The organism is Streptomyces sp. RK62, assembly GCF_018070255.1.
GTDB lineage: Bacteria > Actinomycetota > Actinomycetes > Streptomycetales > Streptomycetaceae > Streptomyces > Streptomyces nigra.
In genome coordinates this window covers 169,659-226,447 of the sequence record NZ_JAGPYD010000007.1, presented here as the reverse complement: position 1 = coordinate 226,447, position 56,789 = coordinate 169,659, and the positions used below count along the sequence as shown (strand labels likewise).

Annotated in this window: 53 protein-coding genes and 1 riboswitch (2 of these 54 cut by a window edge); of the genes, 27 read left to right on the top strand and 26 right to left on the bottom strand. The window is 68.8% G+C overall.

Annotation, left to right across the window (positions count from 1 at the left end; all coding sequences use genetic code 11):
- On the bottom strand, nt 1-1,030 hold the 5' portion of the coding sequence (gene dnaN / locus KBY32_RS15610) for a DNA polymerase III subunit beta (RefSeq protein ID WP_055621061.1). Its footprint begins 101 nt before the window's first position; only the first 1,030 of its 1,131 coding nucleotides appear in the window; it begins with the start codon at nt 1,028-1,030; the stop codon falls past the left edge of the window.
- A 902-nt stretch (nt 1,031-1,932) separates the two neighbouring features.
- Complete coding sequence (gene dnaA / locus KBY32_RS15605; protein ID WP_210980463.1) at nt 1,933-3,921, bottom strand: chromosomal replication initiator protein DnaA; 1,989 nt, start codon at nt 3,919-3,921, stop codon at nt 1,933-1,935.
- 383 nt (nt 3,922-4,304) lie between these two features.
- On the opposite strand from dnaA, the gene rpmH reads away from it, so the two are divergent.
- From rpmH to KBY32_RS15560, 9 genes are all read left to right on the top strand, one after another.
- Entirely contained in the window at nt 4,305-4,442 is a 138-nt protein-coding gene (gene rpmH / locus KBY32_RS15600; RefSeq protein ID WP_003956500.1) for a 50S ribosomal protein L34, read from the top strand.
- Between the two features lie 21 nt (nt 4,443-4,463).
- Complete coding sequence (gene rnpA / locus KBY32_RS15595; RefSeq protein ID WP_079033564.1) at nt 4,464-4,835, top strand: ribonuclease P protein component; 372 nt, start codon at nt 4,464-4,466, stop codon at nt 4,833-4,835.
- Nucleotides 4,832-5,185: a membrane protein insertion efficiency factor YidD gene (gene yidD, locus KBY32_RS15590; protein WP_055621059.1), complete on the top strand. Its 354-nt coding sequence runs from the start codon at nt 4,832-4,834 to the stop codon at nt 5,183-5,185. Before rnpA ends, yidD begins: the two co-directional genes overlap by 4 nt.
- Nucleotides 5,186-5,188: 3 nt before the next feature.
- A complete protein-coding gene (gene yidC / locus KBY32_RS15585; RefSeq protein WP_055621058.1) occupies nt 5,189-6,448 on the top strand; it encodes a membrane protein insertase YidC in 1,260 nt (419 codons plus the stop codon).
- Between the two features lie 15 nt (nt 6,449-6,463).
- Nucleotides 6,464-6,976, top strand: a complete 513-nt coding sequence (locus KBY32_RS15580; RefSeq protein WP_067018228.1) for a R3H domain-containing nucleic acid-binding protein — start codon at nt 6,464-6,466, stop codon at nt 6,974-6,976.
- Nucleotides 6,977-7,096: 120 nt separating this feature from the next.
- Nucleotides 7,097-7,813, top strand: coding sequence for a 16S rRNA (guanine(527)-N(7))-methyltransferase RsmG (rsmG, locus tag KBY32_RS15575; protein ID WP_055621056.1), 717 nt, complete (start codon nt 7,097-7,099; stop codon nt 7,811-7,813).
- Nucleotides 7,814-8,111: 298 nt separating this feature from the next.
- A complete protein-coding gene (locus tag KBY32_RS15570) occupies nt 8,112-9,185 on the top strand; it encodes a ParA family protein (RefSeq protein WP_210980577.1) in 1,074 nt (357 codons plus the stop codon).
- A complete protein-coding gene (locus KBY32_RS15565) occupies nt 9,182-10,276 on the top strand; it encodes a ParB/RepB/Spo0J family partition protein (protein WP_210980462.1) in 1,095 nt (364 codons plus the stop codon). Before KBY32_RS15570 ends, KBY32_RS15565 begins: the two co-directional genes overlap by 4 nt.
- A 332-nt stretch (nt 10,277-10,608) precedes the next feature.
- Entirely contained in the window at nt 10,609-11,226 is a 618-nt protein-coding gene (locus tag KBY32_RS15560; protein WP_115504412.1) for a GNAT family N-acetyltransferase, read from the top strand.
- Nucleotides 11,227-11,325: 99 nt separating this feature from the next.
- Here KBY32_RS15560 and trxA read toward each other — a convergent pair whose 3' ends face one another.
- The 7 genes from trxA to KBY32_RS15525 all read right to left on the bottom strand — a co-directional run bounded on the left by trxA (nt 11,326) and on the right by KBY32_RS15525 (nt 21,066).
- Nucleotides 11,326-11,658 carry a thioredoxin gene (gene trxA / locus KBY32_RS15555; RefSeq protein ID WP_055621052.1) on the bottom strand — a complete coding sequence of 111 codons (333 nt, stop codon included), beginning with the start codon at nt 11,656-11,658 and terminating at the stop codon, nt 11,326-11,328.
- A gap of 40 nt (nt 11,659-11,698) precedes the next feature.
- A complete protein-coding gene (gene trxB, locus KBY32_RS15550; protein WP_055621051.1) occupies nt 11,699-12,667 on the bottom strand; it encodes a thioredoxin-disulfide reductase in 969 nt (322 codons plus the stop codon).
- Nucleotides 12,668-12,836: 169 nt separating this feature from the next.
- Entirely contained in the window at nt 12,837-13,751 is a 915-nt protein-coding gene (locus tag KBY32_RS15545) for an anti-sigma factor (protein WP_210980461.1), read from the bottom strand.
- On the bottom strand, nt 13,748-14,485 hold the full coding sequence (sigM, locus tag KBY32_RS15540) for an RNA polymerase sigma factor SigM (protein WP_210980460.1): 738 nt from the start codon (nt 14,483-14,485) through the stop codon (nt 13,748-13,750). The genes KBY32_RS15545 and sigM overlap by 4 nt, the downstream gene beginning before the upstream one ends.
- Nucleotides 14,486-14,510: 25 nt before the next feature.
- Complete coding sequence (locus tag KBY32_RS15535; RefSeq protein ID WP_210980459.1) at nt 14,511-16,235, bottom strand: protein kinase family protein; 1,725 nt, start codon at nt 16,233-16,235, stop codon at nt 14,511-14,513.
- Nucleotides 16,236-16,371: 136 nt separating this feature from the next.
- Entirely contained in the window at nt 16,372-18,615 is a 2,244-nt protein-coding gene (gene murJ, locus KBY32_RS15530) for a murein biosynthesis integral membrane protein MurJ (protein ID WP_210980458.1), read from the bottom strand.
- A gap of 45 nt (nt 18,616-18,660) precedes the next feature.
- Nucleotides 18,661-21,066 (bottom strand): DUF6049 family protein, encoded by a 2,406-nt coding sequence (locus KBY32_RS15525; protein ID WP_210980457.1) that lies wholly within the window; start codon nt 21,064-21,066, stop codon nt 18,661-18,663.
- 279 nt (nt 21,067-21,345) lie between these two features.
- On the opposite strand from KBY32_RS15525, the gene KBY32_RS15520 reads away from it, so the two are divergent.
- Nucleotides 21,346-22,788 carry a CCA tRNA nucleotidyltransferase gene (locus KBY32_RS15520; protein WP_210980456.1) on the top strand — a complete coding sequence of 481 codons (1,443 nt, stop codon included), beginning with the start codon at nt 21,346-21,348 and terminating at the stop codon, nt 22,786-22,788.
- Between the two features lie 121 nt (nt 22,789-22,909).
- Here KBY32_RS15520 and KBY32_RS15515 read toward each other — a convergent pair whose 3' ends face one another.
- From KBY32_RS15515 to KBY32_RS15500, 4 genes are all read right to left on the bottom strand, one after another.
- The gene (locus tag KBY32_RS15515) at nt 22,910-23,398 is read right to left on the bottom strand and encodes a hypothetical protein (protein ID WP_210980455.1); all 489 of its coding nucleotides are present in this window, start codon (nt 23,396-23,398) and stop codon (nt 22,910-22,912) included.
- 109 nt (nt 23,399-23,507) lie between these two features.
- A complete protein-coding gene (locus tag KBY32_RS15510; RefSeq protein WP_210980454.1) occupies nt 23,508-24,785 on the bottom strand; it encodes an MFS transporter in 1,278 nt (425 codons plus the stop codon).
- A 121-nt stretch (nt 24,786-24,906) separates the two neighbouring features.
- Nucleotides 24,907-25,989, bottom strand: a complete 1,083-nt coding sequence (locus tag KBY32_RS15505) for an inositol-3-phosphate synthase (protein ID WP_055621042.1) — start codon at nt 25,987-25,989, stop codon at nt 24,907-24,909.
- Nucleotides 25,990-26,032: 43 nt separating this feature from the next.
- Nucleotides 26,033-26,716 carry a PadR family transcriptional regulator gene (locus KBY32_RS15500; protein ID WP_055621041.1) on the bottom strand — a complete coding sequence of 228 codons (684 nt, stop codon included), beginning with the start codon at nt 26,714-26,716 and terminating at the stop codon, nt 26,033-26,035.
- Between the two features lie 351 nt (nt 26,717-27,067).
- On the opposite strand from KBY32_RS15500, the gene KBY32_RS15495 reads away from it, so the two are divergent.
- Nucleotides 27,068-29,680 (top strand): transglycosylase domain-containing protein, encoded by a 2,613-nt coding sequence (locus KBY32_RS15495; protein WP_210980453.1) that lies wholly within the window; start codon nt 27,068-27,070, stop codon nt 29,678-29,680.
- Nucleotides 29,681-29,947: 267 nt separating this feature from the next.
- Complete coding sequence (locus tag KBY32_RS15490; RefSeq protein WP_210980452.1) at nt 29,948-31,450, top strand: glycosyltransferase family 87 protein; 1,503 nt, start codon at nt 29,948-29,950, stop codon at nt 31,448-31,450.
- A gap of 81 nt (nt 31,451-31,531) precedes the next feature.
- Here the strand turns inward: KBY32_RS15490 and KBY32_RS15485 are convergent, their stop codons facing one another.
- From KBY32_RS15485 to KBY32_RS15475, 3 genes are all read right to left on the bottom strand, one after another.
- Nucleotides 31,532-32,563, bottom strand: coding sequence for an alanine racemase (locus KBY32_RS15485; RefSeq protein ID WP_055621038.1), 1,032 nt, complete (start codon nt 32,561-32,563; stop codon nt 31,532-31,534).
- Nucleotides 32,564-32,661: 98 nt separating this feature from the next.
- Complete coding sequence (gene femX / locus KBY32_RS15480) at nt 32,662-33,780, bottom strand: peptidoglycan bridge formation glycyltransferase FemX (RefSeq protein WP_055621037.1); 1,119 nt, start codon at nt 33,778-33,780, stop codon at nt 32,662-32,664.
- A 220-nt stretch (nt 33,781-34,000) separates the two neighbouring features.
- Nucleotides 34,001-34,309 carry a hypothetical protein gene (locus KBY32_RS15475; RefSeq protein ID WP_055621036.1) on the bottom strand — a complete coding sequence of 103 codons (309 nt, stop codon included), beginning with the start codon at nt 34,307-34,309 and terminating at the stop codon, nt 34,001-34,003.
- A 260-nt stretch (nt 34,310-34,569) separates the two neighbouring features.
- Here KBY32_RS15475 and rpsF point away from each other — a divergent pair, with 260 nt between their 5' ends.
- The 4 genes from rpsF (at nt 34,570) to rplI (ending at nt 36,282) form a co-directional block, all read left to right on the top strand.
- On the top strand, nt 34,570-34,860 hold the full coding sequence (gene rpsF, locus KBY32_RS15470) for a 30S ribosomal protein S6 (protein ID WP_005482942.1): 291 nt from the start codon (nt 34,570-34,572) through the stop codon (nt 34,858-34,860).
- Nucleotides 34,861-34,928: 68 nt separating this feature from the next.
- Nucleotides 34,929-35,522 (top strand): single-stranded DNA-binding protein, encoded by a 594-nt coding sequence (locus tag KBY32_RS15465; protein ID WP_210980451.1) that lies wholly within the window; start codon nt 34,929-34,931, stop codon nt 35,520-35,522.
- 58 nt (nt 35,523-35,580) lie between these two features.
- On the top strand, nt 35,581-35,817 hold the full coding sequence (gene rpsR / locus KBY32_RS15460; protein ID WP_003949403.1) for a 30S ribosomal protein S18: 237 nt from the start codon (nt 35,581-35,583) through the stop codon (nt 35,815-35,817).
- 18 nt (nt 35,818-35,835) lie between these two features.
- Nucleotides 35,836-36,282 (top strand): 50S ribosomal protein L9, encoded by a 447-nt coding sequence (gene rplI, locus KBY32_RS15455; RefSeq protein ID WP_055621034.1) that lies wholly within the window; start codon nt 35,836-35,838, stop codon nt 36,280-36,282.
- A 138-nt stretch (nt 36,283-36,420) separates the two neighbouring features.
- Here the strand turns inward: rplI and KBY32_RS15450 are convergent, their stop codons facing one another.
- Entirely contained in the window at nt 36,421-37,758 is a 1,338-nt protein-coding gene (locus KBY32_RS15450; protein ID WP_210980450.1) for an MATE family efflux transporter, read from the bottom strand.
- Nucleotides 37,759-38,216: 458 nt separating this feature from the next.
- Between KBY32_RS15450 and dnaB the strand changes: the two genes are divergently transcribed.
- Both dnaB and KBY32_RS15440 read left to right on the top strand, forming a co-directional pair.
- Complete coding sequence (gene dnaB, locus KBY32_RS15445; protein WP_055621032.1) at nt 38,217-39,695, top strand: replicative DNA helicase; 1,479 nt, start codon at nt 38,217-38,219, stop codon at nt 39,693-39,695.
- A 248-nt stretch (nt 39,696-39,943) separates the two neighbouring features.
- A complete protein-coding gene (locus tag KBY32_RS15440) occupies nt 39,944-41,335 on the top strand; it encodes a serine hydrolase (protein ID WP_210980449.1) in 1,392 nt (463 codons plus the stop codon).
- A gap of 91 nt (nt 41,336-41,426) precedes the next feature.
- On the opposite strand, the gene KBY32_RS15435 is transcribed toward KBY32_RS15440, so the two are convergent.
- The gene (locus KBY32_RS15435; RefSeq protein WP_210980448.1) at nt 41,427-41,879 is read right to left on the bottom strand and encodes a GNAT family N-acetyltransferase; all 453 of its coding nucleotides are present in this window, start codon (nt 41,877-41,879) and stop codon (nt 41,427-41,429) included.
- A gap of 9 nt (nt 41,880-41,888) precedes the next feature.
- The gene (locus tag KBY32_RS15430) at nt 41,889-42,347 is read right to left on the bottom strand and encodes a MarR family winged helix-turn-helix transcriptional regulator (protein WP_055621029.1); all 459 of its coding nucleotides are present in this window, start codon (nt 42,345-42,347) and stop codon (nt 41,889-41,891) included.
- A 136-nt stretch (nt 42,348-42,483) separates the two neighbouring features.
- Between KBY32_RS15430 and KBY32_RS15425 the strand changes: the two genes are divergently transcribed.
- Together KBY32_RS15425 and KBY32_RS15420 are read left to right on the top strand one after the other, a co-directional pair.
- Nucleotides 42,484-43,698, top strand: a complete 1,215-nt coding sequence (locus KBY32_RS15425) for an MFS transporter (protein ID WP_210980447.1) — start codon at nt 42,484-42,486, stop codon at nt 43,696-43,698.
- 150 nt (nt 43,699-43,848) lie between these two features.
- Nucleotides 43,849-44,271, top strand: coding sequence for a heme-binding protein (locus tag KBY32_RS15420; RefSeq protein WP_055621027.1), 423 nt, complete (start codon nt 43,849-43,851; stop codon nt 44,269-44,271).
- Nucleotides 44,272-44,338: 67 nt separating this feature from the next.
- Here KBY32_RS15420 and KBY32_RS15415 read toward each other — a convergent pair whose 3' ends face one another.
- From KBY32_RS15415 to KBY32_RS15390, 6 genes are all read right to left on the bottom strand, one after another.
- Nucleotides 44,339-45,205 (bottom strand): GNAT family N-acetyltransferase, encoded by an 867-nt coding sequence (locus tag KBY32_RS15415; RefSeq protein WP_210980446.1) that lies wholly within the window; start codon nt 45,203-45,205, stop codon nt 44,339-44,341.
- Nucleotides 45,206-45,293: 88 nt separating this feature from the next.
- Entirely contained in the window at nt 45,294-45,776 is a 483-nt protein-coding gene (locus KBY32_RS15410) for an NUDIX domain-containing protein (protein WP_055621025.1), read from the bottom strand.
- An 88-nt stretch (nt 45,777-45,864) separates the two neighbouring features.
- On the bottom strand, nt 45,865-46,770 hold the full coding sequence (locus KBY32_RS15405; protein WP_210980445.1) for a LysR family transcriptional regulator: 906 nt from the start codon (nt 46,768-46,770) through the stop codon (nt 45,865-45,867).
- Nucleotides 46,771-46,982: 212 nt separating this feature from the next.
- Nucleotides 46,983-48,131: a cystathionine gamma-lyase gene (locus tag KBY32_RS15400; protein WP_210980444.1), complete on the bottom strand. Its 1,149-nt coding sequence runs from the start codon at nt 48,129-48,131 to the stop codon at nt 46,983-46,985.
- The gene (locus KBY32_RS15395) at nt 48,128-48,619 is read right to left on the bottom strand and encodes a low molecular weight protein-tyrosine-phosphatase (protein ID WP_115504392.1); all 492 of its coding nucleotides are present in this window, start codon (nt 48,617-48,619) and stop codon (nt 48,128-48,130) included. Before KBY32_RS15395 ends, KBY32_RS15400 begins: the two co-directional genes overlap by 4 nt.
- Before the next feature lie 7 nt (nt 48,620-48,626).
- Nucleotides 48,627-49,004 (bottom strand): phage holin family protein, encoded by a 378-nt coding sequence (locus KBY32_RS15390; RefSeq protein ID WP_115504391.1) that lies wholly within the window; start codon nt 49,002-49,004, stop codon nt 48,627-48,629.
- Nucleotides 49,005-49,064: 60 nt separating this feature from the next.
- On the opposite strand from KBY32_RS15390, the gene KBY32_RS15385 reads away from it, so the two are divergent.
- The 4 genes from KBY32_RS15385 to KBY32_RS15370 all read left to right on the top strand — a co-directional run bounded on the left by KBY32_RS15385 (nt 49,065) and on the right by KBY32_RS15370 (nt 51,373).
- A complete protein-coding gene (locus KBY32_RS15385; protein WP_055621020.1) occupies nt 49,065-49,382 on the top strand; it encodes a cupin domain-containing protein in 318 nt (105 codons plus the stop codon).
- Nucleotides 49,383-49,548: 166 nt separating this feature from the next.
- Nucleotides 49,549-49,761 (top strand): DUF5326 family protein, encoded by a 213-nt coding sequence (locus tag KBY32_RS15380; RefSeq protein WP_055621019.1) that lies wholly within the window; start codon nt 49,549-49,551, stop codon nt 49,759-49,761.
- A 353-nt stretch (nt 49,762-50,114) separates the two neighbouring features.
- Nucleotides 50,115-50,840: a helix-turn-helix domain-containing protein gene (locus tag KBY32_RS15375; RefSeq protein WP_055621295.1), complete on the top strand. Its 726-nt coding sequence runs from the start codon at nt 50,115-50,117 to the stop codon at nt 50,838-50,840.
- A 95-nt stretch (nt 50,841-50,935) separates the two neighbouring features.
- Nucleotides 50,936-51,373: an SsgA family sporulation/cell division regulator gene (locus tag KBY32_RS15370; RefSeq protein WP_055621018.1), complete on the top strand. Its 438-nt coding sequence runs from the start codon at nt 50,936-50,938 to the stop codon at nt 51,371-51,373.
- A 121-nt stretch (nt 51,374-51,494) separates the two neighbouring features.
- On the opposite strand, the gene KBY32_RS15365 is transcribed toward KBY32_RS15370, so the two are convergent.
- Nucleotides 51,495-53,048, bottom strand: a complete 1,554-nt coding sequence (locus tag KBY32_RS15365; protein ID WP_210980443.1) for a YibE/F family protein — start codon at nt 53,046-53,048, stop codon at nt 51,495-51,497.
- 71 nt (nt 53,049-53,119) lie between these two features.
- A riboswitch (TPP riboswitch) is annotated at nt 53,120-53,276 on the top strand.
- Here KBY32_RS15365 and thiC point away from each other — a divergent pair.
- The 3 genes from thiC to KBY32_RS15350 form a co-directional block, all read left to right on the top strand.
- Complete coding sequence (thiC, locus tag KBY32_RS15360) at nt 53,269-55,083, top strand: phosphomethylpyrimidine synthase ThiC (protein ID WP_247689494.1); 1,815 nt, start codon at nt 53,269-53,271, stop codon at nt 55,081-55,083. Its footprint overlaps the riboswitch before it by 8 nt.
- A 144-nt stretch (nt 55,084-55,227) precedes the next feature.
- Entirely contained in the window at nt 55,228-56,262 is a 1,035-nt protein-coding gene (locus KBY32_RS15355) for a hypothetical protein (RefSeq protein WP_210980442.1), read from the top strand.
- Nucleotides 56,263-56,737: 475 nt separating this feature from the next.
- Nucleotides 56,738-56,789, top strand: partial view of a hypothetical protein gene (locus KBY32_RS15350; protein WP_210980441.1) — the 5' portion only. Its footprint extends 569 nt past the window's final position; the window shows 52 of its 621 coding nt (coding positions 1-52); its start codon is at nt 56,738-56,740; its stop codon lies beyond the right edge, outside the window.

The window sequence follows — 56,789 nt, the reverse complement described above, 5'->3', positions numbered from 1 at the left end:
TCGTGAACGACAGCTGCGCCACCGGGGAGTCGATCGCGCTCAGGCCGTCCAGCAGGAAGGTCGGGTTGAAGGCGATCGAGATGTCGTCGCCGTCCAGCTGGGCTTCGACCCTTTCCACAGCCTGTGCGTCGTCGCTGGACCCGGCCTCCAGGATGAGCACGCCCTGCTCGAAGCTCAGCCGCACCGGCGTGTTCCGCTCGGCGACCAGGGCCACGCGCTTGACGGCCTCGACGAAGGGCGCCGTCTCGATCACGGCGACCGAGTTGAACTCCGTCGGGAACAGCGTGCGGTACTTCGGGAGGTCGCCCTCCAGCAGCCGGGTCGTCGTCCGGCGGCCAGCGCCCTCGAAACCGATGAGGCCCTCGCCCGCACCGGAGCCGGAGAGCGCCAGGGTGACGCTGTCGCCGCTCGTGAGCGCCTTGGCGGTGTCCAGGAGCGTCTTGGCGGGCACCAGGGCGACCGCGGACGCCTCCGGGTTCTCCGGCTTCCACAGGAACTCACGGACCGCGAAGCGGTACCGGTCGGTGGAGGCCAGCGTGACGGTGTCGCCCTCGATCTCGATGCGCACACCGGTGAGGACCGGCAGCGTGTCGTCGCGGCCGGCCGCGATGGCGACCTGGGCGGCGGCGGAGGCGAAGACCTCACCGGGGACGGTGCCGGTGGCGGTGGGCATCTGCGGCAGCGACGGGTACTCCTCCACCGGCAGGGTGTGGAGAGTGAAGCGCGAGGAGCCGCAGACCACGGTCGCCCGTACACCGTCTGTGGAGATCTCCACCGGCCGGTTGGGGAGCGCGCGGCAGATGTCGGCGAGGAGGCGGCCGGACACCAGCACGGTGCCCTCCTCCTCGACCTCGGCCTCCACGCCCACCCGGGCGGAGACCTCGTAGTCGAAGCTGGACAGGCTCAGCTGACCGTCCTCGGCCTTCAGGAGGAGGCCGGCGAGGACAGGCGCCGGCGGACGGGCCGGGAGGCTGCGCGCCGCCCAGGCCACGGCCTCCGCGAGTACGTCGCGTTCCACCCGGATCTTCACTGTTGCCGCCTCCTGCTGTTGCCGGCGCTTCTCGGCCTGCCTGGCTTCGTCGTCTGTCTCGGTGTCGTCGGCCCCAGTGAGGGGAAGGACACCGGGAACAGTCTGACGCACCCCACTGACAGTAGGTGCCTCTCGGGGTCAAGTCGTGACGTGGGGCAGCCGGGAGCCGGACGGCGAGTTGTGCACAGGGCCCTCTTCGAAACGAATTCCCAGCTCTCTCTAGTTGGGAGTAGTAGTAGGGCCTGTGGATACCGTGGATAACCTCGTTTTCCCAGCTCAAGGCCGAGATTTTGTCCACCGGGCCTGTGGGTGGAGGCCGTGGACAACCGGCCGCTTCTGTGGAGAACGGAAAGTTCTGCACATCCCGTGCACAGGCAGGGGCGACTTCTCCCCAGCGCCGTCCCCAGCTTTACCCGCCTTTCCCACAGGGCAACCCGGCACCTTCGTGTGACGCCTTTCACTCGCCCCGGTGAGGAGCCGCGTCGCGTTGCCGAACAGTGGACAGCGGTGTGGAGAAGCTGGGGATCACTGGGGACAACCGGCTCCAGCCTGTGGGTTGCCCGTGGACAACTCCGTGCACAGGCTGTGGATCTCCGCGTCGTCCACAGTCTGTGGAGATCGTTCGTCCACGAATCCACAACCGGCTGACCTGGCCTGATGGCCTTTCAACAGGCCGCCCTGTGGACGCAGTCTGGACAACTTTCCGGTCCCCAGGGTGTGGACGCGAGAAAGTCGCCGAATCTGTGGAGGAAGACCGTAACCCGGCAGGTAATCGAACAGCCGCCGTCGCGGGCCGGCACCCGCGGCATGCCGCCGGACATGACGAAGGGCGCCTCCAGGTCTCCCGGGAGGCGCCCTCGACGGTGTGCCGGCGGCCCTCGACGGGCCGGCGGCGGGCTGGGTCAGCCGTTCTTGATGCGGTTGGTGAGCTCGGTGACCTGGTTGTAGATGGAGCGCCGCTCGGCCATCAGATTGCGGATCTTGCGGTCGGCGTGCATCACCGTGGTGTGGTCACGGCCCCCGAAGAGCGCGCCGATCTTCGGCAGCGACAGGTCGGTCAGCTCACGGCACAGATACATGGCGATCTGGCGGGCCGTGACGAGCGCCCGGCCGCGCGAGGTGCCGCACAGGTCCTCGACCGTGAGCCCGAAGTAGTCGGCGGTGGCGCCCATGATCGCCGTGGAGGTGATCTCCGGGGCCGAGTCCTCGCCGCCCGGGATCAGGTCCTTCAGCACGATCTCCGTCAGGCCCAGGTCCACCGGCTGCCGGTTGAGCGACGCGAACGCCGTCACCCGGATCAGCGCGCCCTCCAGCTCACGGATGTTCCGCGAGATCCGGGAGGCGATGAACTCCAGCACCTCCGGCGGGGCGTTGAGCTGCTCCTGGACCGCCTTCTTGCGCAGGATCGCGATCCGGGTCTCCAGCTCGGGCGGCTGGACGTCCGTGATCAGACCCCACTCGAAGCGGTTGCGCAGCCGGTCCTCCAGGGTCACCAGCTGCTTGGGCGGCCGGTCGCTGGAGAGCACGATCTGCTTGTTCGCGTTGTGGAGCGTGTTGAAGGTGTGGAAGAACTCCTCCTGCGTCGACTCCTTGTCCGCGAGGAACTGGATGTCGTCGACGAGCAGGATGTCCATCTCGCGGTACCGCTTGCGGAAGCTGTCGCCCTTGCCGTCACGGATCGAGTTGATGAACTCGTTCGTGAACTCCTCCGAGCTCACGTACCGCACGCGCGTGCCGGGGTAGAGGCTGCGCGCGTAGTGCCCGATCGCGTGCAGCAGGTGCGTCTTGCCGAGCCCCGACTCCCCATAGATGAAGAGGGGGTTGTACGCCTTCGCCGGCGCCTCGGCGACGGCCACCGCGGCCGCGTGCGCGAAGCGGTTGGACGCGCCGATGACGAACGTGTCGAAGAGGTACTTCGGGTTCAGCCGCGCGGTGGGCTCACCGGGGCCGGGCGCCGGCGCGGGCTGCGCGGCGAGCGGGCCGGGGGCACCGGAGGCAGGAAGGTTCGAGCCGACCGGCCCGCCGCGGTGCACATGACCGGAGCCGGGCGGCGGATCGGGCAGCTCGCGGCGCGGACCGCGGTCGTACTCCGTGCGCGGCTGGTCGTAGTCCGGGCGCTGCTGCTCGTACTCGGGCCGTTTCTGCTCGTACTCGGAGCGGTGGTCCGAACGGCGGTCCGACCGGTGATCCGAGCGGTGCTGGTCGTGGTCGGGGCGGTGCCCGTCGTACGACGACCGCTCCACCGGCTGCGGCCGGTAGTCCTGGGACGGCGAGCCGTAGGAGTCCTGGCCGTACGACTCCTGGCCGTAGGACTCCTGCGGCGAGGCGTACGGGTCCCGCTCCGGGAAGCCGAGGCGCTGCTGCTGCCAGCCGTAGTCGTCCTGGGACGGGCGCGGCCAACTGCCCGGCGCGGGCTCGGAGCGCTGGTACTCGCCCGGGTAGGCCGGACGCGCGTTCGGCAGCGGGTCGGACCGGTGGTCGTCGGCCCGGTGCCGGCCGTAGCCCTCGTACGACGGGAGCTCCGGCTCCTCGTAGCGGGGCTGGGAGGACTGGGGGGACTGCTGTGACTGCGGCGGCTGCTGGGACGAGGGCGCCGGCGGGGCCGGGGGCTCGCCCGCCGAGTCGTCGACGGTGATCGCGATACGGATCGGACGCCCGCACTCACGGGTCAGGGTCTCGCTGACGACCGGGGCCAGCCGGCCCTCCAGTACGCCCTTCGCGAATTCGTTCGGTACGGCGAGCAGCGCGGTGTCGGCGACCAGCGCGAGGGGCTGGCAGCGCCGGATCCAGTGCTCGTCCTTCGCCTCCACACCCTGCCCGCGGCCCTCACCGAGGAGCTGCTCGAGTACTCGTGGCCACACTGCGGCAAGATCGGCAGGTACGTCAGCCACAGGGCACGCTCTCTCACGGGTCCCACGAACGTGTGATTGTGGGACGGGTCGGGATTCAATCGGGTGGAGTCAGAATCTGGGGGGACAAGGGAACGAATCGGAGTTCCGTCACGGTAGTCAGCGCGACGGGTACGGTTCAAGTCGTTGTCCCCAGCCTGTGGATAGTGTCCCCCAGTCGCGGCTGGTTTGACCGGATGGCGTAGCCGCGCGTACCGTAACCAGGTCGAGTTGTCGATGGCTGCTGCCGCCTGCCTCCGATGGGCACAGGTCACGTCAGGTGATCGGATAGCGGTGCACTCGGGCGTAACTGCGAGCTACTCGTGGGCGCACGGTGACAGCCAGGACGGCACCCGCCACCACCGATTGATTTCTGGAGCCCCCGAGTGAGCAAGCGCACCTTCCAGCCGAACAACCGTCGTCGCGCGAAGACCCACGGCTTCCGGCTGCGTATGCGCACCCGTGCCGGCCGCGCGATCCTCGCGTCCCGCCGTAGCAAGGGTCGCGCCCGTCTGTCCGCCTGATCCCGGTCAGGTCATGCCGTCGTGCTGCCCACCGAGAACCGGCTGAGGCGGCGCGAGGACTTCGCGACCGCGGTACGACGAGGGCGTCGGGCTGGACGCCCGCACCTCGTCGTCCATCTTCGTAGCGGTGCCACGGACCCGCATGCGCCTGGGGAGAGCGCTCCCCCGACGCGTGCGGGTTTCGTCGTGAGCAAGGCCGTGGGTGGTGCAGTCGTGCGGAACAAGGTGAAGCGCAGGCTTCGCCATCTCATGCGCGATCGAGTCGACCAGCTGCCCCCCGGTAGCCTGGTAGTCGTACGAGCGCTACCCGGTTCGGGTGACGCCGACCATGCACAGCTGGCCCGAGACCTGGACGCCGCTCTGCAGCGGCTCCTGGGAGGGGGCGCGCGATGAAGTACCCGCTGCTGGCTCTGATCAAGCTGTACCAGTGGACGATCAGTCCGCTGCTGGGCCCGGTGTGCAAGTACTACCCGTCGTGTTCCCACTACGGGTACACGGCCATCGACCGGCACGGTGCGATCAAGGGCACGGCGCTCACCGCCTGGCGCATCCTGCGATGCAACCCGTGGTCACTGGGCGGTGTGGACCATGTCCCGCCGCGCAAGCGTCCGCGGTGGCACGAGCTGCTGCGCAACGCATGGCGCGCACGCAAGGGCGGGCCCTCCGCCGCCGAAACGGCCATTGAAGAGAATGTTCCTTCGAGCCCGGCCGCAGAGACCTCGCCCCATGCCCAAGGAGCATGATTAGTGGACACGATTGCCAGCCTCTTCAGCTTCATCACGACACCCGTCTCATGGGTCATCGTCCAGTTCCACTCGGTGTACGGCGCCATCTTCGGCGAGGACACCGGATGGGCCTGGGGCCTGTCCATCGTGTCCCTGGTGATCCTGATCCGTATCTGCCTGATCCCGCTCTTCGTGAAGCAGATCAAGGCGACCCGGGCCATGCAGACGCTCCAGCCCGAGATGAAGAAGATCCAGGAGCGCTACAAGAACGACAAGCAGCGTCAGTCCGAAGAGATGATGAAGCTGTACAAGGAGACGGGCACCAACCCGCTCTCCTCGTGCCTTCCCATCCTGGCGCAGTCGCCGTTCTTCTTCGCCCTGTACCACGTGCTCAACAGCATCGCGAACAACGACACCGTCGGTGTCATCAACCAGAGCCTGCTGGAGAGCGCGCAGAAGGCGCACATCTTCGGGGCCCCGCTGGCGGCGAAGTTCACCGACAGCAGCTCTGACGTCGCTGCGCTCGACGCCTCGCTGACCACGGTCCGCATCGTCACCGCGGTCATGATCGTCCTGATGTCGGCGTCGCAGTTCTACACGCAGCGCCAGCTGATGACGAAGAACGTCGACACCACGGTGAAGACGCCGTTCATGCAGCAGCAGAAGATGCTCATGTACATCTTCCCGGTCATGTTCGCCATCTTCGGCATCAACTTCCCCGTCGGTGTCCTCGTCTACTGGCTGACCACCAACGTGTGGACCATGGGCCAGCAGATGTACGTCATCCACAACAACCCGACCCCGGGTTCCAAGGCTCAGGCCGCCTACCTGGAGCGTCTGACCAAGCGCGTCACGCAGCACGGCAAGGTCCGTGGGCGCGGTGAGAAGGCCATCGTCAAGGCGATCGTCGCCAAGGGCCGTGACCGCAACGAGCACGAGCGCAAGTTCATCAACGGTCTGTCCAAGGCGAACCTCGCAGCGCAGCCCGACGGCACCGTGATCAAGAGCGAGGGCGCCGTCGCCACCGTGACCGAGGACGGCACGCCGGCCGGTGGTGCTCCCCGGCGCCAGCAGCCGAAGCGCCAGAGCAAGTCGCAGCGCCAGGCCCAGAAGCAGGGCGACGAGCCGACGTCGCTGACGAAGTCCGACGCGCCCGAGGACGCCAAGCCCGCCGCGGCCAAGAAGCCCGCGCAGAAGTCGTCCGGCCAGGGTCGCAGCAAGGCCCAGTCCGGGCAGCGCAAGGGCGGACCGCAGCGCCCCAAGTCCCCGTCCAAGAAGTAAGAAGGAGCCCATCCCGTGACGGAAGGCACCACCTCCGCCGCCGCCGAGGGTGCAGACACCCTGACCCGCCTGGAGCAGGAGGGCGAGATCGCGGCGGACTACCTCGAGGGTCTGCTGGACATCGCCGATCTCGACGGCGACATCGACATGGACGTCGAGGCCGACCGCGCCGCTGTGTCGATCATCAGCGACGCTGGCGGCCGCGACCTGCAGAAGCTGGTCGGGCGTGACGGCGAGGTGCTGGAGGCGCTGCAGGAGCTCACGCGTCTCGCCGTTCACCGGGAGACCGGGGACCGCAGCCGCCTGATGCTGGACATCGCGGGCTACCGCGCCAAGAAGCGTGCCGAGCTCTCCGAGCTGGGTGCCAAGGCCGCCGCCGAGGTCAAGAGCTCCGGCGAGCCGGTCAAGCTGAAGCCGATGACGCCGTTCGAGCGCAAGGTCGTGCACGACGCGGTCAAGTCGGCGGGGCTGCGCAGCGAGTCCGAGGGCGAGGAGCCGCAGCGGTTCGTCGTCGTTCTGCCCGCCTGATCGGCCTTACGTTCTCCCGGCCCCGTCTGCCCGCAGGCGGGGCCGAACTTTGTCAGCGATAGTTCTCGTGGTTCTGGTGCAGGCGCCCGGTGCGTCGCACCGTACGGAAGGACGGTCCCCGTGACGGAGGCAGCGGAGCTTCCCCCCGCGCCCGAGCAGGCACGTGAAGTGTTCGGCGATCGCTTCGCGGACGCGGTCCGCTACGCCGAACTGCTCGCCGAGGCGGGTGTGCAGCGTGGTCTGATCGGGCCACGGGAGGTGCCTCGTCTGTGGGAGCGGCATCTCCTGAACTGCGCGGTGCTCTCCGAGGTCGTGCCCGAGAACGTGACGGTGTGCGATGTGGGCTCGGGTGCCGGTCTGCCCGGTATCCCGCTGGCCCTGGTCCGGGAGGACCTGAAGATCACCCTGCTGGAGCCTCTCCTGCGGCGGACGACCTTTCTGACGGAGGTCGTGGAACTGCTGGGCCTGGACCATGTGACCGTCGTCCGCGGCCGCGCCGAAGAGGTCATGGGGAAGCTGCAGCCCGTCCATGTCGTGACCGCCCGCGCGGTGGCTCCGCTGGACCGGCTGGCGACCTGGGGCATCCCCCTGCTGCGGCCCTATGGCGAGATGCTGGCCCTCAAGGGGGACACCGCCGAGGAGGAGCTGAAGAGCGCCGCCACCGCCCTCAGCAAGCTCGGCGCGGTGGGCACGTCCATCCTCCATGTGGGTGAGGGCGTCGTGGACCCGCTGTCCACGGTCGTCCGGGTCGAGGTCGGGGAGAGCCCGGGCGGTGTGCGGTTCGCGGCGAAGCGCGCCAAGGCCGCCAGGACGGGACGCACCCGCCGTCGTCGCTGATCCGTCCTGACGACGAGACGTACTCCACACAAGCTGGCCAACCTACCCATGCCGGAGTGTCGCGACAGTTCGGCCTCGGCTGCTGTGCATCGTGTTTCACGTGAAACGTCGCTCACTGTTGCACGGCATCATCAGCCGCGGCCGCGCTGCTGCCGAACCTCGAGATCGGAAGCCTCTCGGTTCTCTCGGAGAGGGTGCTCCTGACAACAAACCGTCCCCTACGAGGGGCACGGAGTTGTCCACAGAGGTGGATTTCTCCACAGAACACCAGGCCTCACTGGTTCACGACACCGAAGACATGGGAGGCTCTGTTCATTGCGAGCCTGAAGTCGAGGAGAGTGAATCCTTGCGGTCCGACGCCAACATCGCGGGACCGATGACCGATCCGGTCCCCGGTCCCCGTACCGAGTCAGCGGGGGAGGATGTTTCACGTGAAACACCGCCTCCGATGGACGACACTCCCATCGGTCGTGCTGCCCAATTGGCGGTGGAAGCTCTGGGCCGCGCCGGCGAGGGTCTGCCACGGCCTGAGCAGACCCGTGTCATCGTTGTCGCCAACCAGAAGGGCGGCGTAGGGAAGACGACCACCACCGTCAACCTTGCCGCGTCCCTGGCTCTGCACGGCGGCCGTGTGCTGGTCATCGACCTCGACCCGCAGGGCAACGCCTCCACGGCTCTGGGAATCGACCACCACGCCGAAGTCCCCTCGATCTACGACGTACTGGTGGAGAGCAAGCCGCTCTCCGAAGTCGTCCAGCCGGTCCCCGATGTCGAGGGACTCTTCTGCGCCCCGGCCACGATCGATCTCGCCGGTGCGGAGATCGAGCTGGTCTCGCTGGTGGCGCGGGAGAGCCGACTGGAGCGGGCCATCAAGGCGTACGAGCAGCCCCTGGACTACATCCTCATCGACTGCCCGCCCTCGCTCGGCCTGCTCACGGTCAACGCGCTGGTGGCCGGGCAGGAAGTCCTCATCCCGATCCAGTGCGAGTACTACGCCCTGGAGGGCCTGGGCCAGCTCCTGCGCAACGTCGACCTGGTACGGGGGCACCTCAACCCCGCCCTGCATGTCTCGACGATCCTGCTCACCATGTACGACGGCCGGACCCGGCTCGCGTCACAGGTCGCGGACGAGGTGCGCACCCACTTCGGCGAGGAGGTGCTGCGGACGAGCATTCCTCGCTCGGTCCGTATCTCCGAGGCGCCGAGCTACGGGCAGACGGTACTGACCTACGATCCTGGATCGAGCGGTGCCCTGTCTTATCTTGAGGCGGCACGAGAAATCGCTCTGCGGGGCGTCGGCGTGAACTACGACCCGACGCAGGCCCATATCGGGGCCCAGAGCAACCCGAACATGGTGGAGGGGATCCAGTGAGCGAGCGACGGAGGGGGTTGGGCCGTGGTCTTGGCGCGCTGATCCCTGCTGCCCCGACGGAAAAGACCGTGCCCCCGCCGGCGCTGGGTGGCAGTGCCGGTACGTCGGCTGCTGCCCCGGCGCTGAGTGACCGCGGTGTGGCCGCGGCCAAGGTGGCGACCCTGCCGCCTGTTTCACATGAAACAGAGGAGCTGCCCTCGCACAGCTCCGCGGAGACGCCCTCGGCTCCCATGGGTGCCCACTTCGCCGAGATCCCGCTCGACGAGATCACGCCTAACCCGCGTCAGCCGCGAGAGATCTTCGACGAGGACGCTCTGCAGGAACTCGTCACCTCTATCCAGGAGGTCGGTCTCCTCCAGCCGATCGTCGTACGTCAGCTGGGTCCCTCCCGCTACGAGCTCATCATGGGCGAGCGGCGCTGGCGGGCCTGCCGTGAGGCCGGCCTCGAAGCGATCCCGGCGATCGTGCGGGCCACGGACGACGAGAAGCTTCTCCTGGACGCCCTCCTGGAGAACCTGCACCGTGCGCAACTGAACCCGATCGAAGAGGCGGCGGCTTACGACCAGCTGCTGAAGGACTTCAACTGCACGCACGACCAGCTGGCGGACCGCATCGGCCGGTCCCGTCCGCAGGTCTCCAACACGCTGCGTCTGCTGAAGCTCTCGCCCAAGGTGCAGAACCGTGTGGCGGCCGGTGTGCTCTCCGCCGGGCATGCCCGGGCTCTCCTCTCGGTCGATGACCCGGAGGAGCAGGAGCGGCTCGCCTACCGTGTGGTGGCCGAGGGCCTCTCTGTCCGGTCCGTCGAGGAGATCGTGACGCTGATGGGCTCGCGCCCGCAGAAGGCTCCTCGCTCCAAGGGTCCGCGGGCCGGGTCGGTGCCCTCACCGGCGCTGTCCGACCTGGCGACTCGTCTCTCGGATCGATTCGAGACGCGGGTGAAGGTCGAGCTGGGGCAGAAGAAGGGCAAGATCACCGTCGAGTTCGCCTCTCCGGAGGACCTGGAGCGGATCCTCAGCACGCTCGCTCCGGGGGAGAAGCTCGCGCTACAGAAGAGCCTTCTCGGCGAGGACGACGAGGACGGCGAGGGCTGAGGCAGGGCTGCTCTCATCGAGGGCTCGGATCAGTTTTCTGATCGTGAGTGCGGGTCGTGTCCGGTGTGTTCCGGAACATGGCCCGCACTTTGCTTTGATGCGGTATCGATGGAATCGCATCGTGGATAGCATGCGATCGGGTATGGCGCATCCACTGGGCAAGACCTCTAAGGGGAGGCGGGGTCCATGCGAACGGTGAGCCGCACCGGACTGATGAGCGTGGCCTTGGGCCTGGGGGCGGTCGGCGGATTCGTCGGCAGCCTGCTCAAGGAGCGGAGCGCCCTGACAGCCGCCCGTGATGCCGCGGGCGAAGGAAGCGAGGAACAGCCTTCATGGGGCGTCGGCTCGTACCGCTCACGCTTGACAACCTTCCGGACCTTCCCAAGCGCTGCCGCTCGTGTGTCTTCTGGGAGCTCGACCCGGTCAGCGGTGAGGCAGCGGTAAAGGCGGGCACTGCCGCTCTGGAGAAGGAAGCCTGGATCTCCGCCGTCCTGCTGGACTGGGGCTCCTGCGGCCGGGTCGTCTATGTGGACGAGGTGCCGGTCGGCTATGTGCTGTACGCGCCACCGGCGTATGTCCCCCGCTCGAGCGCGTTCCCCACAAGTCCCGTGTCACCGGACGCCGTGCAGTTGATGACCGCGTTCATCGTGCCCGGCTATCAGGGGCAGGGTCTGGGCCGGGTGATGGTCCAGACGGTCGCCAAGGATCTGCTCCGGCGGGGCTTCAAGGCGATCGAGGCGTTCGGGGACGCGCGGTGGAAAGAGCCCGCGTGTGTGCTGCCTGCGGACCATCTCTTGGCGGTGGGCTTCAAGACGGTCCGCCCGCACCCCACGACACCCCGTCTGCGGCTGGAGCTGAGGACGACGCTCTCCTGGAAGGAAGACGTCGAGATGGCGCTCGACAGGCTGTTGGGTGCTGTGCAGAAGGAACCGGCGCTGCGGCCTCTCTAAGCTCTGCGGCGCCTGAGACTCCTTATGGCAAGCCGGCACCCGGCAGACGAAAATGGGCCAACCCCGAGGGGCTGGCCCATTCGTGTTTCACGTGAAACATCACTCAGCGATGAAGTCCTCGAGGTCGCGGACGATCGCGGCCTTCGGCTTCGCACCGACGATGGTCTTGGCGACCTCGCCGTTCTGGTAGACGTTCAGCGTCGGGATGGACATGACGCCGTACTTGGCGGCCGTACCCGGGTTCTCGTCAATGTTCAGCTTGACGATCTCGATCTTGTCGCCGTACTCGGCGGCGATCGCCTCGAGGGAAGGAGCGATCTGGCGGCACGGACCGCACCAGGCGGCCCAGAAGTCCACCAGGACGGGCTTGTCGCTCTTGAGGACGTCCTGCTCGAAGGATTCGTCGGTCACGGTCTTCAGGGTGCCGGCCACTGCGGGCTCCTTAACTAGTGATGCGTGGGGCGGGTGAGGTTCAGACTGCGGTCTTCTCGGGCTCGGCCTGTTCCTCGTCCGCCAGGGCGGCGAGGAAGCGCTCGGCGTCCAGGGCGGCGGAACAACCGGTGCCGGCCGCGGTGATGGCCTGGCGGTAGGTGTGGTCCACGACGTCACCGGCGGCGAAGACGCCAGACACGTTGGTGCGGGTGGAGGGGGCGTCGACCTTGAGGTAGCCCTCCCCGTCCAGCTCCAGCTGGCCCTTGAACAGCTCGGTGCGCGGGTCGTGGCCGATCGCGATGAAGAGGCCGGTGACCGCCAGGTCCGAGAGCTCGCCGGTCTTGACGTTGCGCAGCTTGAGGCCGGAGAGCTTCTGCTCACCCTGGACCTCGGCCACTTCGCTGTCCCAGACGAACTTGATCTTCGGGTCGGCGAAGGCGCGGTCCTGCATCGCCTTGGAGGCGCGCAGGGTGTCGCGGCGGTGCACGATCGTCACGGACTTGGCGAAGCGGGAGAGGAAGGTGGCCTCTTCCATCGCGGTGTCGCCACCGCCGATGACGGCGATGTCCTGGTCCTTGAAGAAGAACCCGTCACAGGTGGCACACCAGGACACGCCACGGCCGGAGAGGGCGTCCTCGTTCGGCAGGCCGAGCTTGCGGTGCTGCGAACCGGTCGCGACGATGACGGCCTTCGCCCTGTGGACGGTGCCGGCGGTGTCGGTGACGGTCTTGATCTCACCGGTCAGATCGACGTTGACGATGTCGTCCGGAACCAGCTCGGCGCCGAAGCGCTCGGCCTGGGAGCGCATGTTGTCCATGAGCTCGGGGCCCATGATGCCGTCCTGGAAGCCCGGGAAGTTCTCCACCTCGGTGGTGTTCATGAGCGCACCACCGGCAGTGACGGCGCCCTCGAACACCAGCGGCTTCAGCGACGCGCGCGCGGTGTAGAGCGCCGCCGTGTAGCCGGCGGGCCCGGAGCCGATGATGATCACGTTTCGGACGTCGCTCACGGCTTGATTCCTCGTCTCTGGAATACGTCGTCGGACCGGTGAGAACTCCCTTGGAAGCTCTCACCCCACCCAACGGATCCTAAGGGGCGCGCATTCCCGCTGTGTCAGGGCACACGGTGATGCCCCCTCTACGGGTTGCCATGCCTGAGGTCGACCAATCGCCGGGCGTTCAGGAACGCGCGTAGGACTCGGTCAGAAGAACCTGGGCCTTGCTCGTCGTCGGGTGCTTCACACAGGTCGCGTCCATCAGATAAGCGGTGACCCGCGTGACATCGGAGGCATCCGGGAGGACGACGAGCAACGCGTCCTTGCCCTTGTAGACGCCTTCCTCAGCGGCGAGTGCGCTGTCGTCGCGGCCGATGCCCTTCTGGACGCACTCCGGCACGTTGATCTCCCGCAGGACCCGCGGCCTCTTGGTGTCCGCGCCGCCTTCCACACCCATGCTTCGGTTGGGATTACGGGAGGCCGGTCCGGACTGCGCTGTCTTGTCGAGGAGGTCCGCGACCTTGCCCTCCAGCTTGTCCGCGGAGAAGGTGTCGGACGCTGTGTGGTCCCCTCCCGCAGTGGGGCTGGAACCTCCGCCGTTCACCGCGAAGACCAGCAGCACAGAGCCGAGTCCCAGTCCCACGGCCGTAAAGGCGGCGCCCAGGGCCACCTTGCGGTTCCCCGCCCTCTTCCGGCCCTTGCGGCCGGGGCCGGTGGTCGACGAGCGCGGATGGCCCGCCGGACGGTCCACGGTGGGCGATGTTTCACGTGAAACATGAGAGTCGGCGATGTCCGCGCCGGCCTTCTCGCTCGGCGCCGGCTCCGCCGGATTCTCCGTCGCGGCCGAGCGAGTCAGCGACTCGGCGGCTAGAGCGGCGTCGATGCGTTCGGCCACATCGTCGGGCATCCGTGACGGGACCGGCACCGAGCCGAGCAGTCCCTGGATCTCCTCCAGCGACTCACGGACGTCCGCGCAGAGCTCGCAGTCCTCCAGGTGTCGCTCTATGTCGGCGGCCCGGGACGGAGAGAGCAGGCCCTCGGTGAGGTCGGAGATCTCGGTGACGTCCGGGTGCCCGGCCTTGCCCGTCTTGGATGTCACGCTCGCCCACCTCCGCCCTTCACTGCGGCTGAATCACTCGGACCGTTGTCGCGTGGCTCCGTGTCCTGACCCGTGGCACGTGGACCCGCTGCCGGTGGGACGGATGTCCCCTGCGTCCGGTTCCGCCTCTCGCCCGGATCCTTTCCGGCGGCCCCGCGCTCGGGCCGTAGATGGGCGAGCAGAGGCAGCAGCCGGGCTCTGCCCCGCGCACAGCGGCTCTTCACCGTTCCGGTGGGGACGTCCAGGACCCGGGCCGCCTCCGCGACGGGGTAGCCCTGCATGTCCACGAGGACGAGGGCCGCCCGCTGGTCGGGGGGCAGGGTGCCGAGGGCTTCCAGGAGCTGGCGGTGCAGATCGTTGCGCTCGGCGGGAGCAGAGGCCGACTCGTGCGGCTCCAGGAGCTGCTCGAGGCGCTCGGTGTCGTCGACCGGCGATGTCTTGCGCGAGGCGGCCTTGCGGGCGCGGTCCAGGCAGGCGTTCACCGTGATCCGGTGCAGCCAGGTCGTGACGGCCGACTGGCCCCGGAAGGTGTGGGCGGCCCGGTAGGCGGAGACGAGGGCGTCCTGGACGGCGTCGGCGGCCTCCTCGCGGTCCCCCAGCGTGCGCAGGGCCACCGCCCAGAGACGGTCGCGGTGGCGCCGCACGATCTCACCGAAGGCGTCGGGATCCCCGGCCACGTGCAGGGCGAGGAGGTCCTGATCGCTCGCGTCGCCGTGAGCGGTGCGATCTGTCACGCGGACCCCCTCCCCTGGGACGCAGTCAGCCGGTGAACTTCACTTCGGTGATGGCCTGCTTGTATCCAGGCTGACTGTAGTTGGCGGAGTCGGCGCCGGAGTACGGCATCGCGGTCAGCCACACCAGCACAAAGCGGCTCTTGACCGGCTTCTCGACGGTCACCTTCGCGGAGTTACCGCTCGTCGTCGCCTGGCCCAGCTCCTTCATCGAGCTCAGCGGGGTGGACGAGTCGAGCGTGTCGGTGGCGTACAGCTTCACGGTGGTGTGATCGCCGCCGTACCGGAGGGACAGCGTCGCGGCCGAGAGCTCCTTCTTGGAGCCGAGGTCGTAGACGATGCCGACGCCGGGCTTGATCACTATCTTCGGACCGTCCTTGTAGCTGTTGGTCCGCCATCCCGTCGACGCGTTGTTGTCGTGCGTCAGGTCCACGTCGTTGGGGTGCTGCGCGTCGCCCTCGGCCACGTACTCCTGGGCGCCGGCGATCGCGAGCGGCTTGGACGGCTTGTTCTTGCCGCTGTTCTTGTCGCCTTCGTCCGTCGTCTGCGTCCGGTTGGGGTCGTCGGACTGCTTGCCGCGGTCCATGAGGGCGTCGGCCAGCTGCCAGCTGCCGAGACCCAGGGCGGCGATCAGGAGGGCCGAGACGGCCCACTTGAGGGCCTTGCCGGTACGGCTCTGCAGCGGGGGCGGCGGGGTGGGCACCGGCTGGGTGACGCCGGGACGCGGCGCCGGACGGCCGTAGGTGCCCTGCTGGTAGGTGGTGCGCTGGTAGTCCGGCGGGGCCGTGAACGCGGGCTCCGGCGGGCGGATGCGGGGCATCTCGCCGATGGCCTTAACCAGCTCCTCCGGAGTGGTGCAGGCGGCCTCGTGGCGGGAGGCGGTGGCGCCGTCGTTGGCGAGCGCGCGCATGGCGAGCTCGGACAGCCCGCGGTGCACGCCGGCCCGCACCTGGTCCGGGGCGATCAGTCCGACGTCCTTGGGGAGTCCGGACAGGCCGTAGGCGTCGCTCTCGTAGGGCCAGCGCTGGGTGAGGCAGGCGTACAGCAGGGCGCCGATGGCCTCGGTGTCGGCGCGCTGCGGGGTGTCGGAGCTGATGCCGCGCAGCGCGGCGTTGACCGCGAGACCGCGGATGCGCCACTGCCCGGTCGAGGTGCGCAGTACGGCGTTCGGGTTGAGGCGCAGATGGGCCAGGCCCTCACGGTGTGCGGCGGCCATGGCGGCGGCCACCTGCGTGACCATCTGGTAGGCGTCGTACACCTCCAGCGGGCCAGCGGCGAGGAGGGCCGTCAGCTCCGTGGCGTCGGGCAGCCATTCGTGGACGACGTAGACGACGTCGTCCTCCTCGACGGCGTCGAGGACCTGGACGAAGCGGGGGTCGCCGAGCAGCGCGGACGAGCGGGCCGCGGCCAGCACGGCCCGGGCGCGCGCGTGATCCGCGGGCAGGATGTGGACGCCGACGGCGCGGCGCAGTTTCTCGTCGACGGCACGCCAGCTGCTGAAACCGTCCAGACGGGTGACGCACTCCTCCAAGCGGTAGCGGCTGGCGAGCTTGTGACCGCTGTGCAGCTCGGGCGCCGAGGCCTTCCCGGGACCGTCGGTCCCGCCACTCCCCTGTGCCTCGTCGATGTCCGTGCCCCGCTCCCGATTCGTGGCCACCCCGTCGGCCGTGGACGACTCGTCCGCCTGAGCGGTCAGCGGCTCGTCACCGCTGTTGTCTGCCACGTCGACGGCAGCCGTGCTCCGTTCCGCCACCGTCGTTCCAGCCTCCCCATTCAATGCGCGCCGCCACACCTCGTGCGCGCCGTCCGACGCCGAACCAATTGTGCCCACAGTCCGCCGCTATGCACGACACACGATGACGGACGATGGTTGTGCGCCTACCCCCACCTCAGCGACCCAGGCGCCCGCGGACCATGCCGACGAGCGAGTTCAGTTCCTCGATACGCATCCGCCGGGCGGCCACGAAGAAGACCCCGAGCAGGACCACCCCACCGGCCAGGACGGCGGTGAGCGAGCCGACGACACCCTGGCCGAGGGCCTGGGTGATGCCGTAGCAGGCCGCGCCGCTGAGCAGCGCCGCCGGGACCGACGCGATGCAGAGCCGCGCGTAGGTCCGCGTCACACGGGAGCCGTCCAGATCGCCGCCGAGCTTCAGCCGCAGCCGCCGCCAGGCCACCCCGACGCCGATTCCGTACGCCAGGCCGTAGGAGGCCGCCATGCCCACCACGGCCCAGCGGGCGGGCAGGACGAGGTAGCAGAGGCCCGAGGCGGCGGCGTTGCAGGCGGCGACGATGACCGTGTTGTAGAAGGGGGTGCGGGTGTCCTCGTACGCGTAGAAGGCGCGCAGGACGACGTACTGCACCGAGTAGGGGATCAGGCCGAGGCCGAAGGCCATCAGCATGAAGCCCATGTTCGTGGCCTGGTCGGCGCCGGACGAGCCGAACATCAGGGTGCACATCGGGATGCCGAGCGCCACGAAGCCGAAGGCCAGCGGCACGATCGCCACCGCGGTGGTGCGCAACCCCTGCGAGATGTCGTCGCGGACCGCGCCGGCGTCGTCCTCGGCGGCCGAGCGGGAGATGCGGGGCAGCAGGGCGGCCATCAGGGAGACGGTGATGATGGCCTGCGGCAGACCCCAGATGAGCTGGGCGTTGGCGTAGGCGGCGAAGCCGGTGCCTTCGTCGCCGGACGCGATACCGGCCGCGGTGGACAGCTGGGTGACGACGAGGGCGCCGGCCTGGTTGGCCAGGACGAACAGGATCGTCCACTTGGCGAGCATGGCGGCCTTGCCGAGGCCGTGGCCCCGCCAGTCGAAGCGCAGCCGCATCCGGAAGCCCGTCTCCCGCAGGTACGGGATCATGGCGAGGGACTGGACCACCAGGCCGAGCAGGATGCCGATGCCGAGGAGCCGCTGGCCCTCCGGCGGGATGCTCGTGACGGACATCCCGGAGCGCTCGGCGGTGCCGTACACCCACAGGAACATGCCGAGCGTCACGATGATGACGACGTTGTTCAGGACCGGGGTCCACATCATGGCGCCGAAGCGGCCGCGGGCGTTGAGGATCTGCCCCATGACGACGTGGACGCCCATGAAGAAGATCGAGGGCAGGAAGTAGCGCGTGAAGGTGACGGCCACCTCGTTGGCGGCGGGGTCGTCGGCGACATTGGTCGACAGCGCGCTCACCAGCACGGGCGCCCCGAGCATCGCCAGCGCCGTGAGGGCGGCGAGCGCGACCATGACGAGGGTCAGCAGACGGTTCGCGTACGCCTCGCCGCCGTCCTCGTCGTCCTTCATGGCGCGGACGAGCTGCGGGACGAAGACCGAGTTGAGGCCACCGCCGACGGTCAGGATGTAGATCATCGTCGGCAGCTGGTAGGCGACCTGGAAGGAGTCGCCGAGCAGACCGAGGCCGAGGGCCGAGACGATCAGCATCGACCGGATGAACCCGGTGAGGCGGGACACCATGGTGCCGGCCGCCATGACCGCGCTCGACTTCAGCAGACCGCCGACGCGGCCGCCCTTCTTGGCGACGGGCGCGGGGGCCGGAGCGGGCGCCGGCTCGTCGTTCCCGGGTGCGGCGGCCGGTGCGGCCGTCTGCTGGGTGCCCGGGGCGGGCGCGGGGGACGGGCCGGGGACCGTCGTCGGCTGGTACTGCTGCGGGCCGCCGCCCTGCTGCTGGTCCCGGAAGAGGTGCGCGAAGGCGTCGTGCTCCGGACGCTCCTCCGCCGAGTGCGAGACGAGATCGTCGACGCCGACGTACTGGGTCGTGCGGGGGTCGTCCCCGTACGGCAGGTACTGGGTCGGGCCCTCCGGCTCCGGTGCCGGCGTCTGCGCCCACACGTTCGGGTCGGGGGCGTACGGCGACTGCGGCGGCTGGGAGTAGAGCGGCTGCTGCGGCTGGTAGGTGCCCGGCGGGGGCGGCGGGTGCGCGGCACGGTCGTACAGCGCCTCGGCGACCGGGTCCTGGGCGGTGATGTCCTGCCCCTGGTAGGGGTCCTGGTCGTAGGCGTCCTGGAGGTACATGTCCGGGGGGTGCTGCGGCGGTACCTGGCCATGCTCGGGCGGCGGGCCCTCGGGGTGCCCCGAGCTGCCCGCGGCCTGGCCGCGGTCACCGTCGTACGGCGCGTTCATGGCTACCCCACCTCATCGTCCCGGGCCCACCGGCCACGACTTCGCTCAACGGTCCACTCTCTCACCCGTGCCGGACGGGTCGGCGCTTTCCGCTGCGGTGTCCGGGGTCGGGTCACTCGGCTGCTCGGAGGCGCCTGCCCGGGCTCCGTCGCCCGGCTCCTCCTCGGCGAGGTCCTCGTCCGTGAGACGTTCCGCAGGGCCCTCCGGGTTCTCCGTATCGTCCTCGGACGGGTTCGTCTCCTCGGCCCCGTCCTCCGCGGCCGCACGGGCCGCCGCGCGCTTGCGCTGCGTGTACATACGGAACCCGGCGAGCACCAGCAGCAGGAATCCGCCGCCGATGACCAGCATCACGGTGGCCGTGAACTCGGTGACCTTAACGTCGAACTTGACCGGGTCGCCGTACGCCCGGCCGTCCTCGGTGTACAGCTGCGCGATCACCGTCGCCTTGCCGTTGGCCTGCGCCGACGCCGTGAACTTCACCGTCTGGCTGTGGCCGCCGGAGACCGCGACCTCCTGCTCCTCGTAGGACTCGCCGCCGATCTCGAGGCGCCTCGGAGCGGTCGACCTGAGCCGCAGGACCAGGTGGTCGACCCCCTGCACCAGGTTGTTCTTCACGGTGACGGGGATCGTGGCGCTGCGTCCGGACAGCTTGGTCTCGGACTTGTCGATCAGCGTGACCTGGCCGGCGAGGGAGTCGACGTACGCCTCCACACCGTTGCGGAAGTCCGCGGCGGCGCCCGCGCGGCCGCGCCACGACGTCGACATCATCCGGTTCATGGCCCGCCCGAAGGGGGTCACGACGCGGGACTGGTTGGTGAGGATGACCTTGAACCGGTCGAGCTTGTCCTGCGTGGTGGCGATCTGCGCGAAGGCGCCCCTGGGCAGCTCCCGCTTGCGCAGGGCGGAGGGGTACTTGGAGGCCGCCGGGACCCGTGTGGTGGCGGACGCGTCCGGCTTGGCCGAGGCGGTCGCCGTGAGGTCCTGTGCCTGCGACCACGAGCCGTCCTGCAGCGCCCGGACGGCCTGCGCCATGGTCTGGGCCTGGCTCGCGGTCGGCATGCGCTGCGGGGCGACGACGATGTTGCGCTGCTTGCCGGTCTGGAGGTTCAGGGTCAGGCTCTGCGCCAGGAACCGCTGCACCGCGAGCGTCGAGGTCGAGGCCCGGGTCAGATTGCCCTGGAACAGGGTCGACAGGCGGGCGTCCGCGACGACCGCGCTGGTGCCGCCGCCGATCGGGCGGGCGGCCGACGGGGTGTACGGGAGGCTGTTGTCCTCCGCCAGGCTGTCGCTGCGGGCGATCACCTTGTCCGCGCCGGCGGAGGTGGCGACCTTCACGATCGAGGGGTCGACGGCGCCGTCCACGGGCCAGGCGAAGTCAGTCGCCGGTTCCACGTGGAGGATCGACTCGACGGTGTCCCCGGCGACGTCGGTCGCCTCCTTGTAGTGGTTCAGGGACCCCGTGACGCTCGTGCCGTTGTGCGCGAGGGAGGCCAGGTCGGGGTCGCCGAAGGGCAGGGCGACGACCTCCTTGTCCTGGACGGCCTGCTGCAGGTCGGAGAGCCACTGCTTGGCGACGCCCTGGTGGGTGCCGGGCGTCGTCGTGTCGCCCTCGCCCTGGATGCCGTAGCTCTCCGTCATCGCGTCGACGGTGGCGAGCAGGTCGGGGTCGATCACCCAGGTGACGTCGAGTTCCTTGCCGAGCGCCACCATCTGCTGGAGGCGGCCTCCGGGGGCGAGCTCCTTGGCGAGGTCGTCGTCGTGGAAGACGGGTGTCTGCGACTCGTCAGAGCCGGTCTCGGCCGTCATGTGCGACGTCGAGATCAGCGGCCACAGCACGGTCGTCCGCGTCTTGGTCTCGGCCTCGTCGGGCTGCCACGGCAGGAACGTGCGCTGGATGCCGAGCACCTGCGGCCAGGGCTGGGCCGACGTCTCGCCGGACAGCGACACGGAGAGCTGGTAGACGCCCGCCTGGTCGAGGTCCAGCTTGTCGACGGGCACCGCGATGCTGAAGCGCTGGGAGATGCCCGGGGCCAGCTTGGCGAACTCCTTGACGTACTTCCCGCCCACCGGGTCGCCGTCGAGGCCGGGCTGGTAGGTGGTGCGTCGGGAGATCGTGTCGATGGCCGAGCGGGTGGCCACCGGCTGGCCCAGACGCAGGTCCACCTGGGCGTCGGTGACCGTCCGCTTCCCCCTGTTGGTCACCGTGCCGGTGACCGTGACGGTGTCGCCCTCTCCGGGGACGCCGGGGGTGAGGGAATCCACAGCCACATCGACCGATCCGGGGCCCGAGGCGGCGCTCAGGGAGCCCTGCGGGGCCGCCTGTGCCGACGAGGAGGGCAGCTGGAGCAGACCGGCCAGCAGAGGCGCGCCGGCGAGCAGTGCCCCGGTGCGCCGCAGCCACCGGCGGGCAGGTGAGGGACTGGTCCCCTGGAAGTCTGCCGCCTCGGCCACGCGCTCGTCCGTCCCTAGTCGTCGTCAGTGGTCGTCGGAATGTGCGTCCAGGCATGGTAACGATGCGCGCTGAGGGGAAGTGCCGCGGTCTCCCTCAGCAAGATCGCTTCTGGCGGCCGTTCTGTCAGGTATGTGCCCGTATAAAGGGGAGGGATTTCGTACGGGGCAAGAGCAGATCTTGTGCCTGTATCGACGGAGGTGTCCGTGCCCCTCTCGGAGAGCCGAGGGCGCGCCGGGCAGGGAGCGGTCGCCCGCCCGGGCCACGTACCCTCTTCTGTTGTGCCGAACGCCAACGAAGACAAGCCCAGCGCCCTGAGCGAGGCGCAGCACCGCGCGGTCAGTGAACTGCTGCGGGTCGCGCCCGTCGCCGACGATCTCGCCCGCCGATTCCAGGAGGCCGGGTTCTCCCTCGCCCTGGTCGGCGGATCGGTACGGGACGCGCTGCTCGGCCGGCTCGGCAACGACCTCGACTTCACCACCGACGCCCGTCCCGAGGACGTGCTGAAGATCGTGCGCCCCTGGGCGGACGCGGTGTGGGAGGTCGGGATCGCGTTCGGCACGGTCGGGGCGCAGAAGGACGGCTACCAGATCGAGGTGACGACGTACCGGTCGGAGGCGTACGACCGGACCTCGCGCAAGCCCGAGGTGTCGTACGGCGACTCCATCGAGCAGGATCTCGTCCGGCGTGACTTCACCGTGAACGCGATGGCGGTCGCCCTGCCGGAGAAGGAGTTCATCGACCCGCACGGAGGACTCGAGGATCTCGCCGAGCGGGTCCTGCGGACGCCCGGCACCCCAGAGGAGTCGTTCTCGGACGATCCGCTGCGCATGATGCGCGCGGCGCGCTTCGCGGCCCAGCTGGACTTCGAGGTGGCGCCCGAGGTCGTGGCGGCCATGGCCGACATGGCCGGACGCATCGAGATCGTCTCCGCGGAGCGGGTCCGGGACGAGCTGAACAAGCTGATCCTCTCCTCACACCCCCGCAAGGGTCTGACCCTGCTGGTCGACACCGGGCTGGCCGACCATGTGCTGCCCGAGCTTCCGGCGCTGCGGCTGGAGAGCGACGAGCACCACCGGCACAAGGACGTCTACGAGCACACGCTGATCGTGCTGGAGCAGGCGATGGACCTCGAGGAGAACGGTCCCGACCTGACCCTCCGCCTGGCGGCGCTGCTGCACGACATCGGCAAGCCGCGGACGCGCCGCTTCGAGAAGGACGGCCGAGTCTCGTTCCACCACCACGAGGTGGTCGGCGCGAAAATGACGAAGAAGCGCATGACGGCGCTGAAGTACTCCAACGAGCTCGTGAGGGACGTCTCGCGCCTGGTCGAGCTCCACCTGCGCTTCCACGGCTATGGCACCGGGGAGTGGACGGACTCGGCGGTCCGCCGTTACGTCCGGGACGCCGGCCCGCTGCTGGATCGCCTTCACAAGCTGACCCGCTCGGACTGCACCACCCGGAACAAGCGCAAGGCGGCCGCGCTCTCCCGCGCCTACGACGGCCTGGAGGAGCGCATCGCTCAGCTTCAGGAGCAGGAGGAGCTCGACTCCATCCGCCCGGATCTCGACGGCAACGAGATCATGCAGATCCTCGGGGTCGGTCCGGGGCCGGTCGTCGGCAAGGCGTACCAGCACATGCTGGAGCTTCGGCTGGAGAACGGGCCGATGGATCACGACGCGGCGGTGGCGGCACTCAAGGAGTGGTGGGCCGCACAGGACTGAGGTCCGGGAGAGGCTGTGTTTCACGTGAAACACAGCCGAGGACCGGCTGAGGACCCATTCAGGAGGCACTGAGGGGCGATGTTTCACGTGAAACATCGCCCCTCAGTGCGTGAAGCTCAGATCAGACGTCCGACAGGCACAGCAGGAAGTTGTCGCCGTCACCGGTCTGCGCGTAGAAGCTCGTCGCACCGTTGACCTTGCGGCACGCCGTCTCGGCAGTGAACGAGGTGTAGGTGCCGTCGATCTTCTTCAGTACCTTGGCCTCGGCGTCCGAGGAGGTGCAGTCGACGACCTCCATCTCGTCGCTCGACGAGGAGGCGGACTTCAGGCAGTCGCCCACCTCAGCCTTGTCCGCGTCGTCCATGCTCGTTATGACACCGACGACGATCGCCACGACGACGCCCACGCCCACGAGGACGTTCTTGATCGTCTTGAAGCTGACCTTGCGACGGGGCTGCTCCGGCGGGATGGGAGCGTAAGGGGCGCCGCCCTGCGGGGGAACGCCCGGAGCGCCCGGCTGCTGAGGGTACGGAGCCTGGCCCTGCGGAGCCTGGGCGTACGGGTTCTGGCCCTGGGCGAATGGATTGCCCTGAGACGGCGGAGTCGACACTTGGGGGTCCCCCTAGAACATGGGTGCTGATCGCGAGCTATGCGCGATGTAAGACGCACGTAAGCTACCGGCCCCCACTGACAATTCCCCACCCGGGAGTGGCTCTGTGTCATTGCCGTGACACTGAGCGCCTCTCAAAGTGGGCCATAGCGACAGCAACCGCCGAGTAGACGACGGCGACCGTGACAATGAGCGGAGCCGAGCGGCCGTCCGGGGGCAGGATCAGGGCTGCCACGGCCGCGGCGCCGACGAACGCGACGTTGAACAGGACGTCGTAGACGGAGAAGGTCCGGCCGCGGAAGCCGTCGTCGACCGAGGACTGCACCACGGTGTCCGTCGCGATCTTCGCGCCCTGCGTCGTCACGCCCAGGACGAAGGCCGCGACCAGCATGGGGACGGTGGCGAAGGGCAGCCCGAGGGCGGGTACCAGGACGCCGGCGACGCCCGCGCAGACGGCGATCCAGCGCCCCGGGCCGAGTCGTCCCGCGGCAGCGGGTGTCACCACGGCCGCCGTGAAGAAACCGGCGCCGGAGAGACCCAACGCCACGCCCAGCAGGGCGAGTCCGTCCTCCGTGTCCGAGGTGAAGGCGTACCGGCACAGCATCAGCAGGGTGACCAGCAGGGCGCCGTAGCAGAAGCGCATCAGGGTCATCGCCAGCAGCGCGCACGCGGCCTCCCGGCGCGGCGGGGCGGAGAGATGGCGTACGGCGGCCGCCAGATCGCGCGCGGTGCCGGAGAGCGCCGAGGAGAGACGCGGGCGTACCAACTCGGGATCGGGCCCGAGCAGTTGCGGTGCCATCCGCAGGGCCATCAGCCCCGCGCACAGATACAGGGCCGCCCCGAAGAGGACCACGGCGGCGTCCGAGTCCCACACCGCCAGCCGGACCACGAAGGCCAGACCGGCACCGGCGGTCGCGGCGAGCGTCCCGGCGGTCGGCGACAGGGAGTTGGCGACCACCAGCCGCTCGCCGTCGACGACCCGGGGCAGCGCGGCGGACAGCCCGGACAGGACGAAGCGGTTGACCGCGGTCACGCACAGGGCGGAGACGTAGAACAGCCAGTCGGGCACGTCGGCGACGATGAGCACGGCCGTGACCGACGCCAGCAGGGTGCGCAGCAGGCTGCCGTACAGAAGGACCTGGCGGCGGCGCCAACGGTCCAGCAGGGCACCGGAGAAGGGGCCCACGAGGGAGTACGGCAGGAGCAGGACCGCCATCGCGGCGGCGATCGCGCCGGCGGAGCTCTGCTTCTCCGGTGAGAAGACGACGTATGTGGCGAGAGCGGTCTGGTAGACGCCGTCGGCACCCTGCGAGAACAGGCGTACGGCGAGCAGGCGCCGGAAGTCCCGGAAGCGCCAGAGGACCCGCAGGTCACGTACGACGGACATGGGGCACAGCCTCACATACGGCGAGGGCCCCCGGGACGACCCAGGGACCCTCATCAGCTCTGGCAGGAGCGTTCCGGTGCGGCACCGCGCGCTCGGGGCGCGGTGCCGCCGTCGGGCGTGCTTAGCGCTCGACCTCGCCCTTGATGAACTTCTCGACGTTCTCCCGGGCCTGGTCGTCGAAGTACTGGACCGGCGGGGACTTCATGAAGTAGCTCGACGCGGAGAGGATCGGGCCGCCGATACCGCGGTCCTTGGCGATCTTCGCGGCGCGCAGGGCGTCGATGATGACACCGGCGGAGTTCGGGGAGTCCCAGACCTCGAGCTTGTACTCCAGGTTCAGCGGAACGTCACCGAAGGCACGGCCCTCGAGGCGGACGTAGGCCCACTTGCGGTCGTCGAGCCAGGCCACGTAGTCGGACGGGCCGATGTGGACGTTCTTCTCGCCGAGCTCGCGGTCGGGGATCTGCGAGGTGACGGCCTGGGTCTTCGAGATCTTCTTCGACTCGAGGCGGTCGCGCTCGAGCATGTTCTTGAAGTCCATGTTGCCGCCGACGTTCAGCTGCATCGTGCGGTCCAGGACGACACCGCGGTCCTCGAACAGCTTCGCCATGACGCGGTGCGTGATGGTGGCGCCGACCTGGGACTTGATGTCGTCGCCGACGATCGGGACGCCCGCCTCGGTGAACTTGTCCGCCCACTCCTTGGTGCCGGCGATGAAGACCGGGAGGGCGTTGACGAAGGCGACCTTGGCGTCGATGGCGCACTGGGCGTAGAACTTCGCCGCGTCCTCGGAGCCCACGGGCAGGTAGCAGACCAGAACGTCGACCTGCTTGTCCTTGAGGACCTGGACGACGTCGACCGGGGCCTCGGCGGACTCCTCGATCGTCTCGCGGTAGTACTTGCCGAGGCCGTCGAGGGTGTGGCCGCGCTGGACGGTCACGCCGGTGCGCGGCACGTCGCAGATCTTGATGGTGTTGTTCTCGCTGGCGCCGATGGCGTCCGCGAGGTCGAGGCCGACCTTCTTCGCGTCGACGTCGAACGCGGCGACGAACTCGACGTCGCGGACGTGGTAGTCGCCGAACTGCACGTGCATCAGGCCGGGGACCTTGGACGCCGGGTCGGCGTCCTTGTAGTACTCGACTCCCTGAACCAGCGACGCGGCGCAGTTGCCCACGCCGACGACGGCTACGCGAACCGAACCCATTCCGGTTGCTCCCTGTGTGTACGAGTGAGGTCCTGAGTGGATCTCACGTGGCGGTGTCGTCGGGCGTATCCGGTCGGGAGGTGTCTCCCGGCCGGGGCAGGCCGCCCGGCGTTCCATGTGTGGTGTCCGGCGAGTCGGGCTCCCCGGAGGCGGAACCCTTCAGGTCCCGCCCGGCCCGCTCGCTCTCGATGAGCTCGTTCAGCCAGCGCACTTCGCGCTCCACGGACTCCATCCCGTGGCGCTGGAGCTCAAGCGTGTAGTCGTCGAGGCGCTCCCGGGTGCGGGCCAAGGAGGCGCGCATCTTCTCCAGGCGCTCCTCCAGCCGGCTCCGGCGGCCCTCGAGTACGCGCATGCGTACGTCCTGCGGGGTGCGTCCGAAGAAGGCGAATCGGGCAGCGAAATGCTCGTCCTCGTACGCGTCGGGACCGGTCTGCGAGAGCAGCTCCTCGAAGTGCTCCTTACCTTCCGCCGTCAACCGGTAGACGATTTTGGCCCGGCGCCCCGTGAGTGGTGCGGCGAGGGCGTCCTCGGTGGTGCTCCCCGGCTCCTCGATCAACCAGCCGTTGGCGACCAGCGTCTTGAGGCAGGGGTAGAGGGTGCCGTAGCTGAAGGCGCGGAACACTCCCAGTGACGTATTGAGTCGTTTGCGCAGCTCGTAGCCGTGCATGGGGGACTCGCGGAGCAGTCCGAGGACGGCGAACTCGAGGATCCCGGAACGCCGACTCATCCCTCGCCTCCTCGCCTTATCTCTCGCTGATGTATCGACTCGATACATCAGCACGATAGAACGGCCTTCCGGAAGCGACAAGTGGAGAAATGGTGAACGGGATCACATCGTCGAATCGTGTCGAGCGACTTGCCTGATTTGGGGTGAAGTTCGGGGTCGCGAGCACTTTGACGGTGCGTAGTCTGTGCGCCATGCACAGCACCGGGAACCAAGTGACGCCAGAGGACGTCGTCGTCCTTGGTGCAGTACGGATGAATGCGAAACCGCTCACATCCGTATGTCGGGGGGACCGGAAAACAGCCGCCGTTGCCAGGCGCGCAGGGGTGCGCCTGCCCGAGGAGTAGTCGTTCGATGAGCGAGCACCGTCGCAAACCGCCGCAGCCGCAGGGAGGCGGACGTGCCGCGGCCCGACGCGGCCAGTCCGGCTCGTCCACCGGCCGCCGTGCGGCACCGCGAGGCGCCACCGGATCTCCTTCCGACCCGTACGGGTCGGGTGCCACCGGATCAGGAGGCGAGGACCGTCTGTACGGCGGCCGCGCCGAGGCGCGACGCGCGGCCCAGAGAAGCAGTGGAAGCCGCCGCAGGGCGGCGGAACCGGCAAGGGGGGGCCGTCGCGCGGCCCCGGGCAGGGGACGTTCGGCACCACCCGCGGAGAAGCGGTTCATCGACTATCCGCGCGCCGGCAAGTACGGCGCGGCGCGATGGATGCCGTCCTGGAGGCTCGTGACGGGCCTCTTCCTCACCTTCATGGGAGGTCTGGTCGCGGCCGCGGGCATCGGATACGCCATGGTCGGCATCCCGAAGGCCCAGGACACGGCCCTCGCCCAGAACAACGTCTTCTACTGGTCCAACGGCAAGCAGATGGCCGCGACCGGTGGCCAGACGAACCGTCAGCTGGTGAGCGACGCGGAGATCCCGAGGGAGATCAAGGACGCGGTGGTCTCCGCCGAGAACGCGACCTTCTACGAGGACAAGGGCATCGACCCGGCGGGTATCGGCCGCGCGCTCTTCAACATGGCCAAGGGTGGCGAGACGCAGGGTGGTTCGACGATCACCCAGCAGTACGTGAAGAACACGTACCTGAGCCAGGAGCAGACGCTCTCCCGGAAGTTCAAAGAGCTGTTCATCTCCATCAAGGTCAACCAGAAGATGTCGAAGGACGAGATCCTCGCTGGTTACCTCAACACCGCCTACTACGGCCGCAACGCCTACGGCATCCAAGCCGCCGCTCAGGCGTACTTCGGCGTGGACGCCAAGAAGCTCAAGCCGTCGCAGAGCATCTTTCTGGCCTCGGTCCTCAAGGGCCCGAACTTCTACAACCCCGACGGCGGTGTGGGCGCCAACGCCACGGCGAAGGCGAACACCAAGCGGGTCAAGGAACGCTGGTCGTGGATCCAGGGCCGCATGGTCGAGGTGGGGCGCATGACGCAGGCCGACCAGGCCAAGGTCGGCGCCTTCCCCAAGCTGAAGAAGCAGAGCTCCAACCTGTCCGGTCAGACGGGTTACCTCATCGACCTCGCCAAGGAGTACGTGGCGAAGAAGGCGGGCCTGTCCCCGGAGGACCTGGAGAAGGGCGGCTATCGGATCTACACGACCTTCGACAAGGACAAGGTCAACGAGCTGGCGGCCGCCGTCGACAAGACGGAGAAGAGCTTCCTCGACCCGAAGAAGCGGGAGAAGGACAAGTACGTCCAGTTCGGTGGCGCGTCTGTCGACCCCAAGACCGGAGCGATCGTCGCGATCTACGGTGGCGCGGGTTACAACAAGGGGCACTACTCCAACAACGCCAACACCCTGGGTGTACCGGTCGGATCGACGTGGAAGCCCATCGTGCTGGCGGCCGCGATGAAGTACGGGACGTACGAGACCGACGGCGAACCCTTGTCGCCGATGGCCCGGTACAACGGCAACGACCTCCTCGTCATCAAGGACAGGAACGGCGACCCGATCCCGGACGGCGACAAGCCGTTCCGTCAGAAGAACGAGGGCACCAAGGCTTGGGGCATGGTCACACTCCGCAAGGCCATGGAGCAGTCGATCAACAGCCCGTTCGCCCAGCTGGGCATCGACGTGGGTCTCGCCAACACTCAGGAACTCGCCCAGGACATGGGCATCCCGGCCAGCTCCTTCGACCAGGCCAACATCAAGAACGTGTCGTTCTCGCTCGGCACCTCGACCCCGAGCGCGATCCGCATGGCGGACGCGTACGGAAGCTTCGCCAACGACGGCATCCACTACGAGCCCTACTCCGTCACCAAGGTGATCAAGGACGGTGAGCCCCTCAAGGGCTTCGAGACGCCGGAGAAGGAAACCGCGATGGACGAGAACGTCGCGAACAACGTGACGGACGTCCTCGAGAACGTGGTCAAGAACGGCACCGGCAAGAAGGTCGCCGACATCGGGTTCCCCGTGGCCGGCAAGACCGGTACGACCGACGAGAACAAGTCGGCGTGGTTCGTCGGCTACACCCGCGAGCTGTCGACGGCCGTGACGCTGTTCCGGACGGATCCCGACAAGGGCAAGCTGCTCTCCATGAACGGCACCGGTGGCGTCTCCTCGATCCACGGTGGTGACATCCCGGCGGAGGTCTGGAAGGACTACATGTCCGAGGCCATGAAGAGCTACGGCACGCCGGAGCCGTTCCCGGATGCCGAGCCCATCGGTGAGATCGTCAACGACACTCCCTCGCCGACGGCGACGCCCACGCCCACCGAGACGGTCGAGGAGACTCCGTCCGAGACGCCGACCCCGTCCGACACACCCTCGCTGACCCCGACTCCGACGAGCACCTGCCGCCCGTTCGACTTCCGCTGTGAGGACGACAGTGGCGGTCAGAACGGAGGCTCCGACGGGGGCGTGACGTCGTCACCGACGGCCACCGAGACGGAGACGGACGACAGCGGCGGAGGCAATAACGGCGGCAACAACGGCGCCGGAGGCATCTTCGGCCGGCCGGAAGGCTGACCGAAGGGCTCAACCGCGACGAGAAGGCCGGTGGCCGGCATCCGAGGGATCGGATGCCGGCCACCGGCTTTTGGCGCTCTCACGGCCATGCAGGGGCTCTAGGAGCGGTGCCTGTGTCGATGGCGGTCCCTGTGTCGGGACGCCGGAGCCCAGCACACTGCGACGGATCCCTGTTTCACGTGAAACGTCGGTTTCACGTGAAACAGTCAGCGGTCGCGCCCCGGCTTCCCGAGCCTGTTCTTCGGCACGTGCGGCAGGATGTGCCCCATGTCCAGTGCAGAGACGACGCCCATGAGCGCGCATGAGCCGGATCAGGTGCGGCCGACCAGGGAGGACGAGGTCGCCGCGCGTGGCAGTGAACTGATCGGTGGCCCGATCGGCCGGCGCGCCCTGCTCGGGACGTCCTGGTGGACGCCGGTACGGATCATCGCGCTGGTGGCCATCGGCATGTTCGCGCTCGGCCTGGTCCAGAAGGCGCCCTGCTACAACGGCGCCTGGTTCTTCGGGGCCAGCTCCCAGTACACGCACGCCTGCTACTCGGACATCCCGCACCTGTACCAGGGGCGGGGCTTCGCCGACGGGCTGGTGCCGTACTTCGACAAGCTGCCCGGCGACATGCAGTACCTGGAGTACCCGGTCCTGACCGGCGTCTTCATGGAGGTCGCGTCCTGGCTCACCTCGGGCAGCGGCAGCATCCAGGACCAGGAGCAGTGGTACTGGATGGTCAACGCCGGGATGCTGATGGTGTGCGCCGCGGTCATCGCCGTGTGCGTGACCCGCACCCACCGGCGGCGGCCCTGGGACGCGCTGCTCGTCGCCCTGGCGCCCGCCTTCGCGTTGACGGCGACCATCAACTGGGATCTGCTGGCCGTGGCCCTGACGGCGGCGGCGATGCTGATGTGGTCGCGTGGCCGCCCACTCGCCTTCGGGATCCTGCTGGGCCTGGCCACCGCCGCCAAGCTGTATCCCGTCTTCCTGCTCGGTGCCCTCTTCGTGCTGTGCTGGCGCGCGGCCAAGTGGCGCGACTTCGGGCGGGCCTTGGGCGGTACCGCGCTCGCCTGGCTGGTCGTCAATCTCCCGGTCATGCTGCTGGCCTGGGACGGGTGGTCGCAGTTCTACCGGTTCAGCCAGGAGAGGGGCGTCGACTTCGGCTCCTTCTGGCTGATCCTCGTCCAGAACTCCATGGACCCGCTGAGCACCGAGACCGTCAACACCCTCGCCACGCTGCTGATGCTGCTGTGCTGTGCCGGGGTCGCGGCGCTCGCGCTCACCGCGCCGCGCCGGCCGCGCTTCGCCCAGCTGGCCTTCCTGATCGTCGCGGCGTTCATCCTCACCAACAAGGTCTACTCGCCGCAGTACGTCCTGTGGCTGGTGCCGCTGGCCGCGCTGGCCCGGCCCAGGTGGCGGGACATCCTCATCTGGCAGGCCTGCGAGGTGGCGTACTTCCTCGGTATCTGGATGTACCTCGCGTACACGACCAGCGGGGACGCCCACAAGGGTCTGCCGCCCGACGGCTACCACTGGGCCATCGGCCTGCACCTGCTCGGCACCCTGTACCTGGTCGCCGTCGTCGTGCGGGACATCCTCATGCCCGAGCGCGACCCGGTGCGCAGGGGCGGCGAGGACGATCCGTCGGGCGGTGTCCTCGACCGGGCGGAGGACGTGCACGTGTTCGGAGCGGCGGCCCATCCGCCACGCCATGCCGCCCATGACGAGGAGGGCCCGCAGGTGGCCTGGGGCGACCGGAAGGCCGTCGACGGTTCGCTCTGAGCGAACACGGGGCGGGCGTACTACGCGGAAGGCCGTACACGGAGGTCCGTGTACGGCCTTTCGTCGCTCGAGGGTCTCGACTCAGCGGTCGACGATGCGGTCGAACTGCGTGGTGGTGTGCCGCAGATGGGCGACCAGCTCGTCACCGACCTTCGGCTCGGGCGCGTCCGACGGTACGAAGAGGATCGAGACCTGCATGTGCGGGGGCTCCGCGAACCAGCGCTGCTTGCCGCCCCACACGAAGGGCGAGAGGTTCCGGTTCACCGTGGCGAGGCCGGCGCGGGCGACGCCCTTGGCGCGTGGCATGACGCCGTGCAGCGCCTTCGGGGCCTCCAGGCCCACCCCGTGCGACGTACCGCCCGCCACGACCACCAGGAAGCCGTCGGAGGCCGTCTTCTGCTGGCGGTAGCCGAACCGGTCGCCCTTGGAGACGCGTGTGACGTCCAGGACGGCGCCGCGGTACTCGGTGGCGTCGTGGTCCCCCAGCCACAGTCGGGTGCCGATCCGGGCGCGGAAGCGCGTCTGCGGGAACTGCTGCTGCAGACGGGCCAGTTCCTCGGCCTTGAGGTGGCTGACGAACATCGTGTGCAGCGGCAACCGGGCCGCCCGCAGCCGGTCCATCCAGCCGATGACCTCCTCGACGGCGTCCGAGCCGTCCGTGCGGTCGAGCGGCAGGTGGATGGCGAAGCCCTCCAGCCGGACGTTCTCTATGGCGGCGTGCAGCTGGGACAGCTCGTGCTCGCTCACTCCGTGCCGCTTCATCGAGGACATCACCTCGATGACGACGCGGGCGCCCACGAGGCCGTACACGCCGTCCACCGACGACACCGAGCGGATGACGCGGTCCGGCAGCGGCACCGGCTCCTCACCGCGGCGGTACGGCGTCAGTACCAGCAGGTCCCCGCCGAACCAGTCCTTGATGCGCGCGGCCTCGTACGTCGTGCCGACCGCGAGGATGTCGGAGCCCAGCCGGGTGGCCTCCTCCGCCAGCCGCTCGTGCCCGAACCCGTAGCCGTTGCCCTTGCAGACGGGCACGAGGCCCGGGAACTGCTCCTGCACGTGCTTGTGGTGCGCCCGCCAGCGCGCGGTGTCGACGTAGAGCGTGAGCGCCATGGCCGGACCTGGAACCTTTCTCGTGGCTGCGGTGTATCAGAGGTATGGAAGCTATCGACGGTGCGGGTACTGACGGTATCGAAGCAGTGACCGCGAGGTCAGCGACGCGACATGTAGATGTCGAGCGCCTTGTGCAGCAGCTTGTTCAGCGGGAAGTCCCACTCGCCGAGGTACTCGGCGGCCTGACCGCCGGTGCCGACCTTGAACTGGATCAGACCGAAGAGGTGGTCGGTCTCGTCCAGCGAGTCGGAGATGCCGCGCAGGTCGTAGACGGTGGCGCCGAGCGCGTAGGCGTCGCGCAGCATCCGCCACTGCATCGCGTTCGAGGGCCGGACCTCACGGCCGATGTTGTCGGAGGCGCCGTAGGAGTACCAGACGTGGCCGCCGACGATGAGCATCGTCGCCGCGGACAGGTTCACGCCGTTGTGGCGTGCGAAGTACAGCCGCATGCGGTTGGGGTCCTCGGTGTTGAGGGCCGTCCACATGCGCTGGAAGTACGACAGCGGGCGCGGCCGGAAGTGGTCGCGCACGGCCGTGATCTCGTACAGCCGCTGCCACTCCTCCAGGTCCTGGTAGCCGCCCTGGACGACCTCGACGCCGGCCTTCTCGGCCTTCTTGATGTTGCGGCGCCACAGCTGGTTGAAGTTCTTGTGGACCTCTTCGAGCGAGCGGTTGGCCAGCGGCACCTGGAAGACATAGCGCGGCTGGACGTCGCCGAAGCCGGCCCCGCCGTCCTCGCCCTGCTGCCAGCCCATACGGCGCAGCTTGTCGGCGACCTCGAAGGCGCGCGGCTCGATGAAGTCGGCCTCGATGTCCCGCAGGCGCTTCACGTCCGGGTTCTGGATGCCCTGCTTGATGGAGTTCGCGTCCCAGCGCCGGATGATCACCGGCGGGCCCATCTTCACGGAGAAGGCGCCCTGCTGCTTCAGGTGCGCCAGCATCGGCTCCAGCCACTCGGTCAGGTTCGGCGAGAACCAGTTGATGACCGGGCCCTCGGGCAGATAGGCGAGGTAGCGCTTGATCTTGGGGAGCTGGCGGTAGAGGACGAGACCCGCGCCGACCAGCTCGCCGCTGCCGTCGAACCAGCCGAGGCTCTCCGAGCGCCATTCCGCCTTGACGTCAGCCCAGGCCGGAACCTGCATGTGGCTCGCCGACGGCAGGCTCTGGATGTATGCCAGATGCTGCTCGCGACTGATCGTCCTCAGGGTCAGGCTCATTCGGGGCGCTCCTCGGGCTGGTGTGTCCCCATGGGAACAGGGGCTCCGGCTCTAGCGCCGAAGCCTACTGCGCCCGGGAAGCGCCTCGACCGGGCGTACGAAAGCTCCGCCCCGGCTCCGGGTGCCTCCGGGGCGTCCGTTGGGTGTTCTATGCGGTGTTGTGGCGATGTCCGGTGGCCGGCCTCCCGGCCACCGGTTCGAGGAGGGCGTCCCAGGTGCGTCAGACGCCGCCGAAGAGCCCGCCGTGTGCCATGCCGAGGAAGAAGCCGACTCCCGAGGCGCCGAGGCCCACGATCAGGCCGAAGCGTTCACGGGTCGTCTCCGAGATCCACTGGCCGTAGGCACCGGTGGCGATGCCGATCAGTCCGGTCCAGGAGCTGAGCAGGTGCAGGTTGTGGAACTGGGCCGTGACGAAGGACGTGATACCGAGCACCAGGGTCACCACGAGCAGGGTGTCCTGGAGGGGATGAGCCTTCCCGTCCGTGGCGAGAAGGCCTCCGGCGGTGTTGGGTCGCAATGCCTGTGCCATAGGGCACCTCCTGCGAAAAGCGGCGCATCGTAGCGCCATACACACCCGATGTGTACAGATTGTGGGCGACGGCGGCCGGATTTCAACCGGAAGCCGGTGTGCAGGTAGTGTGTACCGTCTGCACCGGTGTCTGCCCGGCCTCGGGAGAACCGCAAGGTCACCCCCGATTGTCAGTGGCGGCCGATACCGTTGCGTACGCATCACAACCCTCCTGCCACGGAACGACCGTGGCCGCTGAGTCCAAAGGAGGTGGGTTCCACATGCGTCACTACGAGGTGATGGTCATCCTCGACCCCGATCTGGAGGAGCGCGCTGTCGCCCCCCTGATCGAGAACTTCCTCTCCGTCGTCCGTGAGGGCAACGGCAAGGTCGAGAAGGTCGACACCTGGGGCCGTCGTCGTCTCTCGTACGAGATCAAGAAGAAGCCCGAGGGCATCTACTCGGTCATCGACCTGCAGGCCGAGCCTGCGGTCGTCAAGGAGCTCGACCGCCAGATGAACCTGAACGAGTCGGTCCTCCGGACCAAGGTCCTCCGCCCCGAGACCCACTGAGCTCCGCTCAGCTGATTTCGGGATTCGAGTAGCAAGCAGCCAGAGCAAACCCGCCGAGAGGTTCCCCCATGGCAGGCGAGACCGTCATCACGGTGGTCGGCAATCTTGTCGACGACCCCGAGCTGCGCTTCACCCCGTCCGGTGCGGCGGTCGCGAAGTTCCGTGTCGCGTCCACCCCCCGCACCTTCGACCGTCAGACCAATGAGTGGAAGGACGGCGAGAGCCTGTTCCTGACCTGCTCGGTCTGGCGTCAGGCGGCGGAGAACGTCGCCGAGTCGCTCCAGCGAGGCATGCGCGTCATCGTGCAGGGCCGGCTGAAGCAGCGGTCCTATGAGGACCGTGAGGGTGTCAAGCGCACGGTCTACGAACTGGACGTCGAGGAAGTCGGCGCCAGCCTGCGTAACGCCACGGCCAAGGTCACCAAGACCTCCGGTGGTGGCGCCCGCGGTGGCCAGGGCGGTTACGGCGGCGGCGGTGGCGGCGGCCAGGCCGGCGGCTGGGGCGGTGGCCCCGGCGGCGGCCAGCAGGGTGGCGGCGCTCCTGCCGACGACCCGTGGGCGACCGGTGCTCCCGCCGGTGGCAACCAGGGCGGTGGCGGCTGGGGTGGAAACTCCGGCGGCGCCGGCGGTGGCGGCGGCTACTCGGACGAGCCCCCCTTCTAGACCTTCGGGTCAGGGGTGGGTCGTACCCCACACTTCTTGATCACACAGGAGATACACCATGGCGAAGCCGCCTGTGCGCAAGCCGAAGAAGAAGGTCTGCGCTTTCTGCAAGGACAAGGTCACGTACGTGGACTACAAGGACACGAACATGCTGCGGAAGTTCATTTCCGACCGCGGCAAGATCCGTGCCCGCCGCGTGACCGGCAACTGCACGCAGCACCAGCGTGACGTCGCCACGGCCGTGAAGAACAGCCGTGAGATGGCGCTGCTGCCCTACACGTCCACCGCGCGATAAGGGAAGGGTGACCGACACATGAAGATCATCCTCACCCACGAGGTCTCCGGCCTCGGTGCCGCGGGCGACGTCGTCGACGTCAAGGACGGTTACGCTCGCAACTACCTGATCCCGCGGAAGTTCGCTATCCGCTGGACCAAGGGTGGCGAGAAGGACGTCGAGCAGATCCGTCGTGCTCGCAAGATCCACGAGATCCAGACCATCGAGCAGGCCAACGCTGTGAAGGCCCAGCTCGAGGGCGTCAAGGTCCGTCTGGCCGTCCGCTCCGGCGACGCCGGTCGACTCTTCGGCTCCGTCACCCCGGCTGACGTCGCTTCGGCGATCAAGGCCGCCGGTGGCCCCGAGGTCGACAAGCGCCGCATCGAGCTCGGCACGCCGATCAAGACGCTGGGCGCCCACGAGACGTCCGTGCGTCTGCACCCCGAGGTTGCCGCCAAGGTCAACATCGAGGTCGTCGCGGCCTGATTGCCGCACTCGGCTTGATCAGCTGAGAGAAGGGGCCGTACCCGCCCGGGTACGGCCCCTTCTCCGTGAGCTGGGCTGGGTTCGCTTTGAGTTCGGCCGGTTCGTTTCACGTGAAACACGCCGTTTCACGTGAAACCGTCAGCGCGTCGCGCCCGTGACGACCCAGCGACCTGAGCGGGCCCGTAGCCAGAGCGTCAGCATGCGAACCGTCATCATCAGCGTCATGGCCGCCCAGACGCCGGTCAGGCCGCCTCCAAGGACGGGGACGAGCAGGGCGACGGGTGTGAAGACGGCCAGCGTGGCCACCATCGCCCAGGCGAGATAGGGGCCGTCACCGGCTCCCATCAGAACACCGTCGAGGACGAAGACCACACCGCAGATCGGCTGGGACAACGCCACCACGAGCAGTGCAGGCAGCGCGGTGTCCTGGACCGCGCTGTCGCTGGTGAACAGGGGCAGGAACAGTGGCCGTGCGACCACCACGAGCACCCCGAGGCCGATACCGGAGGCGATGCCCCACTCGACCATGCGGCGGCAGACGGCTCGGGCGCCGGCGGCGTCATTGGCCCCCAGATACCGGCCGATGATCGCCTGACCGGCGATGGCGATGGCATCGAGCGCGAAGGCGAGCAGGCTCCACAACGACAGGATGATCTGGTGAGCGGCGACATCGGCGTCTCCCAGCCGGGCCGCGACGGCCGTCGCGATCATCAGAATGGTCCGCAGCGACAGCGTGCGGACCAGCAGTGGTACTCCCGCCTGTGCTGAAGCCCGTATGCCGGCCGCGTCCGGGCGCAGGGAGGCTCCGTGTGCACGGGCTCCACGGATCACGACCAGGAGGTAGACAGCGGCCATCGCGCACTGCGCCAGGACGGTTCCCCAGGCGGAGCCGGCGATGCCGAGGTCGGCGCCGTAGACCAGGCCGACGTTGAGCACGGCGTTGGCGATGAAGCCGCCGACGGCGACATAGAGAGGGGTCCGGGTGTCCTGGAGCCCGCGCAGCACTCCGGTCGCGGCGAGGACGACCAGCATCGCGGGGATGCCGAGCGCCGAGATCCGCAGATAGGTGATCGCGTAGGGGGCGGCGGTGTCGGAGGCGCCGAAGAGTTCGACGAGGAACGGTGCTGCGGGCAGGACGACGGCGATGACGGCGGCGCCTAGGAGGAGGGCCAGCCAGATGCCGTCCATGCCCTGGCGGATGGCGGACGGCAGATCACCGGCGCCGACGCGGCGGGCGACGGCCGCCGTGGTGGCGTAGGCGAGGAAGACGAACACGCTGACGGCGGTCATGAGGAGGGCCGAGGCGACGCCGAGACCGGCGAGCTGCGCGGTGCCGAGATGGCCGATGATCGCACTGTCGGCCATGACGAAGAGAGGCTCGGCGACCAGGGCGCCGAAGGCTGGAACGGCCAGGGCGACGATCTCTCGGTCGTGCTGTCGTCGGGCAGCCTTGGGGGTCGCGGAGGCCTGTGTCATGGGCATCAATGTAATCGTCCACAGGTAAGTGATGCAATCTCTAAGTGACCCTTACGAAGCGTCTGGTCGTGTGTGGCGTCGCGCACCGTTCGAAGGGAACTTGGTCCGACCGGGAAACTTTTTCTTCTGCACAGCCGGTGGACGGTAAACACGCAGGTCAGGCGTGTGGTGTGGGGAAGGTTGCAGTCTTGTTCACAGGGCTGTCCACCGTGTCGTGCACAGGTTTCGCGGGGTTCTCCACAGCATCTGGCCCGTCGTCCACATGGCCTGTGGATAACCAGATTGGCTGACGCCCTCCGCACCTCTACCGTGGTCCGGCGCCCACTCCGTCCGACGGCTGGAAAACCGTCGCAGAAACCGACGTGACAGAACCGGAGGTGGGCCTCTCGATTGTCAGTGGCGTGCCGTAGAACTAGGGGCATGCGAGGTCCGCTCGGCGGACGGGAGGAGGTGGCTCGGTGAGTATTTCCGAGCCCTTGGACGACCCGTGGGCCGACAGCGGTCCTGGGGATCGTCTCCCCGCCTCCCGCCGGCGCAGCGACGGCATCCGTGGCCGTGACGAGCAGCATGACCGGGGCAGAGACACCGGGGAGTGGGACGGCGGAGGCACGCCCTTCGAACGGGTCCCGCCCCAGGATCTCGACGCCGAGCAGTCCGTCCTCGGCGGCATGCTGCTCTCGAAGGACGCCATCGCCGATGTCGTCGAGGTCATCAAGGGTCACGACTTCTACAAGCCCGCGCACGAGACGATCTTCCAGGCGATCCTCGACGTCTACGCCAAGGGTGAGCCGGCCGACCCGATCACCATCGCCGCCGAGCTGACCAAGCGCGGTGAGATCAACAAGGTCGGCGGTGCCGCCTATCTGCACACCCTCGTCCAGACGGTGCCGACGGCGGCGAACGCCGAGTACTACGCGGAGATCGTCCACGAGCGGGCCGTCCTGCGCCGCCTGGTCGAGGCCGGTACGCGCATCACGCAGATGGGATACGCGGCCGACGACGACGTCGACGAGATCGTCAACCGTGCCCAGGCGGAGATCTACGCGGTCACCGAGCAGCGCACCAGCGAGGATTACCTGCCGCTCGGCGACATCATGGAGGGCGCCCTCGACGAGATCGAGGCGATCGGCTCCCGAACTGGAGAGATGACGGGTGTCCCCACCGGGTTCACCGACCTCGACTCGCTCACCAACGGGCTCCACCCGGGCCAGATGGTCGTCATCGCGGCCCGTCCCGCCATGGGTAAGTCCACGCTCGCACTCGACTTCGCGCGCGCGGCGTCCATCAAGCACAATCTGGCGAGCGTCATCTTCTCCCTGGAGATGGGGCGCAACGAGATCGCGATGCGTCTGCTCTCGGCCGAGGCGCGGGTGGCCCTGCACCACATGCGTTCCGGCACGATGACGGACGAGGACTGGACGCGGCTGGCCCGGCGGATGCCCGAGGTCTCGGCGGCGCCGCTCTACATCGACGACTCCCCGAACCTGTCGATGATGGAGATCCGCGCGAAGTGCCGGCGCCTGAAGCAGCGCAATGACATCAAGCTTGTGATCATCGACTACCTCCAGCTGATGCAGTCCGGCGGTTCCAAGCGCTCCGAGAGCCGTCAGCAGGAGGTCTCGGACATGTCCCGTAACCTCAAGCTCCTCGCCAAGGAGCTCGAGGTCCCGGTCATCGCGCTCTCGCAGCTCAACCGTGGTCCCGAGCAGCGCACCGACAAGAAGCCGATGGTGTCCGACCTGCGTGAGTCCGGCTCCATCGAGCAGGACGCCGACATGGTCATCCTGCTGCACCGGGAGGACGCCTACGAGAAGGAGTCACCGCGCGCGGGCGAGGCGGACATCATCGTGGGCAAGCACCGTAACGGCCCGACGGCGACGATCACCGTGGCCTTCCAGGGCCACTACTCCCGCTTCGTGGACATGGCACAGACCTGACGGGAAACCGGGCATCGGCCCCGGCGCCGGCAGAATTACGAGGGGCGATGTGTCGTCGCGCTTCATTCCGACGGTTCCGTGTCCGTGGGGGACGACGGGCGGGGGACCGACACCCCGTTGCCCGTGGGCCGGGGCCTCTCCCGGCTGAGCACGGCCTGGCCTGAGCTGGAGGTGGAGGTCGATGACCGTCGGGTCGGCTCGGGGTAATGCGCTCGACCCGGGTGCCGTCGGCGGGGTGGACTGGGGGGATGACGACATCTCAGGAAGAGCTTCTGCCGGGTACGCGGCGGGCGTTGTCGCACCGGATCGCCGTGGCGCAGGCCGAGGGGCGGGCGCCCTCGTTGGTCGCGGCCGTTGTGCGGGGTGGGCGGGCGGTGTGGCACGGCTCGCGTACCTCGATCGACGGGCACGGGCCGGACGAGAACGTGCAGTACAGGATCGGTTCGATCACCAAGACGTTCACGGCCGTGCTGGTGCTGCGCCTGCGGGACGAGGGGCTCATCGACCTCGGTGATCCCTTGGAGAAGCATCTGCCGGGGACTGACGTGGGGGAGGTCACCATCGCCCAGTTGCTCGCGCACAGCAGCGGGCTGGCGGCGGAGTCGCCCGGGCCCTGGTGGGAGCGGACCTCCGGGGCGTTGCGGCCCGAGCTCGCGGATGTCCTGGGCGAGCAGCCGCTCCTGCATCCGTCCGGGCGCCGGTTCCACTACTCGAACCCCGGCTACACCGTGCTCGGCGCGCTGGTCGAGAAGCTGCGTGGGGCGCCTTGGGCGGATGTGCTGCGCAGGGAGGTGCTCGAACCCCTTGGACTCGAGCGCACCGACACCCGACCGAGCGCGCCGCACGCCGGGGGCTGGGCGGTGCACCCCTGGGCCGATGTGATGCTTCCCGAACCGGCCGAGGACCTGGGCAGGATGGCTCCCGCCGGACAGTTGTGGTCGACGACCGGTGATCTGGCGCGGTTCGCGGCGTTCTTGGCCAACGGGGACGACCGGGTTCTGGGTGCCGGCAGCCTGCGGGAGATGCGGACGCCCGCGGCCCCGCAGGAGGCGGCGGATGTGGCGGGCGGCTACGCCTACTGCCTCGGCCTGGAGATGCGGCACCAGGACGGCAGGACGCTCGTCGGGCACACGGGGTCCCTGCCGGGCTTTGTCGCCTGCCTCACGATGAGCCTGGACGACGACGTGGCGGCGGTGGTCCTGGCCAACTGCACGTCCGGTCCGCTGCCGTTCACGATCGCCGCGGATCTCGTCCGTATCGTCGCCGAGGCCGAGCCGCGCTTTCCCGAGCCGTGGCGTCCGATGCCGGACGTCGATCCGGCCGTGCTGGAGCTGACGGGGCCCTGGTACTGGGGGACGTACGCCTTCGGGCTGCGCCTCACTTCCGAGGGGATGGTCACGCTGGAGCCGCTGTCCGGGAAGGGGCGCGGGTCACGGTTCCGGGCCAACGGCGACGGCACCTGGACGGGGCTGGAGGGCTACTACGCCGGAGAGCTGCTGAAGGTCGTACGACGGCCGGACGGGACCGTGGACCATCTGGACCTCGGGTCCTTCGTCTTCACCCGGCAGCCGTACGACGAGGGGGCGGCTGTGCCGGGCGGTGTCGAGCCCGAGGGCTGGCGGGGGATGAACTCCCTCTGACGGGCACCTTCTGAGGGCCGGAGAGCGGGGCCAGGGGAGCGCCTGTTTCACGTGAAACAGGCGCTCCCCGACCGGCGGCTCCACAACGCCGTCAGAGCTGCAGTTTGAAGCCCGTATGCGACGCGGTGAACCCGAGCCGCTCATAGAAGCGGTGCGCGTCCGTGCGGGTCTTGTCGGACGTCAGTTGTACGAGGTGGCACTCCTGGCGCCGGGACTCGTCCACCGCCCACTCGATGAGCCGGGTGCCCAGGCCGCTCCCACGCTCGTCGGCGTGGATGCGGACCCCTTCGATGATCGAGCGCGTGGCGCCGCGCCGCGAGAGGCCCGGAACGATCGTGAGCTGCAGTGTGCCGACGACGCGGCCTTCCCGGACGGCCACGACCACATGCTGGTGAGGATCACCCTGGAGGCGCTCCAGAGCGGCCAGGTAGGGCGTCAGATCGTCGGGTGACTCCCGCTGGGCGCCCAGCGGATCGTCGGCGAGCATGCCGACGATGGCGGGGACGTCCTCGGCGACCGCGGGCCGTATCTCAAGATCTCCCATTCCCGCACCCTATGCGGAGGCCGGAAGCGACTCCACCACGCGCACGAGGGGGGCGAGTTCGGGGTTGCGGGCGGCTTCGTCGAGGGCTTCGCGAAGCGCCTTGTCGTTGGTGGGGCGGGCTTCGGCGAGGAGGGTGAGTCCGGCGTCGGTGACGTCGGTGTAGATGCCGCGTCGGTCGGTGGGGCAGAGGTAGCGGGAGAGCAGGCCGCGGTCCTCGAGGCGGGTGACGAGGCGGGTGGTGGCGCTCTGGCTGAGGACGACGGCGTCGGCGACCTGTTTCATCTGCAGGTGGCCGCCTTCGCCGTTGTGCTGGCGGCTGAGGACGTCGAGCAGGGAGTACTCGCGGACGCTGAGGTCGTGGTGGGTCTGCAGGGCGCGTTCGATGTGGGCCTCGATCCTGCCGTGCAGCAGGGAGAGGGCGCACCAGCCCTGGGCGAGGGCGGTGAGTGCGGGATCCGTCGCTGTCATGGCATGTCCTCCCGGGGTGGGCTGAAACCAGAGTAGAGCACGCCTGCAATAGACCGCGCTTGCAATTAAAGCGCGTCTGCAAGTATTGTCATCACTCGTAAAGCGCACCTGCAATCGTTCGGGAAGGTACCCCTTCATGCCTCTCGCGCTACTGGCCCTCGCGATCGGGGCCTTCGGAATCGGGACGACCGAGTTCGTGATCATGGGCTTGCTGCCCGAGGTCGCGGGTGACTTCGGGGTCTCCATCCCCACCGCCGGACTGCTGGTGACCGGCTACGCCCTGGGTGTGGTCCTCGGCGCTCCGCTGATGACCGTGCTCGGCACCAAGGTCACGCGCAAGCGGATGCTGATGCTGCTGATGGGACTCTTCGTCGCCGGCAACCTGCTCTCCGCCATCGCCCCCTCCTTCACCGTCATGCTGATCGGCCGCGTGGTCGCCTCACTCGCCCACGGCGCCTTCTTCGGCATCGGCTCGGTCGTCGCGGCCGATCTGGTCGCCCCCGACAAGAAGGCCGGCGCCATCGCGATGATGTTCACGGGTCTGACCGTCGCCAACGTCGTCGGCGTCCCGCTGGGCACGTTCGTCGGACAGGCCGCGGGCTGGCGGATCACCTTCATGATCGTCGCCCTGCTCGGACTGATCGGCCTCGCCGGTATCGCCAAGCTGGTCCCCGACATGCCCAAGCCGCAGGGCGTACGGCTGCGCCACGAGCTGGCCGCTTTCAAGAACGCCCAGGTGCTGCTCGCTATGGCGATGACGGTCCTCGGCTTCGGCGGCGTCTTCGCGGCCATCACCTACATCGCGCCGATGATGACGAACGTCGCCGGCTTCGCCGACGGCTCCGTGACCTGGCTGCTGGTCCTGTTCGGCCTCGGCATGGTCGGCGGCAACCTGATCGGCGGCAAGTACGCCGACCGCGCGCTGATGCCCATGCTGTACGTGTCCCTCGGCGCCCTCGCCGTCGTGCTCGCACTGTTCACGGTCACCGCGCACAACAAGATCCTCGCGGCGATCAGCATCGCCCTGATCGGTGCCCTGGGCTTCGCCACCGTGCCCCCGCTGCAGAAGCGCGTCCTCGACCAGGCGCACGGCGCCCCGACGCTGGCCTCGGCCGTGAACATCGGCGCCTTCAACCTCGGCAACGCCCTCTCCGCCTGGCTCGGCGGCATCGTCATCGCCGCCGGCTTCGGCTACACCTCCCCCAACTGGGTCGGCGCCGCCCTCGCCGCGGCCGCGCTGCTGCTCGCCTTCCTCTCGGCCGCGCTGGAGCGCCGTGGCAAGACCGCTGCGGACACCGCCGTCAGGGGCCGCCACGCCGCCGTAGAGCCGGAAGCCGCCGTCCAGCACTGAGCCGATCCGGGTCGTCGACCACTGAGCCGATCCGGGTCGTCCACCACTGAGCCGATCCGGGTGCGGGGTCAGGGCCGCCCCCGCACCCCCGGGCCACCCCGACCAATCCCCTCGCAGTTCCCCCGCAGTACCGCAACACAAGGAGAACCCATGACCACCGCGACCGCAGTCACCCCTCTGACCAGCCAGGACGCCGACGCCCTCGTCGTCGCCGCCCAGCGCGCCGCCGAGGCGGCTGGAGTGTCGGTCAGCATCACCGTCCTGGACGCCGGAGGCCATCTGCTCGCCTTCCGCCGCGACGACCGCGCCGTGCTGATCTCGGGCGAGACCAGCACCCGCAAGGCCTACACGGCGCTGCAGCTGAACGCCCCCACGGCCGACCTCGTGGACGCCGTCCAGCCCGGAGCCCCCTTCCACACCCTGCCGACCGCGCTCGACCGGCCGCTGCTGTTCATCGCGGGCGGTCTGCCGATCCACCGTGACGGCCGGCTGATCGGGGCGATCGGTGTGGGTGGTGGCGCACCCGAGCAGGACCACCAGTTCGCGGCTACGGCCATCGACACCGTCCTCTGACGGCACGCGCACGCGGACGCACGAAGCGCCGGCCTCCCGCGGGGAACCGGCGCTTCGGCATGCTGCTTCAGCCGGCCGCCACCGTCAGCGGGGCGAAGCGCCGGCTCCAGTCGCCGGGCAGCTCCGGGATGCCGTAGGTCATGACCGCGTTGAAGGCCACGGACCGCAGACCGTGCCGCTTCACCCAGGTCAGCAGCTCCTCGTGGCGTACGTCGATGTCGGTGCGCAGGGGACGGTCGGTGTGGGCGGCGAGGGAGGCGATCAGCGCCTGGGCCGTCTCGGTGTCCCGGGCCACCAGGGGGCCCACCACATGCGTGGCCATGTTCGGCCAGGCGCTCGCGTACCCGATGATCCGGCCGCCGTCCTCGGCCACCCGCAGCTGATCGGCGAAGGCGGGCAGCCGCGTGATGATGTGCGTGCGATCCGCCCCGAACACCTCCTCGTCCAGGCGCAGAATCGCCGGAAGGTCCTCGGCCGTCGCCGCGCGCGTGGGAACCGAGGGCCGGAAGTCGCCCGGCGTGAAGGGCCCGCTCACCATCTCCGCCCGGCCCGTGGTCTTGAAGCCCAGCTCCTCGTAGAGCGGGCGGCCGTTCGGGGTGGCGTGCAGGGTCAGGGGAGTCGTGCCCATCGCGGAGACGACATGGCGCATCAGACGCCGGCCGACGCCCTGGCGGGCGTACCGCTCGGCGACCAGGACCATGCCGATGGCCCCCAGGTCGGGCCGGTCCCGTGGTCCGTACTCGGTGACGACACAGGCGGTGACAAGGCCGCCGTCGGGTGCGTCGATGCCGTATCCACGGCCGGCGGTCAGCAGCAGTCCCCACTTGTGTTCCTCGCGGGGCCAGCCCCGGTCCTCGGACAGATCGGCACAGGCGACGAGGTCGCGATGTGTGAGACGGCGGATGGGCAGAGCGGCGAGGGAAGGTGTCGGCACGCACGTCAGGCTGTCTGACAAGTGACCCGGTCGTCCACCAATTTCGAGTGACGCTTACGAGCTTTTGGGCACACCGCGAGCGTTCGCGTCAGCCCAGATCAGGAGCATGCAAGGCGCGTACGCCCTCGATGTTCCCGTCGAGGTAGTGCCGCAGCGACAGCGGGACCAGGTGCACGGAGGCGATCCCGACCCTGTTGAAGGGCACGCGCACGATCTCGTACTCGCCGATGGGCTCGTCCACCTCGGGGCCGTGCCGCAGGGCGGGGTCCATGGACTCCAGATGGCAGACGAAGAAGTGCTGGACCTTCACTCCGGTCGAGGCCTCGTCGTGACCGATGTGCTCGACGGTGTCGACGAAGCAGGGCACCACATCGGTGATCTTGGCGCCCAGTTCCTCGTACACCTCGCGGTGCAGTGCGTCGACGACGGTGGAGTCCGTCGGTTCGACACCGCCTCCGGGCGTGAGCCAGTACGGATCCATGCCCGGCTTGGTGCGCTTGATCAGGATCAGATCGTCGCCGTCCAGGAGAACGGCGCGGGCGGTCCGCTTGACCACGGGTCGGACGGTCATGGAGGAAATGTGGCCCGGCTGGTTCCACGTGAAACATCGCGGGGTGTCACCGATCACGCCCACCGGGTGACCACCGCAAAAGCCCAGGTCAGGCCCAGTCCGCCGCAGCGCGGAGCAGCCACTCGTGAGCCCGTGCGATATGCGGCATGGCCAGGGTGCCGGTACGGACGACCAGGAAGTACGTCCGCAGGGGTGGCACCGGCGGATCGTGCAGGGCGATGGCCTCGCCCCGGTCGAGGGCGTCCGCGCAGAGATAGCGCGGCAGCACCGCCAGCCCGGCGCCCGCGACCGCGCAGGCGAGGACCGCGCGCAGATCCGGGACGATCACGGTGCCGGGCGCGGCGGGACGGGAGTCGAAGACGGAGGCCCAGTAGCGGGAGACGAACGGCAGGGACTCGTGGACCTCCACGACGGGGACGTCCTCCAGCGCGTGTGCGCCCTTGTGGCGGAGATGACCCGCGCCGATCCGCTCGACCCAGTGGGGAGCCGCGACCAGGACGTGCTCCTCGTCGCAGAGCGCAGTCGCCGTGAGCAGAGCGCCCCGCGGACGGGCCGTCGTGATGGCCAGATCATGATGTCCGGCGGCCAGCCCTTCGAGGGTCTCCTCCGCGGTGCCGAAGGAGGCGCGCAGGGCGAAACCCTGGTTGTCGTCGCCGGTCAGGCCGGTGAGGGCGGGCAGCGCGCGCTCGGCGGTGAACTCGGGAGGCCCGGCGAGATGCAGCGACCGTAAGGAGGACTCGTCGTCGAGACCGGTCTCGGTGATCTCCACCAGGGCGTCGAGATGGGGGGCCGCCTTGTGGGCGAGTTCGTCGCCGATGGTCGTCGGGGTCACGCCGCGCGCCTGCCGGAGGAACAGGGGGCGCCCCAACTGGCGCTCCAGCGTGCGGATCTGCGAGGTCACGGCCGGCTGGGACAGCCCGAGCAGTGCCGCGGCGCGGGTGAAGGAACCGGCCCGGTGCACGGTCACAAAAGTGCGCAGCAAGGCCAGATCCATGCCACCGTCCTCCCCTTCCCCGCCCTTCTCCCCACCCCCAGGGCAGGGCCCAACTATAAATATGTCGATAGGTCTCTGTCGCTACTGTGATTGGACACTGACAGACAGTCAACTAGCCTTGGTCGCGCGGTTCTTCGCGCGCAGAACCGGGAACCGGGGCGGTCCGAGCCACGAGGGGGGAGGCTCGGACCGCCCGACCCCCCCGGCGCAGCTCACCGCGCCGATTCCTCCAGGGCCCGCAGGACGTCCGTGACCAGGTCCTCCGGGTCCTCGGCGCCGACCGACATCCGGATGAAGCCCTCCGGTACGTCGTCCCCGCCCCAGCGCCCGCGCCGCTCGGCCGAGGAGCGCACACCGCCGAAGCTGGTGGCGTCGTCGACGAGCCGCAGCGCCTCCAGGAACCGCTCGGCACGGGTGCGCGAGGGCAGCGTGAAGGACACGACACAGCCGAACCGCCGCATCTGCCGCGCGGCGACGGCGTGCGACGGGTCCTTGGGGAGCCCCGGATACCGCACGGCGAGGTCCTCCGGCCAGTCCCGCAGCGCCTCGGCGACGGCCAGCGCCGTGGCGTTCTGCCGCTCCACCCGCAACTGCAGCGTCGCCAGGGAACGATGGGCGAGCCACGCCTCCATCGGCCCCGGGATCGCGCCGACGATCTTGCGCCAGCGCCGTACGGCCGCCATGGCCTCCGGGTCGCGGCCGGTGACATAGCCCAGCAGCACATCGCCGTGGCCGGTCAGCTGCTTGGTGCCGCTGGCCACCGAGAAGTCGGCGCCCAGCTCCAGCGGCCGCTGCCCGAGGGGGGTGGCGAGGGTGTTGTCGACGGCGACGAGCGCCCCGCGCGCGTGCGCCTCCTCGACGAGGCGCCGGATGTCGCACACGTCGAGGCCGGGGTTGGACGGCGTCTCGATCCACAGCAGCCGGGCGCCGTCCAGGACGCCGAGCTGCGCGTCACCGCCGGTCGGCGCGGTGCGCACCTCGATGCCGTACGCCTCCAACTGCTCGCGGACCAAAGGGAACACCTGGTAGCCGTCGCTGGGCAGGACCACGGCGTCACCGGCCCGCAGCTGGGAGAAGAGCACCGAGGAGATGGCGGCCATGCCGGACGCGAACACGAGCGTCTCGACGTCGTCCTCCCCCGGCGCCTCCAGGCTGCCGATGGCCCGCTCCAGGTGCGTCCAGGTCGGGTTCTCGTCCCGGCCGTAGGTGTACGCGCCCGTGGGCTCGCCCGGCAGGTGGTAGTGGGCGGCGAAGACCGGTCCCGGCAGGGTCGGCTCGTACTTGACCGGCTCCGGCAGCCCGGCCCGCACCGCGCGCGTGCCGTCCCCCGGAACCGGTGCCTGTCCCTGCGTACCGCTCATGCCGTCCTGCCCTCCACCTCTTCGCGGACCGCTGTGAGCAGGCCCGTACTCGCCGACTCCACCATCGTGAGGCATTCCTCGAAGCCGTCCCGCTCACCGTAGTAGGGGTCGGGCACATCGAGGTCCTCGCCCGCGGCGGGGTCGTAGGAACGCAGCAGCCGGACCTTCGCCACGTCGTCCGCCGTCGGGGCCAGCCGGCGCAGCGCCTTCATATGACCCGCGTCGAGGGCGACCACGAGGTCGACGCGTTCGAACCAGGAGGTCCGGAACTGCCGGGCCGTGTGCTCGCTGTCGTAGCCGTGCTCCTCGAGGACGGAGACGGTGCGCGGGTCGGCCGGGTCGCCCTCGTGCCAGCCGCCGGTGCCGGCGCTGTCGACCTCGACCAGGCCGTCGAGGCCGGCCTCCTCGACCCGGGCCCGGAAGACGGACGCGGCCATCGGGGAGCGGCAGATGTTGCCGGTGCAGACGAAGCAGACGCGGTAGGTCATGGCGCGCTCAGTCACCGTCGGGCAGGACGACGTTCAGCGCCCAGGAGACGACCGAGATGATCAGGCCGCCCAGGACGGCCGTCCAGAAGCCCTCGACATGGAAGCTCAGGTCGACCTTGTCGGCGAGCCACGAGGTCAGCAGCAGCATCAGGGCGTTGACGACGAGGGTGAACAGGCCCAGCGTCAGGATGAGCAGCGGCAGACTGAACAGCTTCACGACCGGCTTCACCACGACGTTGACGAGGCCGAAGATGAGCGCGACGAGCAGCAGCGTCGCGGCCTTCTTGCCGGTGCTGTCGCCGGTCAGCGTGATGTTGTCTATCAGCCACACGGCCACGGCCAGGGCGCCGGCGTTGGCGATCGTCTTGACTACGAAATTCTTCATGTGTCTGATCGTGGCAGACGAGATCGGCCAAGAGCACTGCGACGAGGGCGGATGACTGCGATGAAGGCCTTCCGGCTGGATGAACTGGAGGCGGAGCGTGCCGCCAACGACGGTGCCTACCTGCAGTTTCTGCGAGAGCGGAACATGTCGGTCGGGCTGTACGCGCTCGACGCGGGCGAGCACGATCCACAACAACCGCACAACCAGGACGAGGTCTACTTCGTCGTGAGCGGCCGCGCCCAGATCACCGTCGGCCTGGAGACGACGCATGTGGCGCGGGGGAGCGTCGTCTACGTCCCGGCCGGGGTCGCGCACAAGTTCCACCACATCAGCGAGGACCTGAGGGTGCTCGTGGTCTTCTCTCCGCCCGAGAACTGACTTCGCGTCTCGGGGTTCCCTCAGGGTTCGATCAGGGGAGGACAAGGGCTGCGAGGCCCCCGCCGGACCACCTGCCGGTCCTAGCATCGGGTGCAGGGAATCGGATGGGATTCCCCTCGACAGTCAGGACCCGCACTGGACGGGCGGAGAGGTAAGGAAAAGGGCGATGCGTGAGATCTTCGCGGGACTGCCGTGGTGGGTGAAGTGGATCGCGGTGCCGGTCATCGCCCTGGTCGTGTTCGGCGGGCTGATAGCCAGCGTCGTCGGCTTCGTGATCGGACTGCTCTTCAAGCTGCTGGTCTTCGTGGCCCTGGTCGGCGGACTGATCTACGTCGTCAGGAAGTTCACGTCGAGTTCGTCGTCGCGCGGCGACTGGTGAGGTCTCCGGGGACCGGTGGGCGGTAACAGGAATCACCGGTTCCCTCGGGCGAGGGAAGTTTTCCCGGCCGTGCGGCCGTCAGGGACGACGGGCCAATAGAGTCCGTGAATCGACGCGGGGCCGTCCCCGCGAGCGGCGTGCACCCCTCCCCGTGTTCCCCCGCACGGGCTCCCCCTCGCCCCTCGGGAGTGACCTTGGCCACGGTTGACACCGCCCCACCCACACCGACCCACCACCCCCTGGAACAGCCGCGCCCCTGCTCGGTGCCCCAGGTCCCCCGGCAGACGACGCCGGTCTCCGAGACGGCCCCGGCACCCCCGGAGCAGCCGCCGTCCGCGACCCTCATCGGATCCGTGCAGCGCGCCATGCGCCTGCTGGAGTGCGTCGCGGGTCATACGTACGGCGCTCCCGCCAAGCAACTCGCCCGGGAGACGGGCCTGGCGCTGCCCACGGCCTACCACCTGCTGCGCACCCTGGTGCACGAGGGCTATCTGCGCCGCGACAAGGGGCTGTTCTTCCTCGGTGACGCCGCCGTGCGGCTGAGCAGCAGCAGCGCCCAGCAGAAACGTCGCAGCACAATGGTCGACGCACTCGCTCGATGGCGTGACGCGATCGGTGTCCCGGTTTACTACGCCCAGTACCGCGAGGGTGAGATCGAGGTCATGTGCGTCTCCGACACCCCGGGCAATCCGGCGGTGCAGGAGTGGGCCGACTTCCGTGAGACCGGCCATGCCCACGCCATCGGCCAGTGTCTGCTCTCCCAGTTGGACGAGGAGGCCCGGCGCGACCATCTGGACCGGCATCCGGTGCGCGCCATCACGCCCTACACCGTCCGGGACAGCGCCAGCCTGCTACGACGCCTGGACCAGGCCGGGCGGATGGCGCCGGTGACCGAGCGTCAGGAGTACGCGCTGGGCACGGTCTGTGCGGCGATTCCCATCACGGTGGGCACGACGGCCGCGACGATGGCCCTGTCCCTCCCCTTCCACCAGGCCGACCGGTTGCCGTCGGCGGTGCGTCAGCTCCAGGTCGAGATCGGCCGGCTTCTGGGGTCACTCGCGCTCTCTATCAGTATCTGAAAACTCACTCCTTGTGATCTCTCGTGTACGTTCAGCAAGATTCCACCAGTGTCGGGGTCGTCCCGGCCAGTCGAAGGCAACCGACGGGGTAGGCGATGCGCGAGTCCGTACAGGCAGAGGTCATGATGAGCTTTCTCGTCTCCGAGGAGCTCTCCTTCCGCATCCCGGTCGAACTGCGCTACGAGTGCTGTGATCCCTACGCCGTGCGGCTCACCTTCCATCTGCCCGGTGACGCCCCGGTCACCTGGGCCTTCGGCCGCGAGCTGCTGGTCGACGGGGTGGGCCGGCCCTGCGGGGAAGGCGATGTACGGGTCTCACCGGCCGGGTCCGACACCCTCGGCGATGTGCTGATCCGGCTCCAGGTGGGCCTGGACCAGGCGCTGTTCCGTTCCTCCGTCGCCCCGCTCGTGGCCTTCCTGGACCGCACCGACAAGCTGGTACCGCTCGGACAGGAGGGGGCGCTCGCCGACTTCGACGCGCATCTCGACGAGGCCCTGGACCGCATCCTGGCGGAGGAGCAGAGCGCGGGCTGACGTGTCGCGTGGCGGCGGGGGGTGGGGGTGGCGTAACGCTTCAGCGGAGGTGGGGCACCTCATGGGACGGCTCTCGGGATGCCCCTCGAGGGCGCCTGACGGGGCGCCTCACGCCGGCGCCTCACCGCTTGCGGCGCCGACCCCGTCCACCCCGTGTACTCCGTCCCATGGCCGGTGCGGTGCCCGCAACGGCCGGCTGGGCCCCCGCAGGCGCCGGCGCCCTGCCGGGCTCGGGTCGGTCGGCCGACACCACCAGGGCGGCCAGGGCCGTGGTCACCGGCACGGAGGCGACGAGTCCGATGGAGCCCACCAGCGTGCGCACGATCTCCTCGGCCACCAACTCGCTGTTGGCGACCGTGCCGACACCGCTCTGGGCGATGGAGAAGAGCAGCAGCAAGGGCAGTGCGGCACCCGCGTAGGCGAGGACGAGGGTGTTGACGACGGACGCGATGTGGTCGCGTCCGATGCGGATACCGGCCCGGTACAGCCCGCGCCAGCCCATCGTGGGGTTGGCCTCGTGCAGCTCCCAGACCGCGGAGGTCTGGGTGACCGTCACGTCGTCGAGCACACCGAGCGAGCCGATGATGATCCCGGCCAGCAGCAGTCCGCTCATGTCGATCGACGGGTACAGGCCGTGGATGAGGCCGGTGTTGTCGTCGGTGTTGCCGGTCAGCGCGGCCCAGTCGATGAACACCGAGCCCAGGACGCCGATCAGCAGGAGCGAGATCAGGGTGCCGAGGACCGCGACGGACGTCCGTGCCGATGGACCGTGACACAGATAGAGCGCGATGAGCATGATGGCGCTCGCTCCCACCACGGCGACCACCAGCGGGTTCGAGCCCTGCAGGATCGCCGGCAGGATGAAGAAGTTGAGCAGCAGGAAGCTGATCGCCAGGGAGACCAGGGCCATGACGCCCCGCAGCCGTCCGACGAGTACGACGGCGACGGCGAAGATCCCGGCGAGCACCGACAGCGGGACGCGCCGGTTGACGTCCGTGACCGCGTACTGGAGGTCCTTGGGAGCGGAGGGCTCGTAGGCGACCACGACCTCCTGGCCCTCGCTCAACTGCCGTGACTGGTCGGGCTGGACGACCTCCGTGAACGTACGGCCCTTGTCCTTCCCCGTGTCGACGCGGATCGTCGCCTTTTTGCAGGTGCCGCTCTCCTCGCGCACCGCGGAGGAGCCCGAGGGGGTGGAGGTGTCGCCGGTCGGCGGTACTCCTCCGGCGCCCACCTCCTTGCAGCTCAGCTCGACCACCTTGGTGACCGTGGCCTGCTGGGTCTGCCGGTCGAAGCCGACCCCGGTGCGCTCGTGCGCCGGGGCGCCGCCCGGCCAGAGCACGGCGAGGCCGACCACGACCGCGGCGGCGAACGGGATCAGGACGGCCGCGATGACCTTGCGCAGATGACGGGAGACCGGAGCGGCCGGACCGTGGGAGTGGCTGTGCCCATGCCCATGCCCATGCCCATGACCGTGCCCATGACCGGAGCCGGAGCCGGGCCCGGAACCATGCCCGTGACCGGGGTCGTGCCCGTGTCCGCCGTCGGAGCCGCCTCCGGGCGCTCCCGAACTCCAGCCGCCCTGACGGTCGTTGCGTTGTGCGGTGCCGTTGTCGGGGCCTGAGTCTCGGCGCGGTTCGGGCGGAGGGAACGGAGGTTCATGCATCGTGGTCACCCTGCGATCATCGCAAGAACGGCGGGGGCCCTCTGTTCACCGCGCCCGAACTGACGTTAGCGTAGAACCACCTTTGTACACGCGGGAGCTCGGAGCACCGGGCTGAGAGGGCGCTGACCTCCGTCCCAGCGATGTTTCACATGAAACATCGGCAGACGGATATCGCTGCGTCGACCGCCGAACCTGTTACCGGGTAATGCCGGCGTAGGGAGTAGGTCTCATGACCATCAAGGACGCGCGCACGCCTGCCTCGAACCAGGACGAAACGCCCGTGCAGAGCGAATCCTCCACCGAGGCCGGGAAGTCCATCGGCTGGCACAAGGCGTATGTCGAGGGCTCACGCCCCGATCTGCGGGTGCCGGTCCGCCAGGTGCACCTCACCAACGGGCAGTCGGTCACGCTGTATGACACCTCGGGCCCGTACACCGATCCAGCCGCCGAGACCGACGTCCGTCGGGGGCTGCCTCCGCTGCGGGAGAACTGGATCATCGCCCGCGGGGACACCGCGGAGTACGCGGGCCGGCCCGTCCGGCCCGAGGACGACGGCATCAAGCACACGGCGCCGCGCGGAGGTCTGCGCAACCTCGACGCGGTGTTCCCGGGACGGCCGCGTCAGCCCCGGCGCAGCCGTGACGGCCGGGCGGTCACGCAGCTTGCGTACGCCCGTCGCGGGGAGATCACTCCTGAGATGGAGTTCGTGGCGATCCGGGAGAACGTCGACCCCGAGGTGGTCCGTGAGGAGATCGCCGCGGGCCGGGCGGTTCTGCCCGCCAACGTCAACCACCCGGAGATCGAGCCGATGATCATCGGCAAGCGGTTCCTGGTGAAGGTCAACGCCAACATCGGTAACTCCGCCGTGACATCCTCCATCGAGGAGGAGGTCGAGAAGATGACCTGGGCGACCCGCTGGGGCGCCGACACGGTCATGGACCTCTCCACCGGCCGCAACATTCACACCACCCGCGAGTGGGTGCTGCGCAACTCCCCTGTGCCCATCGGCACGGTGCCGCTCTACCAGGCGCTGGAGAAGGTCGACGGCAAGGCCGAGGAACTGACCTGGGAGATCTACAAGGACACGGTCATCGAGCAGGCCGAGCAGGGCGTGGACTACATGACGGTCCATGCGGGCGTGCGCCTGCCGTACGTGCCGCTCACCGCGAACCGAAAGACGGGCATCGTCTCGCGCGGCGGCTCGATCATGGCCGCGTGGTGCCTCGCGCACCACAAGGAGAGCTTCCTGTACGAGAACTTCGAGGAGCTCTGCGAGATCCTCGCCGCCTACGACGTGACGTACTCCCTCGGCGACGGCCTGCGGCCGGGGTCGATCGCGGACGCCAACGACGAGGCGCAGTTCGCGGAGTTGAGGACGCTCGGGGAGCTCAACACCATCGCCAAGCGGTTCAACGTGCAGACCATGATCGAGGGCCCCGGTCATGTCCCGATGCACAAGATCAAGGAGAACATCGACCTCCAGCAGGAGATCTGCGAGGAGGCCCCGTTCTACACGCTCGGCCCGCTAACGACGGATGTGGCTCCGGCCTACGACCACATCACGTCGGGCATCGGCGCCGCGATGATCGCCTGGTGGGGCACCGCGATGCTCTGCTACGTGACGCCCAAGGAGCACCTGGGCCTGCCCAACCGCGACGACGTCAAGACCGGCGTCATCACCTACAAGATCGCCGCGCACGCGGCCGACCTCGCCAAGGGCCACCCCGGCGCGCAGGAGTGGGACGACGCGCTGTCCGACGCCCGCTTCGAGTTCCGCTGGGAGGACCAGTTCAACCTGGCGCTCGACCCGGACACGGCCCGCGAGTTCCACGACGAGACGCTCCCGGCGGAGCCGGCCAAGACGGCCCACTTCTGCTCCATGTGCGGACCGAAGTTCTGCTCGATGAAGATCTCCCAGGACATTCGCCGCCGGCACGGCGGCACCCAGGAGGAGATCGAGGGCGAGATCGAACAGGGCATGGCCCAGAAGTCGAAGGAGTTCGCGGCAGCGGGCAACAGGGTGTACCTGCCCCTGGCGGACTGACCCAGCACCCGGAACGACGACTCGGGCCCGCGCCCCACGGAGTTCGCGGGCCCGAGTCGATCCGTAATGCGGCGACGCGACCGTGGTTGCTCCACCATGATGCGTCGAGGACGTACGGCCTACGTCCGCGTGTGGAGGGCAACGATGGACAGCACCGAGGTGGTGCGGTGGCAGGCGACCGGCAAGGTGCGGTCGTTGATGTGGGACGGGGACGACCTCGTCGACAGAGTGGATGGGGGACGGCGCTGGACATCCGACGGCGCCGAGCACCAGTCACGGCAGCTGTACGCGTACCCCTTCGACCGGGCCGTCGTCTCACCGTCCGGCCGGTACACCGTCACGTACACCGAGCGGGGGACGAAAGCCCTGCTCCTCGACGGACAGCGGATCGTTCGTGAGCTCAACCGGAGCCACTACCACGCCGAGGACTTCGACTACCCGGTGGCGCTCGGCGCGCTGGCCGACGGTCGGGAGGTGCTCGTGCACTGCCCCGAGGCCTATGAGGTCATCGAGGTCGAGGATGTGGCAACGGGTAAGCGGCTCACTCATGGCGAGCGGACGCCGATCGACGTCTTCCATTCCAGACTCGCCATGAGCACCGACGGCAAGCACCTCCTCTCGGCCGGCTGGCTGTGGAGTCCGTTCGGGATCGCCCGGGTGTACGACCTCGAACGGGCACTGACAGAACCGGCCGTGCTCGACGACGAGGGCCTGTTGCCACCGGGGAGCTGGGCGGACGCCGAGATCGACGCCGCCTGCTGGCTCGACGGCGATCGCCTGGCGGTGGCGACGGGCGAAGCCGAAGCCGACGAGGGTGACCTGGGAGTGCTGGGGCCAGAGCAGTTGGGCGTCTGGTCGATCTCTGAGCGGAAATGGCTGCACAGGCACCGGCTTGAGGTTCCGATGGGCACACTCATCGGACATGGCGATCGCGTCATCGCGCTGTGCGAGTACCCGCGGCTGATCGACGTGGCCACCGGAGCCGTTCTCGCGGAGTGGCCGGAGGTCGTCGTCTCATCGCGAGTCGGCAGCTACGGGGTGACCCACGTACCGACGCCGGTGGCTGCGCTTCATCCGGACGGCAGCCGTCTGGCGGTAGCGCAGCCGGACGGAATCGCGATCATCGCGCTTCCCCGGTCGGCTTCGTGCCCATCTCCGAAGGAAGCCTCCAGCCGATGAAGATCTCCAGGACCGTCCGCCGCTGGCACGGCGGCACCAGGAGGAGATCGAGGTGTACCTGCCGATCGCGGACTGATCTTCTGACGTGTCGGAGTCCCCACACACATCGTGAGGGACACCGACAGAATTTCGTGGATTCAATGAGTGCCGGTCCCTGTGCGCTTTTGATCTGCGGGGTTCAACGCGATGTTGGGCGGAAGATCAACTTGTTCACGCCCGAATTGTTGAGGCCTGTACGCACGCCTGGCGAACGCCACGTGACTCGGCGCCGTTACCTCAAGTCGGGCTCAGAATACTGATCACGCTATTGATGTGTACATGTGTGGTCCGTAGTGTTCTCGGCGTTCGGCCGCTTGACCAGCGGCCATGACCTGGGGGAATTGTGAGAGTACGAACGCGCCGAACTGCCGTCGCTTCCAGCACGGCACTCCTGCTCTGCCTTGGAGTGGTCGGGACTGCGCATGCGGATCAGGGAGTGTCGCCGTCGCCCAGCAGCGGAGCTGGGCAATCCCAAAGCACGGACTCGG

What these genes read in the sequence shown, in the direction of transcription:
- yidD (WP_055621059.1), top strand. Translation starts at nt 4,832, where the DNA reads ATGAAGTACCCGCTGCTGGCTCTGATCAAGCTGTACCAGTGGACGATC.
- KBY32_RS15570 (WP_210980577.1), top strand. Translation starts at nt 8,112, where the DNA reads ATGGGAGGCTCTGTTCATTGCGAGCCTGAAGTCGAGGAGAGTGAATCC.
- KBY32_RS15560 (WP_115504412.1), top strand. Translation starts at nt 10,609, where the DNA reads ATGGGGCGTCGGCTCGTACCGCTCACGCTTGACAACCTTCCGGACCTT.
- murJ (WP_210980458.1), bottom strand. Translation starts at nt 18,615, where the DNA reads ATGAACGCGCCGTACGACGGTGACCGCGGCCAGGCCGCGGGCAGCTCG.
- KBY32_RS15510 (WP_210980454.1), bottom strand. Translation starts at nt 24,785, where the DNA reads ATGTCCGTCGTACGTGACCTGCGGGTCCTCTGGCGCTTCCGGGACTTC.
- KBY32_RS15505 (WP_055621042.1), bottom strand. Translation starts at nt 25,989, where the DNA reads ATGGGTTCGGTTCGCGTAGCCGTCGTCGGCGTGGGCAACTGCGCCGCG.
- KBY32_RS15500 (WP_055621041.1), bottom strand. Translation starts at nt 26,716, where the DNA reads ATGAGTCGGCGTTCCGGGATCCTCGAGTTCGCCGTCCTCGGACTGCTC.
- KBY32_RS15495 (WP_210980453.1), top strand. Translation starts at nt 27,068, where the DNA reads ATGAGCGAGCACCGTCGCAAACCGCCGCAGCCGCAGGGAGGCGGACGT.
- KBY32_RS15490 (WP_210980452.1), top strand. Translation starts at nt 29,948, where the DNA reads ATGTCCAGTGCAGAGACGACGCCCATGAGCGCGCATGAGCCGGATCAG.
- KBY32_RS15485 (WP_055621038.1), bottom strand. Translation starts at nt 32,563, where the DNA reads ATGGCGCTCACGCTCTACGTCGACACCGCGCGCTGGCGGGCGCACCAC.
- femX (WP_055621037.1), bottom strand. Translation starts at nt 33,780, where the DNA reads ATGAGCCTGACCCTGAGGACGATCAGTCGCGAGCAGCATCTGGCATAC.
- KBY32_RS15475 (WP_055621036.1), bottom strand. Translation starts at nt 34,309, where the DNA reads ATGGCACAGGCATTGCGACCCAACACCGCCGGAGGCCTTCTCGCCACG.
- rpsF (WP_005482942.1), top strand. Translation starts at nt 34,570, where the DNA reads ATGCGTCACTACGAGGTGATGGTCATCCTCGACCCCGATCTGGAGGAG.
- KBY32_RS15465 (WP_210980451.1), top strand. Translation starts at nt 34,929, where the DNA reads ATGGCAGGCGAGACCGTCATCACGGTGGTCGGCAATCTTGTCGACGAC.
- rpsR (WP_003949403.1), top strand. Translation starts at nt 35,581, where the DNA reads ATGGCGAAGCCGCCTGTGCGCAAGCCGAAGAAGAAGGTCTGCGCTTTC.
- rplI (WP_055621034.1), top strand. Translation starts at nt 35,836, where the DNA reads ATGAAGATCATCCTCACCCACGAGGTCTCCGGCCTCGGTGCCGCGGGC.
- KBY32_RS15450 (WP_210980450.1), bottom strand. Translation starts at nt 37,758, where the DNA reads ATGACACAGGCCTCCGCGACCCCCAAGGCTGCCCGACGACAGCACGAC.
- KBY32_RS15440 (WP_210980449.1), top strand. Translation starts at nt 39,944, where the DNA reads ATGACGACATCTCAGGAAGAGCTTCTGCCGGGTACGCGGCGGGCGTTG.
- KBY32_RS15435 (WP_210980448.1), bottom strand. Translation starts at nt 41,879, where the DNA reads ATGGGAGATCTTGAGATACGGCCCGCGGTCGCCGAGGACGTCCCCGCC.
- KBY32_RS15430 (WP_055621029.1), bottom strand. Translation starts at nt 42,347, where the DNA reads ATGACAGCGACGGATCCCGCACTCACCGCCCTCGCCCAGGGCTGGTGC.
- KBY32_RS15425 (WP_210980447.1), top strand. Translation starts at nt 42,484, where the DNA reads ATGCCTCTCGCGCTACTGGCCCTCGCGATCGGGGCCTTCGGAATCGGG.
- KBY32_RS15420 (WP_055621027.1), top strand. Translation starts at nt 43,849, where the DNA reads ATGACCACCGCGACCGCAGTCACCCCTCTGACCAGCCAGGACGCCGAC.
- KBY32_RS15410 (WP_055621025.1), bottom strand. Translation starts at nt 45,776, where the DNA reads ATGACCGTCCGACCCGTGGTCAAGCGGACCGCCCGCGCCGTTCTCCTG.
- KBY32_RS15405 (WP_210980445.1), bottom strand. Translation starts at nt 46,770, where the DNA reads ATGGATCTGGCCTTGCTGCGCACTTTTGTGACCGTGCACCGGGCCGGT.
- KBY32_RS15400 (WP_210980444.1), bottom strand. Translation starts at nt 48,131, where the DNA reads ATGAGCGGTACGCAGGGACAGGCACCGGTTCCGGGGGACGGCACGCGC.
- KBY32_RS15395 (WP_115504392.1), bottom strand. Translation starts at nt 48,619, where the DNA reads ATGACCTACCGCGTCTGCTTCGTCTGCACCGGCAACATCTGCCGCTCC.
- KBY32_RS15390 (WP_115504391.1), bottom strand. Translation starts at nt 49,004, where the DNA reads ATGAAGAATTTCGTAGTCAAGACGATCGCCAACGCCGGCGCCCTGGCC.
- KBY32_RS15385 (WP_055621020.1), top strand. Translation starts at nt 49,065, where the DNA reads ATGAAGGCCTTCCGGCTGGATGAACTGGAGGCGGAGCGTGCCGCCAAC.
- KBY32_RS15380 (WP_055621019.1), top strand. Translation starts at nt 49,549, where the DNA reads ATGCGTGAGATCTTCGCGGGACTGCCGTGGTGGGTGAAGTGGATCGCG.
- KBY32_RS15370 (WP_055621018.1), top strand. Translation starts at nt 50,936, where the DNA reads ATGCGCGAGTCCGTACAGGCAGAGGTCATGATGAGCTTTCTCGTCTCC.
- thiC (WP_247689494.1), top strand. Translation starts at nt 53,269, where the DNA reads ATGACCATCAAGGACGCGCGCACGCCTGCCTCGAACCAGGACGAAACG.
- KBY32_RS15355 (WP_210980442.1), top strand. Translation starts at nt 55,228, where the DNA reads ATGGACAGCACCGAGGTGGTGCGGTGGCAGGCGACCGGCAAGGTGCGG.